This window comes from Vagococcus silagei, from assembly GCF_004795745.1.
Classification (GTDB): domain Bacteria; phylum Bacillota; class Bacilli; order Lactobacillales; family Vagococcaceae; genus Vagococcus; species Vagococcus silagei.
In genome coordinates this window covers 1-57,671 of the sequence record NZ_SDGV01000008.1, presented here as the reverse complement: position 1 = coordinate 57,671, position 57,671 = coordinate 1, and the positions used below count along the sequence as shown (strand labels likewise).

Sequence of the window (57,671 nt, the reverse complement as noted above, 5' to 3'; positions counted from 1 at the left end):
GCCAATTGATTTGCAATTGCACCCAATAGATATGTTTTACCAACTCCAAAGGTGCCTTGAAGGTAGAGCCCTTGATGAAAATGTTTTGGCGCTGCTTCATATTGCCCGATAAATTCTAGTGCATACTGCAACGCTAGTTTACGTTCATTTGTTAGCTCAAAGCGATCTAAGCGCGCTTCACGAATATCTTTCGGCATATCAACAGCTCTAACACGATTTTTAATTTCTTGTTGCGCTTGTTTTTCAAGTAAGTCTTTTGTTGGAATATAAGTCACATCGATAAAATGATAATTTAAAAAGAGACGTGGCTCGTATCCTGGCGCAATCATCATTGGATCGTTCAAGCGAAATTTTTCTTTTTCTTTTACGAATTCATATAATTTAGCTTGGCTTTTTTGAATATCCTCATTCGTTAATTCGTCACGATGCTCTTGAATAAACAAACGAACGTCCTCGTCTTTCATCACTTCTTGCATAATATGATCTAATTTACTTAAGCGATCTGATTTTTGCAACTGCTGATTAAGGTTTTTACCAATACTTTCCATTAGCTAGTCTCCTCCTCTCGTGATTGATTCAATCGTTTTAACTGTTCTGCAAAATAAGCTTGTTCTTCCTTAGAAACTGGCGTTTCAACGCGTTTCTCTTCAGATTGTGCCCATTCTGGTAAAGTTTCTTTACGTTTAGACTGCGGACCCCTTTTTGAAGAAGTACGCGCTTTAGTCTGTTTTTGATACCCTTTCACTTGAGAAAGTGCTTCTTCAGGGGTAAACAATTTCTTTTGTACCCAATCATTCGCAATTGTACTAACGAGATTTTGATTCAATGATGTTTCTTTTTTCACAACCAGTAGATAATGAATCAACATATTAATGACTGAATTTGGTAATTTTGACTGATTGACAATCGTTTCAATCGTCCATCTCTCATTACTCGCAACAAAGCCACCCTTTTGCTCTTTAACTGCTTTTAAAAAGACCAATGGTGGTGTTTTTTCGCACGCTAAAATGACAGCAATCTCTTGTTCCGAATAGTTTTCTCGTTTTAAAGTATTTTTTCTAAAAGTCTCCACTTCAGCCTCTGTTTTTAAGCCTTCAGCCTTCAAAGTCTTCATTGGTGATACAATTTGTTTCTTTCGGCCATGGTAATCGCGATAAATATATTGTTTCAATTCTTTTATCTTAATTTCATTAGTCACAAAATCAATTGCAGACATCACATATTTTTGCATTTCTAATTCATTAATGCCATACAAATGGTGAAATGAATCAATCGTATTTTTTAATTGACCATCAATATCACTTTCTTTAATTGGTAAATTTTTAATTAACTGCTTAAAGAATACCCAATCAAAATTGGGGTTATCAATTTCAACATTACTCTCTGAAGTTATTTCTTGCATGGCTTTAAATTGTTTTTTTGCCCGAATTAACTCTTCTGAGTCTTGACTCATTGCTAAATTGGACATCGAAAAGACATCGACGAATGTCCGACTAACATTTTGATATGAAGATAAATCACTCAAATCAAAACTAAAATGCGCAACCAATGATTTATAACTCGTTTCACCAATCTTATCCAACAATAATAACGACATCACGTCATCAGTCAAAAATTGCATGGGGCTAACTGGCGGCATCAAGACATAAATAAAATGATGTCCCTCATCTATCGCGCGAGCATATGTTTTTAATAAACCGACTGCTTCTAACCGACTTCGCGCTTCAAAAAACTGTGGCAAGCCTATGTCTAACTGCGTCAACACAGTTGAATGTTCGATCACTGTGTCATTTGGATACACCTTTGCCAATTGGTTTAGATTCAACAGTAATGAATAAGCCGACATGCCAATTAATGGTTGGTATAAAAGTGTGAGTGTTTGTTGGTCAACTGCATTATAATCAGCAGTGAGTTTTACTTTAAATTGATCTTTAGGTTTTACTTTATCCCACGCACTCGCCACACTCAACACTCCTTTTATTCTGATTCTGATTCACGATCTATAATTCCTTGTAATTCTTCTAAAAAGACACTCATATCTTTAAATTGACGATACACACTCGCGAACCGAATATAAGAAATCTCATCCAATTTCACAAGATCTTCCATGACATACTCGCCAATCAAATTAGTTGATACTTCATTTTCACCTAAATTTCGTAATCTATTTTCAACATTTTCGACGACTTGTTCCATTTGCTCCATTGAAACTGGGCGTTTTTCAGCAGAACGAATTAAGCCTCGTAATACTTTTTCACGATTAAATTCTTCACGCGCACCATTCTTCTTGATGACAAGAAGTGGTGTCACTTCGATTCTTTCAAATGTTGTGAATCTAAAGCCACATTCTTCACATTCTCGGCGTCGACGAATTGAGCGTCCATCATCTGCAGGACGACTATCAACAACTCGAGAACCGTTATAATGACATTTTGGACATTGCATTTGTAACACCTCTATTTTCTATGGTTTATACCACTTGATATTAGTCACATTATAGCATGTTTTTACTTGATAGGTATACCTTTAACTAAAAAAGGAAAAGAAGCATTAACTCTTCTTTTCCAAATTATTTTTATAATTATTTAACCAAATGTCTAGTTGCTGGTAAGTCAGTTCTAAACTATCAGAATTATCGATAACACAATCTGATTTTTTGACTTTTTCTTCTAAAGACATTTGACTTTTAATTCGAGCTTGCGCTTCGTGTTCAGGTATACCATCTCTAAGCATCAAGCGATTTAACTGTGTTTCTTCATCCACGTAGACCACCATTATTTGATCCACGAGCGCGTCATAGCCTGCTTCAAAGAGTAATGGGATATCTAAAACAATTAATTCATAATTTGCCTCAGTTAAATATAATAATTCTTTGACGATTTCTTGTTTGATTTCATCAGCTAATACAGTATTTAACAATTCGCGTTTCGTATCATCGTGAAAAATTATTTTTCCCAACGCTTCGCGATTCAGCGATTGATCACTAGCTAATATCTCTGAACCAAATGCCTCAACAATTAAAGCTAAACCTTTTGAGCCTGGTTCAACCACTTTTCGCGCCACGACATCAGCATCAATCAGCGGATAATTGCGTTGTTCAAAATATTGACTCACAGTGCTTTTTCCAGAAGCAATACCTCCTGTTAATCCTAAAAGTAACGGCATCGTAATTCCTCCTTAATCATGAAGACGTTGACATATTGAACAAAGATGCGTGCCTCGCTGGGCAACCTTAATTTTTGCAATTTCATTGCCGCAATTAGGACACTGCTCTCCATTTCGTCCGTAGACTTGTAAATTCACTTGGAAGGTTCCTGCTTCACCTAACGCATTCTTATAACTCCGAATTGTCGTGCCACCGGCGTCAACGGCTTTTTGTAAACATTCAATAATTGACTGATGTAACACTTCAATTTCTGCAAGCGTCAAAGTATTAGCCGGTTGCTCTGGATGAATACGCGCCATAAAAAGTGCTTCATCGACATAAATATTTCCCAAGCCAGTCACTAAAGTTTGCTCTAAAAGGAGTGGTTTAATAGCTTTTTTATGTTTCTTTAGCTTAGCCACAAAATCCTCTAACTTAAACATCTCATTCGTTGGTTCTGGGCCGAGTTTTTTTATACCTTTATAATTTTCAGCTGTATCTTTTGGTAACAGCGTTAAACGACCAAACTTTCGCACGTCAAGGTAACGAAGTTCTGATTGATCTGTAAAGACAAATCTAACATGTGTATGTTTAGTGACTACATCATCTGCATCACAATAATCAAATTTACCTTCCATCCGCAAATGACTCACCATATCAAAATGCGTCCAATGGAAAATCAAATACTTTCCCCGTCTTGAAACAGAATGTAATGTTTCACCAATTAGTTGATGTTTAAATTCTTCAATGTCAGGTGATTCGATAATTCGATTCCAAGATACAATCACGTGGTCAACAGTTTTTCCTAAGACCAGTTGTTCTAAACCCTTGCGGACTGTTTCAACTTCTGGTAATTCCGGCATGGTTTACTTCCCCCTTATTTGGCATCATACCATGTTGCGCCACTACTACTATCTGCACGTAATGGTACGGCTAGATCAACAGCATCAGCCATGGTTTCTTCAACCAATTGTTGTAGTTTTTCCAATTCTTCTTCAGGTGCTTCAAATACAAGCTCATCGTGCACTTGAAGTAACATTGTTGCTTCCATCTTTTCTGCTTTTAGGCGTTGATCGATTTTAATCATCGCAATTTTCAAAATATCAGCAGCACTTCCTTGGATTGGCGTATTAATAGCTGTACGTTCCGCAAAAGAACGTAAGTTAAAATTACGTGCATTGATATCTGGTAAATAGCGACGACGATGATAAAGTGTCTCAACATAGCCTTTATCTTTCGCATCGCGAACAATATCTTCCATGTATGATTTAACACCAGGATATTTTTCAAAATAAGTATCAATAAAAGTTTTCGCTTCTTTGCGACTAATGCCTAAGTTTTGCGATAGACCATAATCACTAATGCCATATACGATACCAAAGTTAACAGCTTTTGCTTGTCTTCTCAGATTACCATCAACCTCTTCAGCTGTTTTCACACCAAAAACACGCATTGCCGTACTAGCGTGAATATCCTGACCATCAATAAAAGCTTGTCTTAAATGTTCGTCACCAGAAATATCTGCCAAAACTCGGAGCTCAATTTGCGAGTAGTCCGAAGAAAACAATTTCCAGCCCGCTTTGCGAGGAACAAACGCCTGACGAATTTTACGACCTTCTTCTAAGCGAATCGGAATATTTTGTAAGTTTGGATCAACTGAACTTAAACGACCTGTTTGTGTTAATGTCTGTACGTAACGTGTATGAATTTTTTGGTCTGAAAAAATAACTTTTAACAATCCTTCAACATAAGTTGATTGAATCTTAGCGATTTGACGATATCTTAAAATATCATCAATAATAGGAGACTCACCTTGTAATTTTTCTAAAACGTCAACAGCCGTTGAATAACCTGTTTTAGTTTTTTTAATGACAGGTAATTTCATTTTCTCAAATAGAATCACACCCAACTGTTTTGGTGAATTTATATTAAATTCTTCACCAGCTTCAGCATAAATTTTTTGTTCAATCTCGGTTAATATTTCGGCAAACTCACCTTTCATTTCATTTAAGCGATTTGCATCAACCGTAATTCCGGTAATTTCCATATCAGCTAAAATTCTTGCTAAAGGTAACTCCATATCATAGAAAAGTTCTTTTTGCTGGCGTTCCTCTAATTCTTGATACAGTTTAGGATAAAGAAAATCAATGGCATGAATCTTACGGGCAAGGTGTTCCGTGAAAACTGATTCATCTTCTGGAATACCACGCTTAACCCCCTTACCATAAACTTTTTCATCACGATCCAATTCATAAAAATCAAAAGTTTCAGCAACTTCAGCAATGTCTTCACTGTTATTTGTAGAAGCTACGATATATGCTGCTAGTAAAACATCAAATGCAACACCTTCAAGTGAGATATCATAGCGACAAGCTGCCACGTATAAACGTTTAAAATCATAAACTCGTTTGGTCAATTCCGGGTTTTCAAGATACGCAATCATTAAAGGGTCCATTAATGCCCAATCCCCTGTTGTCACATAGCGGTGTTTATCATTTCCCCAAGCAACAGCCACAATATCAGACGTATGGTAGTTTTCGTCAAGCATCTCAATATGGAACACCATATCAGAACTTAACATCGCTGATTCGATTTTTTCTACTACTTCATATGTAATTTCTTCACGTGGTGTGACTGGAACATCAGCATCTGTTGTATCTAATTTCGCCAAGAATGAATTAAAATCCATTTCTTTATAAAAAGCTATCAGTTTCTCGAAATTCTTACCTGAATAATCTAAATCTGAAACAGCGATTTCAATCGGACTATTTGTATTAATCGTTGCTAAGCGTTTACTCATCAAGGCGATTTCTTTTTCGTTAATCAGATTTTCTTTCATCTTACTTTTTTTCATTTCATCGACGTGTTCATAGACACCTTCGACTGTTTGATATTCTTTTAACAACTTAATTGCTGTTTTTTCTCCAATTTTTGTGACGCCAGGAATATTATCGGACGCATCACCAGCTAACCCTTTCATATCAATAATTTGAACAGGTTCTAGCCCATATTTTTCCATTATATGGGCTGGTGTATAAGCTTCAATCTCACTAACCCCTTTAATGGTTACATTTATCGTCACATTGTCAGAAGCGAGTTGCGTCAAATCCTTGTCACCAGTTAGAATGACAACATCAAATTCATTAGGATCCACACTTTTTGCTAGTGTTCCGATAATATCATCCGCTTCAAAATTATCTAATTCATAATGCTTCATCCCTAAGCCTTCAATCAAATCTCGTAAATAAGGCATCTGTTCTCTAAATTCACTTGGCGTTTTAGCACGTCCTGCTTTGTATTCTTCATAGAATCCGTGACGGAAGGTTGTTTTACCAGCATCAAACGCAACTAGTGCATGTGTTGGTTGAACATCTTTTAAAACATTATCTAACATTGTATTGACCGCGTATAACGCATTCGTATGCAATCCTTGTTTATTTTTAAAACGTTCTAGTGATTGGTATAATGCAAAGAATCCTCTAAAAGCAATACTGTTACCATCGACTAGTAATAATTTATTTTTTTTCATGAAGACACCTCATTTTCTATTCAACCCATTCTAACAAATTATGACTCACATTGCGAAAATTAAAAATATCATTCTTAATTTTAGGATGTAAAAAAAGAAAGTCTGACAAAATATTAAGTCAGACTTTCTTTTAGTTATCACAGGAATATCTTTTTTAACTTTCAATTCATCATAAAGAAAGTAAAGATTAATGGACCAACGATGATAGTAACTAGAAACAACCATGTTTCCCAACGCGCCATATTTAGAGTTAACCCTAAGCCACTCTTCTTCATTACCCAAACACTTGGGTCTTTTTTATTATAATATATGCCTCCTAGTTTCCAATTCGCGTCATCCTGTGGCATCTCAAAATTTATATCAGGAGTTAATTCTTCACCATTTTGACGATATTTAAACCCAATAAACAAGTTAATACCAAAAGTCCCAATCAAAACAATAATTACTAACGGTAAAATGATAAAAGGATTTGAATTTGGAGTAATGGTGATTAATTGCACACCAACAAATAAAACTTGAATCAAGAGCGATATCGTTAGCATCCCCAATGAAGAAGACTTTCTAAAGCGGCGATCATTTTGACTATATTGTTCAGAATGATTTGTCGCAAGTTGCTGTTTAGCTTTATAAATTGCTTGATTTGTCACTCCAAAAAGAATAGTTAGAAAGACTTGCATCATCGGTGCAAAAAAGACTGTTTTAAATGATTTTTCTGAAAACACAACAGGATTCATCGCTGCGTCAAAATTTGTTGGAATCTGTTGCGGTATTTTATCATAGACCAACATAGTATAGATAATTGAAAAAATCACAAAAACTAAGTTTATACCCACAAAATAAGAAGTTGGAAAGATAAATTTTTGATCTCTAAAATTCGGATCAACGATGACTTTCTTTGATGTTTCATCCAGTGTATTTGAATTTTTCATCATGAGTACAACTAATTTTCGACGTGTATCAAAATATAGAACCAAGAAAAGAGCAAAGTTGGCAATCATCCCCAACGCTAAATAGATAGGTGACATTTCAATTAGTTTATCCGGACTAGCTACGGCAATAATTGGCACGATTGGGAAAAGGATGAAAATATTCGCAAGTAACATGATTATAGTAAAGTGATGTCTAAACTTTTGAATGTCTTCATGTTCTTGTAACGCCCCCGGAATTGTAATCCCAAATAAATTACTTCGACGGCTGACTCTTGGCGTAAAAGCCAACGACACATTAACCAACAACAATATTATACCCATTAACAAGATAACACTAGCGTTCATTGTTATCACTCACTTTCATTTCATCAATTTTCATTTGTTTTTGTAATTCTTTCCACTCCGAATCAGAAATATTAAAAATTTGCTGATCAATCATTAGTTCCTTTAATCTTAATTTAAACTCTATTTCACTTTGGTGATTCATTCGGATATTTGCTTGTTCCACAACGCTAAATCCTTTTTTTTCTTTCTGAATGACCCCTTCGTCAGCTAAAATTTGATAAGCCTTATTAACTGTATGGTGATTAATTCCAATATCACTCGCAAGTAAACGCACACTAGGCAATCTTTGCTCAGCGATTAATTCCTTGCTTAGAATTAACCGTTTAATTTCATACACAAGTTGCGTATATATTGGAATCGCACTTAATTCATTAATTTCGATCATCGAATTCACGCTCCTTTGTTATAGTTATAGTATAACGATTTTTGTTATACGTCAACTATAACAAAGATAATACCAAAAAAACACAGTAGAAATAAATCCTACTGTGTCGTTCATATTAATTTTTAATCTCTACCAAAAATTCTTAAGAATGCATAGAATAAGTTAATTAAATCAAGGTATAAACTTAATGCACAATAAATTGCGATATTATTTGATGGTTCGACACCTGCTTGGTAATAAATAGCTTTGATTTTTTGATTATCATAAGCAACCAAACCAGAGAAAACTAAAACCATTGCATAAGAGATGAACATTTCAACTGGACTACTTTTCAGAATAAAGAAATTTAGTAATGAAGCAATGATGATACCCAATACTAAGCTATATAAAGCATGTCCTACAGCACTTAAGTCTTTTTTAATCACAACTCCCACAACTGCCATCACAGCAAATGTTACTGAAGCAGTTAAAAAGGCCGCCGTAATCGATTCAGCAGTATAAAGTTTTAAGGTTACAGAAAGTGTAATTCCTGTTAATACAGAATATCCGATATAACCTACTAGTGAATTTCCTTTTTCTTGGACGGCATTTTTACTTAAATTAACAACTAACGCTAATTGAGCAATCCATAAACCGAAAAACATGATTCGATTTGATAATAATGGAGCCACTTGATACCAAAAGACAGTTGAAGCCAAGTATGCTGTTACCGCACTAATTGCTACACCTAATCCTACAAATCCATAAACCTTACTATAAAACTTTGTCAAACCACCAGTTTGAGCATATTCTTGTTGATTCATTGAATCTCGTCCTTTCTTATTGACTATCTTCAATCATTTGAACCAATTTAGGCGGCCTCACCATTACCACACTGTCCAAAACACGTTCGTCTTCAAAGTTTTCAGCCGTTACTGATAAAGTTACGACATCTTTCATTTTATCAATTTGAATGACTTCAAAATGATAAGTAAGTGTTTCGTAATGATAAACAGGTTTAATTAAGTTAAAAGAAAAATTAACAATATTAGACCCCGCACCTGGCAAATGCTTTGAAATAGCACTTGAAATAGTTCCCATCAATAAAATTGTTGGAACAATCGGGCGACCATATTCTGTTTTCTGACTAAAATCATGTTGAATAAACAATGGATTCGCGTCATTCGATAATCCTAAATAGAGTAGCAATTGATTATCTTCAATTGTTTCGGTTAAACTAATCGAATCTCCTTCAGACAATTCTTCAATTGTTTTTCCGATTCTATTTTCTGGATTTAAAAACTTCATATGTCTAAACTCCCTTCAATAGATTATATAACGAAATGATTAATTTAGCACGTATTTTCTAAAATTCATAAATTACATTGTATTTTTACGTGTACTTGTTAACAACTTTTCATAAGCTTGTTCAAATTTTTGAACATCTCCAGCACCCATAAAAATCATTACAGCATCATGATAATCTAACAATGGAGATAAATTGTCAACATTCACAACATTTCCACCCTTAGAAATCTTATCGCCTAGGTCTTCGATTTTAACAGTTCCAGCATCTTCACGCGCTGAACCAAAAATATCACATAAATATACTTGATCCGCTAAATCTAATGATTTAGCAAAATCATCAAGTAAAGCAATCGTTCTCGTAAAGGTATGCGGTTGAAAGACTGCAATAATTTCCTTATTCGGATATTTTTGTCTGGCCGCATCAATTGTTGCTTGAATTTCAGCAGGATGATGTGCGTAATCATCAACAACAATCATATCATTGACAATTTTCTCACTGAAACGACGTTTAACACCATTGAATGTTTTAAGCTCTGTCGCAACTTTTGCCATATCTAATTTTTCTAAATAAGTAATCGCAATAACCCCTAATGCATTCATGACATTGTGTAAACCAAATGCTGGTACCGTAAAGTCACCAATTTTTTCATCATGATAATAAACTTCAAAATTAGAACCCGTCGTTGTACGCTCAACATTGCGTGCTTGGAAATCATCTTCTGTTGTTGTGCCATAATAGTAAACTGGTACCTCAACATCTAATTTACGCAAGTACTCATCATCACCAAAGGCAACAATTCCCTTTTTCACTTGCGAACCAAAATTTTGGAAAGCATCGTAAACATCATCGATACTTTCATAATAATCCGGATGGTCAAAATCAATATTAGTCATGATTGCGTAATCAGGTGAATATGCTAAGAAATGACGGCGGTATTCACAGGCTTCAAATGCGAATGATTTAGCATCTGGATCACCAAAACCAGTACCATCCCCAATTAAATAGCTTGTTGGTAATATGCCAGATAAAACATGAGCCAACATTCCAGTTGTACTTGTTTTACCATGTGAACCTGTTACAGCAATACTAGTGAAGTTTTGAATAAAGTCACCTAAGAATTTGTGATAACGAATGACTGGTAAACCTTTTTTCAAAGCTGTTTTAATTTCAATATGATTGTCTGGAAAAGCATTACCGGCAATAATCACTAAATCATCAGTAATATTTTCTTCTCCAAATGGAAACATTTTTATATTTTCTTTTTCTAATTCACGTTGTGTAAAAAAGTATTTTTCAACATCAGATCCTTGTACTTTAAAACCTTTTTGATGTAATAATAATGCTAGTGAACTCATTCCTGAGCCTTTAATCCCCACAAAATGATACACTTTGTTTTTATGATCGTACATAAAAATCCTCTTTTCTATTTCCTACTTGTCCTCATTCAAAATAATATTGAATGCATCAAGTATTATCGTATATTTTACCTTAAATTTCAACAAAAAAAACTTACATTGGTAAAAAACAATGTAAGTAAAAAATTAATCAAAATAAACATTATCAAAAGTAGCGCGTCCTTCATCCTTCATAATACCAGATAAAGACTTATCTAAACGGTTATTTTTTTTACTAAGCGTTTGCTCATCAATATTCAAATCATTTGTGTGTAATTGTGCGCTTGTTGGCTCCATCGACATTAAATGATCTGTAGATGCTTGTTTTAATTCGTTTACTAAAGTTGATTTTTTATCATCTGAATACCTTACGTCTGTTTCTTCAATCATTGACACTGGAATATACTTAGGTTCAAATGATTTTTTTTCTGTTTCACCAGGTAAACGGTAACTTGACTCAAAAGAGCGACGATGCGTGTTTGGCAATTGATGTTTTGCTTTGCCTTTTTGATTTGTTTCAAAAAAACGATTCGCATAGCTGGCTTCTTTCGCTTGATAGTTTTTCTTAGGGTCAACATACGCTGTTTGACGATCAAGTTTTTTGATATCTAACTCTGGATTTTCATATTTTTTTAATGGTTCTGATTTTTGAGATGAGACTGCTACCGGACGACGTCTCTTAGGAGAAGCGCTTTTCACAGATTCTTCCAAACGATCTGAACCGAAGTAGACTGGTTCATCCACCATTTCTACTTTATCCATATCAAATAAATTTCTTTTATTTTTTTCTTGTCTTTCACGATCATAGACAAAATCATCTTCTAAAATATCTTTTAAAAATTCACGGTTACGTTTTCTATTTAACTTAACTCCAGCTTCATCTTCATATGCTGGGAACCGATAGTGTTTTCTACTTTCTGTTAGTCGAATCATCGATTATCATTCCTTATTAGTTACTGCATATAGTCTATCATAACTACCAAAATAAAAAAAGAGAAGTTGCGAAAAACTAGCCTGTTTTTAAACAAAAAAAGTAAAAATGAACTAAAATTATTAGGCAAGTCCGTAAATTGAGTATAAAACACCTAATTTACCCCTAAAATAATAAGCAAATAAAAAAACCTCACAAAACATTTACGTCAAGTGAGGTTTGATATTCCAAAATTATTCTACTTAAAAATTTTCCATATTAATGGTAAATAAGCATCCAATAATGGAGCTAGTATTGAAAAAATAAGTGCTGATCCTACAATTAATCCAACAACAATGACACCAATTTTTTTAGAGCGTTTCAATAAAATAAATGTGATGATCGCAATTAAACCAATTACAAGAACAATCGCTAATTCAACAGTACCAATATCAATTGGAGATCCAGCTATTAAGGGTTTTACAACACTTGAAAATAAAAACCAAACAACTTCAACAGCATAAATCGCAAGAACAATTTGTAATAAAAGTCTTTTAATTTTTCCACTTGACATGATAATCCTCCTCTCTAGCGTGCAAGTAACAAAAAGCATTATAACAAAAATGCTTTAAAATGTTAATAAAAAATTGAGGAGTTTAAAACTTTTTTATAAGAAAATTTTATTTTCCATAACTGGAGTATTTTTAATTGTATCTGCTACTGGACATGTACGGTTAATAAACTCAACAAATGCGATAATTTCTTCTTGTGTATTATCTGCATCAATGTAGAAATTAGAAGTCATTTTTGAGAAACCAATTTTTGCATTTGGGTTTTTACCCATGAAACCATCTGGATCCAACTCTCCAGATAATTCAATTTTAATTGAGTTAAGTTTAATATTGTGCATACGTGCAAAACTTTTTGCAACGATAACTTTACAAGCGCCTAATGAAGCTAATAGTGCTTCAACCGGGTTCATACCTGTATCCGTTCCACCTAAGTTTTTTGGTTCATCTAATGTAAATTCAAAATCTCTAGCACGACATGATACTTGTAACCCATCAATACTTTCTGTAACCGCGTTAAATACTTCTATTGCCATTTTAATTTCCCCCTAAATACTTTGTGATGTAATTATCATACCATATTTCATGAGAATCTTCAGTAAGTTTTACCTAAATTAATTATTTGTTCTGATTAACGAGCGATAGTCTGATGTGTCATGTTAAAAAATGCACAATACAATGAAATCATGTATACTTAATTGTAAGCTAATTATCATTTAATGGAGGTGTTTTGAATGTCGAACGAACAAAAAACTTTGACTAAAGTAATCATTGATCGCGAGGAAAAACAATCTTTACTCGAATTTGCCACTGTTTTAGAAACTATTGCTTCTCGTATTCGAAAAGACCAATCCTTTATCTTTACTGAAGGCGATAAACAAACAGTTATTACGCCCACTGATCCATTAAAAGTCGAATACAAATACGAAATCAAAGGTGACAAACATTCCTTTGAAATTGAATTTGACTGGTATGAAGGTCAATCAAAAAATGAGTCATTCTCGATTCACTAAAAAAACCATCGGATCTTTACTAATTAATGTAAGGATTCGATGGTAGATTTTTTTATTTTGTTTGAAGAGCATAACGTGATTCAATTTCATGAGCAAGATGATTTACTGATTTCAAAATTTCTTTACGTGTAACGATCCCTTTGAATACTCCGTCATCATCAACAACTGGAACAAAGTTTGCATCAACTAATAAATTTAGAATCTTTTCGATTTCAAACGGTTGTTTTAAACTTTTGACATCCTTGTCCATTACATCCGAAACAAGGACTTCTGACAATTTGTCAGGATTAATCGATTCAGTATCAATCATCACTTCAACGACCATTGATAAAGAAACAGAACCTACTAATTTTTCTTTACGATCCACAACAGGAATCCGACTATACCCAATATTGGTTAGGACTAAAAAAGCATGTTCTAAACTATTTGTATCTTGTAATGTCGCAACGTTGTCTGCTGATACTAAAAAATATTCTTCGTTTTCTAATAAGATTTCTTTGACTTTCTGACCAATCATTTGTCTTCCTCCATCATTACCAAAGCTCTTTAATTTCTGTTGAATGTCGTTGTGAGTTCTGTTACTTCTTCGTGACTTTCGTTATAATAACGGACAACAAATTCATCAGATGATACCTCAATTATAGCATATGTTTTTAGTGGCGCAAATCGTCCTCGAGGCTGAGAAATACTCCCTGAATTCAAGATAAGTTGTCCCTCATGAATCTCAACACCCAAACGATGTGTGTGGCCGTAAAGAACGATTGTTGCGTTTTCTTCTCTGCCAGCAAGACTTAAATTCATTAAACCGCTATTCACTTGATATAGGTGACCATGTGACATAAAAATCCGCTCATTCCCAATTTCGACAACTTGTTTCTGTTGATAGCCTGGATCATAGTCGCAATTTCCTTGAACAACAACAAATTTTTGCCACAACGGATCTCTCGCAGGTAATTCAGAATCACCACAGTGAAACATAGCATCGACTTCTTTTTCACGTTTCGCAGCTAAATCAACAAGTGCGTGACGATCACCATGATTGTCACTAACGACTAATAATTTCATTTTTTACGCCTCCTCTTCAATCCATTGGTCAAAGACTTCCATTAATGCTTCAATCGCACGACGACGGTGACTAATCTTGTTTTTTGTTTCTGGTGTTTGTTCGGCTAAACTTTCATTTAATTCCGGCAAGATAAATAATGGATCATAACCAAAACCATTTTCTCCTTGGGGAATTGTCCCTATCAATCCTTCAAGTTCACCACTAACAACAAGGCTTTCTTTACCAGGTTGTGCTAAAACTAATGTACAGTGAAATTGTGCTGTTCTATCTTCAGTTTTCACATCTGTTAATTCATGTAAAAGTTTGGCGTTATTTGCAGCATCGCGCTTATCTTCGCCAGCATAACGTGCAGAATAAACACCAGGTTGACCATTAAGAGCGTCTACTTTAAGTCCAGAATCGTCAGAAAGAACGAGCGTATTTAATGTTTCTGCAATTGTTTCTGCTTTTAAACGTGCATTTTCTTCAAAAGTAGTACCTGTTTCTTCAACATCTTCAAGTTCTGGGTAATCTAAGAGTGTTTTAATTGTATACCCTTTTTCTGAAAAAATAGCTTCAAACTCTTGTGCCTTTCCTTGATTTCTTGTGGCAATAATAATTTCTTTTTTATTGCTTGGACTGACAGACTGTTTATTTTTTGTTTGACTAATCGCTTGATGTTGTAATTGAATTAAATGGCGAATGCCTATTTCAGCAGTATCTAACATTTCGTTTAGTTCTTGGCGTGAAAAAGTTGCTTCTTCACCCGTACCTTGAACTTCAATCAGTTGTCCTGAACCTGTCATTACAACATTCATATCAACTTCCGCAGCTGAATCTTCAATATAATCTAAATCTAAGACGATACCATTTTCAGCTGTTCGTCCCACACTAATCGCTGCAAGTTCATCAATAATTGGATCTGTTGAGATGACTTGATCAGCTAACATTTTATTGATAGCTAGCTGTAGAGCAACGTATGCACCAGTGATACTGGCGGTTCTTGTTCCACCATCAGCTTGAATCACGTCACAATCAATAACAATGGAACGTTCACCAAGGATCGACAAATCAATAATTGAACGTAAACTACGACCAATTAAACGTTGGATTTCCATTGTACGTCCTGTTAATTTTCCTTTGGCGCTCTCACGACGATTTCTAGTATGTGTTGCTCTAGGTAACATACTGTATTCTGCAGTCACCCAACCTGTTTCTGTTCCTTTCAAGAATGGTGGCACAGACTCTTCGACTGTTGCGTTTACAATTACTTTAGTTTGACCAAAAGTAATCAAAACAGAACCTTCCGGATGGATTAGGTAATTGGTTTGGATGTCTACTTTTCTTAATTCTGAATTTTGTCGACCATCATGACGCATATTATTCATTCCCCTTCGTTATTGACACCCGATGGATGCCATATTTTTCAACTGTTAACCAATCATTTAAAATTTCTTCAAACATTCTTTTTGAACCTGTCATGTAGAATTGATGTGTTCTTGTTTCATTAGTCGGCTCAGCAGAAATATTATAATAATCTAATAACATACTCACGTCACTAACTGTTTCAGCACCTGAATCAATCAGGATGACATCTTCACCCATCTCACTTTGTATAAATTCTCGTAAAAGAGGATAATGAGTACAACCTAAAACTAAAGTATCAACATTTTTTTCTTTTAACGGTTTTAACGTGTTGTGAACCACTTTTTTAGCAATAGGTGAATGATACTCCATACTTTCAACCACTGGCACAAACTTAGGACAGGCTAACCCAAAAACATCTGTTTTTAGTGATTTTGTGTTAATCGCTAGTTCATACTGTTCACTATTGATGGTCCCGATAGTTCCAATCACGCCAACTCGATTATTCTTAGTTGATTTAATCGCGGCTCGAGCACCAGGATAAATTACACCTACGACAGGAATTGTTAATTCTTTGCGAATATCCTCAAGAGCGACTGCTGTTGCTGTATTACAAGCAATAACAATCATCTTCACACCTTTATCAACTAAATAATTGACCATGTCCCACGTAAATTCTTTAATTTGTTTAACTGGTCGCGGTCCATAAGGGCATCTTTCAGTATCACCTAAATAGTAAAATGTCTCATTCGGTAATTGCTTTAAGGCCTCTTTAAGCACCGTTAAGCCGCCAACACCGGTATCTAACATACCAATAGGATTATTATTAAACATTTAATCGCCCTCTCTTCTAGATTTTACTAACTAAAAAATTAAACTTGGTTTTGCATTTAACTCTAAAGTTGCAACATTCCCCTTGTTTGCTTCAACAAAAGCCGCAGCGCCAATCATTGCAGCATTATCGCCACAAAGTTTAAGTTCTGGCACACTAAATACGACCTCTGGCATTTTTTCAGCTAACTGAGTTTTCATTTCTCTACGTAATCCTTGATTTGCAGCGACACCACCAGCCATAATAAGCTGTTTAACTTCATAAGTTTCACACGCACGAATCGTTTTTGATACTAAAACATCAATCACACTTTGTTGGAAACTTGCAGCTAAATCATTCGGAATTAATTCCTCACCACGTTGTTCAGCATTGTGGACTAGATTAATAAACGCACTCTTTAATCCGCTAAAACTAAAATCAAAATTATCTTCTTTGATCATGGCACGAGGGAAATTGTAAGTATCACTTCCTTGATGCGCCATCTCATCAATAATTTTCCCACTAGGGTAAGTAACACCTAAGACGCGTCCCACTTTATCATAAGCTTCACCGGCCGCGTCATCTCGAGTTTCACCTATTACTTCATAACTGCCATGTTCTTTCATATAAACAAGCTCAGTATGCCCACCACTTACAAGTAGCGCCATTAATGGAAATGTCATTTCATGCGACAAACGACTTGCATAAATGTGACCCGCCATATGATTGACTGGGATTAAAGGTAAATCATTTGCCCACGCAAATGTTTTCGCTGCCGTAATTCCGATTAACAAAGCGCCAACTAAGCCCGGTCCATATGTCACGGCAACAGCTCCTAAGTCTGTCACCTGAACTCCTGCTTCTTGAAAGGCTTCTTCCATACAGCCAATAATTTGTTCAACATGATGACGACTAGCCACTTCTGGCACCACTCCACCAAAGCGTTCATGACTTTTTATTTGAGATGCAACTATATTTGATAAAATTTTTGTTCCATCTTCAATTACTGCGACACTTGTTTCGTCACAACTACTTTCAATTGCTAAAATAAGTTGACGTTCTTTATTTTCGAATATATTTGTTGGCACGTATTTCACACTTTCCTTATAATAATTTTTTCATAATGACCGCATCCTCCACGGGTTCACGATAATATTTTTTACGAGTAGCTATTGATTCGAATTCAAGTTTGCGATAGAGATGTTGTGCTGCAAGATTGCTTTTGCGAACTTCTAAAAACAATGCTTTCATCGCTATTTTTTTAAGTTCAATCAATGCTTCTATTAAAAGTCTTTCACCAATTTTTTGTTTTTGAAAAGCTGGTGAAACGACAATATTTATTAATTCCGCTTCATCAAACAACACCTGAAAACTTACAAAAGCAATTATCTCTCCTTCGTATTCTTCAAAATAGTAAACAGAAGTTTCTTGTTCAATGTGTTCCCTATACTGCGCCTCAGTCCACGAATGATCCCCAAAGCCTGCCAAACTAACTAAATAACACTGATGCGCAAATAAAGCGAGTTCGCTCTCACTTTTTTCAAATTTCTTCATTTGTATCAGCTCCTAGGTAGAGACTCATATCAACAGCATCTTCATGATTTTCTCGATAGTAATCACGCTTAATCCCTTTTGTGATAAAGCCAAAACGGTGATACAGTCTAATGGCACTTTCATTTGAAGCTTTAACTTCCAAGGTGACGTAATTTTTATTATGAACACGAGCATACTGCTTGGCTTTCTCCAAGAGCATTGAGCCAATACCACGATTTTGATAATTTGGTAAAATTGCGATATTGGTGACATGTGCCGCTTCGCCTTCAAGCCTTAAACCAATAAAACCAACGACTTCCCCTTGATATACAACTTTTAAATAACTTCCTGAGTCTTTGCGACTTAGTTCAAGTAAAAATATCGTGTAACTCCATGGTGATTTCCCACCATAAAGCTGTTTTAAAATATGTTGTAGATACGGGATATCAATCATACGCACTTCTTCGACATGAAATCCTTCTGTTTGATTTATAAGTGTATCATCATACTCGCTCAACATAGCTCTTTCCCTCACTTTTATGAGTTTTTAGCCAGTTTTCTTCTGCTTCAACTAGTTTTAAATATTGCGGCGTAAATTCATCAATTGAGGATACTTTTTCACCGATATTTTTCACTAATTGCATCGTTCGAGGAAGAATTGAATCCGCTATATAATTTGCTTGCGGCATCTCTGTTGCGATCATGCTTTCAAAAACAGGCACATCTTCTCCAATAAACAATATTTCGTCATTTTGTTCTTTTAACTGAGTGAATAATTCATAAATTGATAAGTGACCGTCCGGTTTTACAACACGCATTTCTCCGTTTTGCCACTGATAAATACCAGTATAAACATTATCTCGTCTCGCATTAATAAGTGGCACAATTAATCCGCAAAACTGTTGTGGCGCACCTGCTGCAATGATTGCTAAACTCGATAAACTGTATAAATCGGCTTTCAGTGTCCACGCTAATGTTTTAGCTGTTGTCACAGCAATCCGTAATCCAGTATATGAACCTGGACCGCTAGCAACTAAAATTTCGTCAATATCACTTGGTTTAAGCTGATTTTCTTGCATCAAAAAATCAATTGCAGGCATCAAAGTCACACTATGATTCTTTTTATTTGTTGAGACATATTCCGCCATCAAGTTTTGATCTTGATATAAACTAATGCCCATTGTTTTATTTGAAGTATCTATTCCTAAAGTAATCAAATCTCATCGTCCTTTTTATCATATTCGGTTATATTGTAGCATATTTAGAAGTCACAATTTTATTTAATTTGCTTTTCTTGCTTTGAAATTAACTGCTCAAGATGCTTTAAAATATCTAGTTGTGTCCCTTCGTCGAACTGACTCAGTTCTACATAAATTTTATGGGAAGTCTTCTCAACCTGATTTTCATTTTTCTGTTTTGGTAAAACTGTTTCAACTATAACGTCAGGAGCATTAGTATCCTGCACTGCAAATCCTTGTAAGCCATCACTCATAAACGGATGAATGACTCGTAAAAAATCAGTCGTATAACCTAATGCATTCAAAGCATCGAGCATTTGGTTATAGACATCTTCCTGAATCCATTTTCCCATTCCTCTTTTAGCAAAACACATTAACTGTGTTTCAATTTTAGAAAAACTAGTCGTATCAAATTGACAGAGGATACTATGAAGTTCTTCAAAATATTTTTTCGGCATCTGTGGCTCTTCCTTTGAATGCGCTAAGCGTTCTTGAATTTGAACAGCCCAAAATGCTGTTTGTGACTTCAAACTTTCTGAATCGATATAATCCTCTAAATGATCTACGAAATACTTTTTCGCAGCCTCACTAGTAACTGGTAATTCATTGCCTTGCCGTTGAGTCAATTTTTTCAAATATTCATAATCAGAAAAATAAACTGGTAAATTAACGTTCTCAAAGTCAATCATCCGCAAAAGGAACTCGCAATTTAATGTTCCGAATTTGTTCAATTGCTGTTTTTTATACAACAGTGGCATCAACTTACGCCACAATTGATTAGGAAAAGTTTGTTCCTTTCTGATTAACCATAATAATTCATCTAAAGCATAGTCAACATTATTAATTTTTTGATTAATTTCACTAGCAACATGAGATGGTAAGTTCAAATGATCCTTGAAATGTTGCCTGCCTAATTTTATTTGTTTACCCGTTTGTTTTGACACCACAATATATTGATATTTTAAACGACGACCGCATTCACAAAAAAGCATGTATTTTTCTTCATATTTTTCTGGATATCTCGCATCGACTTTTAAATCTAAAAATTGCCAATCAGAAGCCTCTAAATAACTATTTTTAACAAATTCAGAGCGGACTAAGTATTTACGATGTGCATCTAAAACTAACCGCTGATCTTTCGTTAATTTTGCATAAATCTCCCAGCGTTCTTTATTTGACAATGGGCGTAAATCACTTTTTTTTATTTCACTGTAATTATCTTTCATATTCTCGTCGCCCCTCATCAAATTTCTCTTGTTATCATATCAAATTTTCGTAATCTTTTCCCATTCTAGACTTCAAAAAAAATAAAAAGACAAACAAAAATTTTGTTTGTCTCTTCTATCACTCAGCAATTATTCTAAGTCTTTTCTTTTAGGAATACCTTGTTGCGCACCATGTGCTTGAATACTCAGACTTGCTGCGTGATTCGCAAATTGAATTGCCTCAATCATTGAGTGCCCTTCTACGATTGCTGCAGCAAAATAACCATTAAAGGTATCACCTGCACCTGTTGTATCAACTACTTTTTCAGAAGATACTTTTCTAGCTGGTATTTGCACAATTTTAGCACCATCATGATAGATCGCACCTTCATCTCCCAATGTAACGATGAGTTTGTTTGGATATTTAGCCAATACAGTTTCTAAATCTTGCTCTGGAAACATAATAGCAAACTCTTTATCATTTGGCGTTAAATAATCAACTTTCTCGATTTCAGTTTGTGTTAATGTTAGTGCTGGCGCCGGATTTAATAGAACTGGAACGTTCATTTCCGCACCCTTCTTAATGACAAATTGAATCGTTTCGTAAGGTATTTCATTTTGAAGGACAAGCATATCCATTTTTTCCATGGCATCCAAATACGGTTTTATGCGTTCCGACGATAACTCGTAATTACTTGAAGGCACAACAATGATGCGGTTATCACCATCTTTAATTTGGATATGAGCTGACCCACTTTCCATATTCTCGATAACCTGCATCATCTCAGTGTTAACACCTTGATCGTTTAAATTTTGAATGATTTTTTGTCCGAAGACATCATCGCCAACCGCTCCAAGCATAAATGTTTCAACACCCGCACGGCAAGATGCTATCGCCTGATTTGCACCCTTACCACCAAAAAAGGTTTTAAAAGATTCACCAATTACAGTCTCACCTTCCGCTGGAATAATTTCAGATGTGACGACAAAATCAGTTGACATACTACCTATGACCATAATTTTTTTCAATTCAATCACCTCTCGAGTTTTAATAATTAACTACTTTCATATCAGATAACAAGTTCAAAAACAGTTTTACTATCGAATCACTCTAAACATCCCCGTCATTTGTGGCGCATAATTATTAAAATCAAACGCCTGATAAAATTTTTCATTTCCTTCAGAAGCAAACAAACCAACAAAAGCTTTTTGTGGTGCATTTTGCTCTAGATAATTTAACAAGTCATTCATGATTAATTTACCAATTCCTTGTCCTTGATAATCTGGATGAACCACCACATCTTGAATGTAAAAATAGACGGCTCCATCTCCAATAATCCTACCCATTCCAATTAGCTTTTCGTCATTCATTATTAAAACCGAAAATAATGAATGCTCAATAGAAATTGCTGCCGCCTCAAAATTAATAGCTTCCTCCCACCCCACACTCTCACATAACTCTTGATATTCTTTAAGTGTGGGTTTCTGATCCTTGATTACACAATAATTCACTTGAAAAACCTCCTACTCGCTTCAATTAAATTTTAACAAAACAAAAATACCCCGTAAAGAAGTATCTGACACTTCTTGTACGAGGTATTTTCATTCACATTATTTTGTAAAGTTATCGAAATATCCTTGGATAAAGACGATTGGTGTTCCTTTATCGCCACTACCTGATGTTAAATCAGCAAGTGAACCAATAAGGTCGGTTAAACGACGAGGTGTTGTACCTTGTGCTTCCATTTTACCAGTTAAATCAGTGTCTTTTTCATCAATATGTTTTTTGATTGCTTCTTCTAATTCTTTTCCGCGTAAACCAGAAAAATTATTATCAGCAAGATATTTTAATTTCACTTCATTTGGAGTACCAGCTAAGCCATCTGTAAATGCAGGTGAAACAACTGGATCAGCAAGCTCCCAGATTTTTCCAACTGGATCTTTAAACGCACCGTCTCCATAAATCATGACTTCAACATGTTTACCAGTTTTTTCTTTTAATAAGGCTTGAATTTTATCAACAACTGGTTGACAGTCGCGTGGGAATAATTTAATCGCATCTTCGGTTGATTTGTTTGAACCTAATAATCCATAATCTGCATTAAATCCACTACCATTCACTGATTCTGATAAAATATCGTCTAATGTATAGACTGTTTCTGCACCATTATCTTCTAAAATGCGTTGTGTTCTAAAACGAGTGTGAATATCACAAGTTAAAACATGTTTTGTATAATCTAAAATTGTTTTCGGTTTTTGTGAGAAAACAACTTCACATTCTGCACCTTCTGAAGAGATTAATTCTTTATAGTACTCAACATAATCGACACCTGTAAAGGTATGCTTATTATAACCAAATAATTCTCTAAATTTTTCTTCTGTTAAAACATCTGTCCAAGGATTAACACCTTTTTCGTCAAGTTCATCCAATGAAATTAAATGGTTACCCACTTCATCCGATGGATAGCTTAACATTAAAACGATTTTCTTAGCGCCTTTAGCAATTCCTCTTAAACAGTTTGAAAAGCGATTACGACTTAAAATTGGGAAAATAACACCAATTGTTTCGTCTCCGAATTTCTGAGAGACATCTGTTGCGATTTGATCAATTGTTGCGTAGTTTCCTTGTGCACGTGCAACGATTGACTCTGTAACTGCTACAATGTCTTGATCTTGAACATCATATTTTTCATTTGCTGCTGAAGTTAAGATACTCTCAACAACAATCGATTCAATGTTATCCCCTTCATTAATGATTGGACAACGTAACCCTCTACTTACTGTACCGACTGTTCTTTCCACGATAAATCGCTCCTTTGGCTCAATGCCAATTATTCTTATTACTCTTGTACTATACATGGAATTATGCTATAAGTAAAATTAATAATCAGAATAACTGATATAAGGAGGGCTTATATTGATTAGCAAACTTGATCTATACCGTATCTTTAATGCCGTTGCAGAGCAAAATAGTTTCTCCAAGGCCGCCAAACAGTTGCACCTATCACAACCAAGTATTAGTCAGTCCATCTTACAACTTGAAGAGGAGCTCGATACAATACTCTTTAATCGTACTAGTCGAGGAGCAAATTTGACCTCTGAAGGCGCGTTACTATTCGACTATACTAAGCAAGCCTTAACTTTACTGCAAAACGGAGAACAAAAACTAATTGATTTCAAGAATCTTGACACCGGTCAAATCACAATTGGTGTTGCCGATACTTTGTCTCGATATTTTTTATTGCCTCATTTAGAAACCTTTCATGATTTATATCCAGACATTCATTTTAAAATTATGAATGGCACCACATTCGAATTAAGTCAATTATTAAAAACAGGTCAACTTGATTTAGCCATCTGTAATTTTCCTATCGATGACGATCAGTTTGAACAAATTGTTTGTCAAGAAATCCATGATATTTTTGTTTGCGGAAATGAGTTCGCTAAAAAACTACCAGAAACACTTAATGTTGAAGATTTACCTTATTATCCACTCATTATTCTGGATGATAAATCTAATTCACGACAGTTTTTAGATCAATTTCTCGTCAAAAAAAGAGTCCAAATTGAACCCGAATTCGAACTTGGCTCACATGAATTACTATTAGAATTTGCAAAAATTAATCTTGGAATTGCTTGTGTGACAAAGGAATTCTCACTTAACTATTTGAGTTCACAGCAACTTCAAGAAATTAAACTCACAACTCCGATACCCAAACGGTCAATTGGTATTATCTATTTGAAACAGGTGGCCCTTTCACCAGCTGCTCAAAAATTAATTGATACACTCGTGAGTGAAATTCAGAAAACTGAATAAGCCTAAAAAAGGACTGTGACATAAGTACGTCACAGTCTCCATTTTCAAACTAAACGGTGTCACAGAAGTAGCTTCTTCGGAAATAAGCCGCAAATCGCAAAAATTTGAAAAACAATTTTCGTGATTTCCTTCTTATTTCTTGAAGCTGAACACTTCTGTCACAACCTCTTTAAACATTATTTTAAATTTTGCGTAAAGAAATCAATACTACTCTTAACTAATTTATCTTGTGATTCACGATCTTTTTCGTAAATACCCATACCATGACCAACATTTTCAAGTAGAACTGTTTCTGATTTAGCAGCATTCTTTAAGCTGTTTTGAACATTATCAGTTACTGATTTTAAAACGACTTTATCTTTTCCACCAGTAATTAATAGTGCATTCCCTTTATAAGCGTCAATATCTTTAACAGATTCGTCAGTATTTAAGTCTTCCAATAAAGCTTGACTGACTTCAATATCGTTACCGAAAAACTCAATTGTTGAATGACCTTTTTCTTTTGCTTCACTAATTTTATCGTCTAATACCTTACCTTCAAGTGTACCTTCCCAATTTTTAGAAATTAGTGGTGCCCACAGAACAATTGTATTCAAAGGTGTTTCTTTTGAAACAAGACTCGTGATACGACCACCCATACTATAACCAAGCATACCTACTTTATCTGCGTCAATATTATAAGTTTCTTTCATGAATTCAATTGCTGATAAAACATCATCAGTATTGTTTTTCATTGAATATTCAGTTGTTTTTTCTTTGCTTTCGTTACAACCAGGAAAATCAATTCTTATCGAAGCTACACCATTTTTAGCAAGATTGTCAGCAACTTCAGAAAATCCGCCAGCTTCATCACGACTTCCCATAAATCCGTGTGCCAGCACGACAAGTGGCATCTTCTCTTTTGTATTATCCTGTGGCATTACAATTGTTGCTGGAATTATTGTACCTCTTTTTGATTTTAATTCTGTCGCTTCTTTTTTATCTTTTTCTTTCACAGTCGAACTTGTTTCTGTTTTTGCCGACTCTTCTTTTTTAGATGACTCATTTGTTGAACAACCACTTACTAACCCAAATAAACTAACTAAGACTAATCCTAAAACTGCTTTTTTCATTTCATCTTCTCCCTTAAAAAACATTGTAATCCCTTACAAAAGAATTGTACCAACGTCTGTCACTTCTCGCAACAATAATATTCCAACGTTATTACTTAAAAAATATGTTATTATTTATAAAAGGAGCTGAATTTATGATTACTTTTAGCGATAAAAAAATATATAATCAAAACGATTTAATAGAATTATATGAAAGTGTCGGCTGGACAAATTATACAAAAGATAGCCAAGTACTAGCAAATGCGATAAAACATTCACTTTATGTTTATACTGCTTGGGACAACGGAACATTAATTGGTCTAATTAGATGTATTGGAGATGGCACAACAATCTTATACATTCAAGATATTCTAGTCAGACCAGACTACCAGCATATTCAAGTGGGAAGCACGTTAATGAAACATACATTAGATCATTTTCCTGATATCAGACAAAAAGTTTTACTAACTGAAGAAACCCCAAAAACGCGTAAATTTTATGAAAAATTTGGATTTTCGTCTTGTGACCAAGGAACGTTAGTTGCTTTTTATCGATCTTTCTAACCAATGCATACAATGAAATACTCTCTATCCCTTATATTATATAGTATAATTAAAGTGCATTTAATGAGTATGTCAAACTAAAATGATACTCTCTTTCTTAAAAACTAGGATAAGCATTCATACAGTCAAGGAGGATACAACAATGAATTTACTTTTACATGTAAGTCAAGTAGAGCGTTGGATAGTTGCCGTTGGAAACACAAAAAATTATTTAAAAGAAGAAAAAACTTCTCGTGTCGAAATTGTCTTAAATTCAGAAGCTGTGAGTCTCTTTAAACAACCCACACATGATTTTTTAGAAGACCTCATCGAATTATACTACCTTGGTGTTGAAATTTTAGTTTGTCGCAATTCTTTGATGTCTTTAAATATAACTGAAAGTACATTGCCAAAAGAAGTAACTGTCGTTCCAGCAGGAATCTTTGAAATTGTAGCGAAGCAAGCCGATGGATTTGCTTATGTCAAACCGTAAAACGGAGGAAAGAAATGAATCAGAACTATTCTACCCATTTTGGTGTCTACGGCGTTTGTATTCAAAACAATAAACTTCTTTGTATTCAAAAAAATGGTGGACCATATATCAATCGATTTGATTTACCCGGAGGAACACCGATGATCAATGAGAGTCTCAGCGAAACATTGGAAAGAGAAGTTTTAGAAGAAACAGGATTTAATCTTAAATCATATAAAAACTCGAGAACATTTGATTGTTTTGTTCATGAATCAAATCGCGTCGTCCATCATATTTTTGTTTTATTTGATATGATTCTGTTAAAAAAATCCCAAGATATTGAGGAAGAGGTAAACGGAGAGGCAAATGATTCGAGTGGTATAATTTGGTTTCCCTTAAACGAACTCAACCTATCAAATTCATCACCTATAATTCTAAAATTACTTTCAGAACTAAATAACGAGCAAGACTTACACGACCGACTAGATTACCACAATTGGCGCGTTATCTAAGGTGATGAAGCTGGCGCTTAGGGATGAGCAGTAAGGTAGTTATGATAATCAGGCGCCTTTTGCCTGAATATCATAATGGACTTAATGCCGAATCCCTGCCAGTTGAATCCCGTTTATCACAGCTAAACCTAAAAAAAGAGGCGTGACTGTTTAAGTCACCCTCTATTTTTATTTAGTTGAATCTTTTTTAATTAATCCATAAGGAAGAATAATTGTTTTTTCATCAATTTCTTCTTTGTTCATTAATTTAGTTAATAATCGCATTGCTACCGCACCAATATCATAAAGTGGTTGAGAGATACTTGTTACGCTAGGGCGAGCGATGTCTGTATATAGCGAGTTATTACTTGTGATAATTTCAAACTCTTCTGGAACTTTAACGCCATGATCAGTTAAAGTATTTAATAACCCAACTGCTAACTCATCATCTGCAACAACAGCTGCTGTTGCACCACTATTTTGAATACGATCAAACAGACCTAAACCTGCTTTGTAACTATAATCACATTCAAAGACAAGACCTTCATTAAAACTAATTTTTGATTCAGCTAACGATTTTTTATATCCGTTTAAACGGCTAACACCATTGATTGGGTCAATTAAAGCACCTGAAACAAAAGCAATTTTTTTATTTCCGCTCTTAATTAATTCATCTGTAGCATCTTTTGTTGCCTCAAGGTAATCAATATTAACTGATCCAACTTGATTATCTGGATCAATTGAACCTGCTAAAACAACTGGTGTTTTAGAACGAGAAAATTCTCCGCGAACTTCATCCGTCAAGTGATGTCCCATAAAAATAATACCATCTACTTGTTTAGCCAATAATGTATTTAATACATTTATTTCTTTTTTGTCATCACCATCTGAGTTTGCTAGGATGATATTGTATTTGTACATAGTAGCAACATCATCAATCCCTCTAGCTAATGATGCAAAATAAGTATTAGCAACATCAGGAATGATAACACCTACTGTTGTTGTTCTTTTACTTGCTAAACCTCTAGCTACAGCGTTTGGACGATAGTCTAGACGCTCAATAACTTCTAGTACTTTTTTTCTAGTCGCTGGTTTTACATTTGGATTCCCATTTACTACACGAGAAACAGTAGCCATAGAGACTGATGCCTCACGGGCAACATCGTAAATCGTAATTGTTTGTTTTTCCATTAGTGTTTCTCCTTCTATTTTTATTAAAATATTGCGCTTTTCCATATTTTTTCTATGTTTATCGTTATGATAGTATCAGACTTATTTAGATTATGCAAGCGTTTTATCTACCTTTTCATGAAAATAATTTATTCTTTTCAAAAAATTAAATAAAAAAACTTCCTAATCAACACTTTTGAAAATATTGATTAGGAAAGAGTTTAATCCGCTTTTATTTCGCCTTCAATAACATCAGTCAAATCTGTTGCAATATCAGAGCTTGTTAATTCAATTATTTCTTCTGGTCTTTCAACTATATGTTTACTACTTGTTTCAAACTCTTTTGAAGCTTGTGAAGCTTTTTCTTTTAATTGATCCATCATTTCTGCAGAAGTCAATTTTGCCTGATCATAGCGTTGGTGAATTGTTTCCCCTAGCCAGTCATATTCTTCAGCTTTTTCTAAAGCTAAATTTTTATATTCTTTTGCTTTTCCTTCAGATAAATCATCTAATTGCTCTAATAAATCTGTACGTAATTCTTTACCACTTTTCGGAGATAATAATAAGGCTGCTGCTGCAGCTGCTGTTCCTCCAATAATTGCTCCTAATAGAAATCCCGACTTTTTACTCACGCTATTTCCTCCGTCCTATTCTTCGTTCTTGTTTTTATTTTTATTTATTAAATTGCTAGCTGTTTTCGCTGCTTTACCTACAACGGTTGCAGTCACCGCTGTTTTACCTGCTTCACTTACTTTTGATAGTACTTCTTTACTAGAAGCATTTAATTCAGATACGCTAATACTTAAATCAGCTACTGCTTCAAAAAGTGGGTCAATGGTTTCAGCTTTTTTAGTCACATCTTTCAGTAACTCATTACTATTTACTAAAATTGTCTCTGATTGTTGTAATAAGACATCGACATCTTTTGTTAAGATATTTACTGTTTGATCTGCCTGATCTAGGATGCGATTCACTTTCAAAGTACTCTTGTTCACTTGTTGATTAATTGAGCGTAAGAAAAATAAAATTCCTAACACTAAAACAACAAATGCAATGGATGCAATAATTGCGGCTATTTCAAATACAGACATTATAAAAACGCCTACCTTTCATTTTCAACTACTGGTTTCAGAATACCATTATCTGCTTAAATTCTCAATCAATAAATGATATAATGTATAGAAACTAATAACTGGAAATGGAGTGACTATTATTCAATCAACTGTATCATCAACGGACCAAATTGAACTTTTAAAACACACTGGAGAAAGTCTCAACGTTCTTCAGAAATTTTGGCAAAACCTTGATTGGGAAAAAATATTAAGTGTTTTAATTTCAAAAGGTTTATTAATTGTTATTGTCTTAATTGTTTTAGGAATATCTAGAAATCTTTTACTTAAAGTTCTTGCGAATTCCTTTGAAAACTACAAAAAGAAACAAGGCCAAAACTCAGGTCGAATTGATACCCTAGAGACTGTTGCACGCAACTTTTTACAATATCTCTTATTTTTTATTGCCATTTATTGCGTCCTGACGATTGTGGGCATACCAATAGGATCACTAATCGCCGGAGCTGGAATTGCCGGAGTTGCCGTTGGACTTGGTGCCCAAGGATTCATCAGCGATGTTATTTCCGGATTTTTCATCATTTACGAGCGTCAAATTGAAGTTGGTGATCACGTTATGATAAACGCTATCGAGGGACACGTGACTCAAGTAGGATTGAGAACAACTCAAGTCAGAAGTTTCAACGGGACACTCAATTATATCCCTAATCGAGAAATCTTAACGATTAGCAATCTTTCACGTGGTGATCAACAAGTTCTTATTGATATTAGAGTTAATCCTGAAGAAGATATTGATAAAGTTAAAAGATTAATCGAAGAAGTCAATCAATCGATTGGTGATACTCTAAAAGATTTAACTGCTGATATTACCATTGTTGGCCTCGTGACTCTACCAAACGGAGCGTTTGCTGTCCGTGTTATTACATATGCAACTGCTGGTCAGCAATTTGGTATCAAAACGACATTAACGACCGCTTATATTGAAAAATTAACGGAAAATGGTATCACTATTCCGTCAAGTCCTATTAATGTAACTGTTTAATTTTATTTTACAATATCATTTTATTACGAGGAGTTATTTCATGTTTTATATTTTAGCAACTATCCTAAGTCTAAGTTTATTTTTTGGTTTTAAAAAAAATAAATCAACAAAATTTTTACCTACGACAATCATGTTAATATGGATATCGGTGCTTGTCACCGGTTGTTCAAGCACAAACTTAATTTCTGAAACTGTCGGTCGAGGTGATCCTGAAAATACAGAAAGTCGTAAAATAGATAGTTCCATAAATTTAGCTGATTTAGAATACGAGGGACAACAAACAATTGAGATAAATGACAATAAGCCAAACTTTTCCAAAGGCGAGCTTTCAATGAAGAACGATGCATGGGAAAAGTATGGTGAATTAGACCATTTAAATCGTGTAACTTCAGCGGAGGCAATGCTTAATCAAAGTCTAATGCCAACCCAAAAAAGAGGCGATATTTCCGCAGTGAAGCCTACAGGTTGGAAAAACAAGAAAATAAAGAATGGTTACTTATTTAATCGTTCTCACCTTATTGGACACGCATTAGCAGGCGAAGACGACAATTGGCAAAACCTCATGACTGGTACTAGACAACTTAATAGTCCTGAAATGGTGCGCTTTGAAATGGATGTTAAGCATTATTTGGACCAATCAAAAGACCATTATGTCAGATACTCAGTAACGCCTATTTTCCGCGGAGATGAGCTTTTAGCTCGTGGCGTACAAATGAGAGCTCAATCAATAAATTCGAATGCTATTTCATTCAATATCTATATTTTCAACATTCAAGATGGCGTGACTTTAGATTATCAAGATGGCTCAAGTACTTTAACTGAAACCACACAACATTATCAAGAAAAAATTGAAGTTTCTGAAACAGAAGAGAAATCCACTGAAACAAATTTAAATAAAGAAGAAACATTTCTTGATGAACATGGAAATGGTTTAATCAAAGGATCAAACAATAAAATTTATCATCTTCCGGATACAGAATTTTATGATAAGGTGACCAATCCAAAAGAAATGTTTAAAACAGTTTCTGATGCTGAACAAGCAGGATATCGTGCACCAAAGAAATAAAAATGAACCGTTGAATGTCAAAATAACATTCGCGGTTCATTTTTTTACATTAACTTCTCGATTTTGAAACGTGTGGTAAGAACAGCATACATGAAAATATGATTAAGTGTAATATAACAAGTTCAACTGGAAGATATGTATTTTTCAGTTTTTCTGAAATAACCCAATACTCACTAGACTTGTCACTCGCTCCTTTTTTTTGAAAGTTATCTTCCTTCAAATGAATTAACAACATGCTCTGCTAATACATAAGTTGTAACAGTTCCCACCCCACCTGGAACTGGCGTGATACTCTTGACTTTTTTGTAAACATCATCATAATCGACATCTCCGTATATTTCACCATCAACACCAACGTTAATTCCCACATCAACAACAATTGTGTCATTCGAAATAAAATCTTGTTTAATCAAATGTGGTACTCCAGTTGCGGAAACAATGATTTCAGCGCGACGACATTTTTCAGCTAAATCAACCGTATCCACGTGGCAGACTGTAACCGTACAACCAGCTTCTACTAACAACAAGCTTAACGGACGACCGATAACAAAGCCAAAGCCCACAATAACAACGTCCTTCCCTCGCAAGTCAACATTTTGATAACTCAATATTTTGAGAACTGCTTCAGCTGTACAAGGTAAGAATCCCTTTTCTTGATCCACATAAATTCTTAGCGTATTTTCTGAACCAAAACAGTCGACATCTTTTTTAGGATCAATGGTTTCCATCGCATGTTTTAAATTCAAATGTTGCGGAATTGGGCTCAAAAGTAAGATGCCACTATTTGTCGAATCTTGATTTATTTTATTAAACGCCTGATCAAAATCTGCTTGGTTGATTTCTTTAGGTAATGCCGTAACTTCAACATTAATATTTAATGGATTAAATATTCGTTTTAACGATGCTTCATAAGCTAAGTCACTGGAACGAGACCCTACTCTTAATACCGCAAGTTTTGGTTTTAATTCACCGTAATCTTTCGTTTTTAATTCATTTTTTATCTTGGCAACAACATCTTGACCTAAAATATCTTTGTTCATTAGAAAACTCCTTCAATACTTTGTCTATTCGGTTATTATAATTATGGCTTTTTCTGTCTATCAACTGTCAAATTGCGTAAAAACACGAGATGTTAACTATCTATAGAACTTAATTTCTGATAAACTTTAAAAAAGGAGTTGTTTAAATGAACAAACGTCAAACAATACAACTGATTTTAGGTTGCCTTGCCGTTCTATCCGCTATTGCCTTACTCATTGTTTTAAAAATTTTATTCTTTGAATTAAATTCAATTACTTCTTACCCGTGTCTTTTGATTATAACATATGGTGTTTATCTAATTTGGAAAAGTCGCCATGTGAGAGTAACACAAGAGAACAAATCCTATCGAACAAGAAGTCCACAAAACATTATGATTGGCATAGGAATGTTGATTTTAGCGGTTATTTTATTTTTCATACAATCACCTGAGTTAAAAAGTTGGCCAGCTGGATATGTGATATATACCATGTTTCTTATCTCTTTGGCTATTGGTGGTTTGATTCTCATTATTTTAGGTTTAATTGGAAGTAAACGTTACTACATAAAAAAATAAATTCTATAATCAACTCAGGTTAACTTATTTTGTTGATTTATATGGAAATAAATTATTATGAACATCTTAAATCTTAATGCAGAAATTGACTACATTAGCTAATTGGTATACGCTTAATTTAGCAAGATATAATAAAAAGTATAAGTACTGGAGGCGATTTCTAATGATGAATAAAAAACGTTGGACAACTGGTAAAGATGGTTATGATCGCCGTTTAATCTCACGTGACCCCTTTAACTCATATCGTGGATTCCCTGATGACACTACTAACAAACCTTCAAAAATGAACAACGTTAAAATTTCTGTTTTTTCACTTATCCTAACTGGACTAGTAGCAAGTATTATGTATCTAGTTTTAGTCAATCTTCCCAAGTCAATTTCTAGTCATCCCTTATCACTGATTGTCTTTATTATCTTGCTTGTTACTGTTTTTTATACTTTTAAATATGTTATTCTAACTCATATAACGAAAAAATAATCGCAAGTTTGACTCTGTTTTGGAATTTTTCAGAGTCAAACTTTTTTTGTTTTACTTATTATCCAGAATTGAATTTGAATAAAAAAACGTTATACTAATAATAAATAGCAAAAATTGGAGATAAAATGAAAAAAATACTATTTCTTATAATAATTGGTCTCTCTTTTATTTCAACTGGATGTACGAAAAAAAATCAAGTAAATCATAAAGAAACTATTCAAACCGAATCTACTGAACTAAAAGATTTAACTAGACCTGTTATTGATACAATACTTGATGAATTAACTGCAGATTACTTTGATTTTGAGCAACGCGATAAAAAACCTCTAGAAACAAAAAAAGATGCTAATAAAGAAATCAAAAAATTAAATAAAGTCAAAATAAAACTTAAAGCTTACCAGGATTCGCCAGCAAAAAATGATCTTCTAGACTTACAAAACACCTTAATCGATTATTATGAAAAAATATTAAAAGGGAATCAGTCAAGCATTGGTGAAATTGAGTTAGATATTAATTCCAAAATTATGCATATCGTAAACACCTACACATCGGAAACATAGCCCAAAATTCTGCTTTACAGAAAGTTTGTTAGGCGTCAATAATAAAAAAATATTGAGATTGTATTTAACGAGCGTTATACTTATTAGAGATAAAAAATTTGGAGGATAATAAATGAAAACAACAAAATTAGTGATTGGTATCTTGAGCATTGTGCTTTCAGTGTTTGTTGGATTCCAATCAATGGTTGCTGGTTTAGGTAACACAATTTCAAAAAACGGTGAAGTTGGCGGAAGTGGCGGCTTTTTAGTAGCCATCGTTCTATTAGTGGCTGGTATTGTTGCGATTGCAACTAGAAAAGGCCAAAAAGGTGGTTTTGTTGCTGGTGGATTCTACATTGTTGGTGCCATTCTTGGTTTTGCAACAGCTGGTAGTTATGGCGACCTTAAAATTTGGGCTGGACTTTGTCTAATCTTCGGATTAACATTTATCATTGGTAGTTTCATCTCAAATAAAAATGCAAAAAAATTAGCTGCTTCAAGAAAAAACAGACCAAGAAAACGCCCAAATAATGGAAATGGAAAAAAACGCAGAAGATAATTCTACGTTTTTTTATACACAAATCTTATTGAAAAAACTCCCGAAAAAGCGCCAAATTTCGTAAAATTTGGACTTTTTGAGAGTTTATTTTTTATAAGTAAAACATTGATTTACAGACGTTCGTTTAACTCTTTAGCTAAATCTTCAAAGCCTGGTTTACCTAGGAGCGCAAACATGTTTTTCTTGTAAGCTTCCACTCCTGGTTGGTCAAATGGATTCACACCATTCAAGTAACCAGAAATTCCAACTGCAATTTCAAAGAAATACATTAAGTATCCTAAAGTATATGCATCAGTTTGAGGAATATTAATGACGAAGTTTGGCACATCTCCATCAGTATGAGCTAACAATGTTCCTTGGAAGGCTTTTGTATTCACAAAATCAATATCTTTTCCTTCGATATAGCCTAAACCATCAAGATCTTTATCCATTGTTGGAATTTTAAGTTCATGACGTGCTTTATCAACTTTAATTACTGTTTCAAAAATGTTGCGGCGACCTTCTTGAATATATTGACCTAGAGAGTGTAAGTCAGTTGAAAAGTTCGCGCTAGATGGGTAAATTCCTTTTTGATCCTTACCTTCTGATTCACCAAAAAGTTGTTTCCACCATTCTGAGAAGTATTGTAGACTTGGTTCGTAATTAATAAGTAATTCAGTAACTTTACCTTTACGGTATAAAATATTTCTTAATGCAGCATATTGATACGCTTCATTTTTTGTTAAATCATCAGAAGAATAAGCAACACGCGCATCTGCAGCACCTTGCATTAAACCATCGATATCTGCACCAGTTACAGCAATCGGTAATAAACCAACGGCAGTCAAGACTGAGAAACGTCCACCAATATCATCAGGAATAACAAAAGTTTCCCAACCTTCAACATCAGCTTCTGTTTTAACAGCACCTTTTGCTTTATCAGTTGTTGCGTAAATACGTTTGTTAGCTTCTTCTTTTCCATATTTATTCACTAATAATTCTTTGAAGACACGGAACGCAATAGCTGGTTCTGTTGTTGTACCAGATTTTGAAATAACGTTAACTGAAAAATCTTTGTCACCAATCACATGAATTAAATCAGCTAAATAGCTTGAACTAATACTATTTCCAGCGAAGAAAACTTGTGGTGCTTTTCTTTCTTCTTGGTCAACTAAGTTATAGAATGAATGATTTAAGAAATCAATCGCAGCTTTCGCACCTAAATATGAACCACCAATTCCAATTACAACTAACACTTCAGAATCTGATTGGATTTTTTTAGCTGCCGCTTTGATTCGTGCAAATTCATCTTTATCATAATTTACTGGTAAATCAATCCAGCCTAGATAATCACTACCTGCACCTGTTCCTTCTCGAAGCTCTTTGTGGGCAGAGCTTACTTGAGCTTGCATATAGGCAAGTTCATTTTCCCCGATAAAATTACTTACTTTAGAATGATCAAAATTAATATGTGCCATAATTACCCTCCTAAGTTTTATAGTGTCAATACACTTCAACAGCTACATTTTAACATTTATTGAGTTAATTCTCATTATAATTTCTGAAAAAATCACATTTTGTTACGAGTAACATTTTCATATTAAAATATTAGCTTAAACCAGTCCTTGGCTGACCATTGCAGTTGCAACTCTTTGGAAGCCAGCAATATTAGCTCCTGCCATTAAATCCATTGGTTCTGCATACTCTGCCGCAGTATCACGACAAGTTTCATAAATAGACAACATGATTGCTTCAAGTTTTTGATCAACCTCTTCAAAAGTCCAAGGTAAACGTTGAGAATTTTGAGCCATCTCTAACGCCGATACTGACACACCACCAGCATTTGCAGCTTTTCCAGGACAGTAGAAGATGTTATTTTGTTTCAAGACCTCAACTGCGGCCATACTTGTCGGCATGTTTGCACCCTCACCAACAATTTTAACACCTTGCTTGACAAGATTTTGCGCACTGGCTTCAGAAATTTCGTTTTGCGTTGCACATGGCAGAGCAATATCAAACGATAAATTAACATCCCAAATATTTTCTTTTTCGAAATATTTTGCGTTAGGACGCAGCTTCACGTAATCACTGATACGACCACGTTTCACTTCTTTAATTTCCTTAACAACTGCTAAATCAATACCATCTTCATCAATGATATAGCCTGATGAATCAGAGCACCCATAAACTTTTGCGCCTAATGCTTGTGCTTTTTGAATGGCATAAATCGCAACATTACCACTTCCAGAAACGAGCACTCGTTTATCTGCAAGTGAATCTCCTTGATCCATTAATAAATGATTAACAAAGTATACAAGTCCATACCCTGTTGCTTCTGTTCGCGCTAGACTGCCCCAAAATGAAACAGGTTTTCCTGTTAATACACCAGTTTGATAACCATTTAAACGTTTGTACTCACCAAATAAATAACCAATTTCACGGCCACCAACACCAATATCTCCCGCTGGAACATCTAAACTTGGACCGATATATTTTTGTAATTCTTGCATAAAACTTTGACAAAAGCGCATGACTTCGCCTTCTGATTTTCCTTTTGGATCAAAATCACTACCACCTTTACCGCCACCAATCGGTAATTGCGTCAAACTGTTTTTAAATATTTGTTCAAATCCTAAGAATTTGATGATACTTTGATTAACAGTTGGATGGAAGCGGATTCCACCTTTAAATGGGCCTAACGCAGAATTATATTGCACTCGATAGCCTGTATTCACACACCACGCACCATTATCAGCCATCCATGGCACTCTAAACTCAATAATGCGTTCTGGAATAATTAACATTTCAAGTAAGTTTTTCTCAACATACTCAGGATTTTTTTCTAAAAAAGGTGCTACTGTGCTTAAAAACTCGTCCACTGCTTGTAAAAACTCAGTTTGATTGGAGAATTTCACTTCGAGTTTTCCCCTTAACTCATCTAAATAACTTTGTACATCTTGCACATGAACCACTCTCTTTCGTTTTTTAATCTGTTTTCAGTATACACTTTTTAAGATTAGAAAAAAATGTTTAAGATTAAAGAAATCTCATTTTATGAATATTTTAAAAGAAAACAAGATTAATAAAAAAATGAAAACCATTTCAGACTTATGTTATACTGAAATTAAATACAAATAATCATCGTTTATTTTTAATTTTCTGTTATTCAAATAATATTTTATTAATAGATAAATATAATTAGGAGGTTGCGACATTGAGAAAAACAAGTACTGAAGCAAATAAAAAATGGCAAGCAAAAAATCCAAAATATTCTAACTATTTAAAGAAACGGTCAGACTGTCGCAACTTTCTGAAAAAATGGGCGAACCAAGACGACTTAGATGAAATGAGAAAACTTATCAGAGAACGTGACTTTGCCATTCAAAATGGAACCGCCTTAAATGTTACCGTAAAAAAGCAAGAATAAAATTGTAGTGAAAAACAAATAGTTGTCACAAAATACAAATAGCCTCCGATAATTAGACTGAAAACATTAACTAATTATCGGAGGCTTTACAAATTTTTCATTTTAGAGAAAATACTTTTACTTCACTCTTTTTCTCTTTCATTAACCTGGCTTATTTTGTACCATTGCATTTCCAATGACATTCTACAAATCGCTAAATATATGAAAAACACCAAAAAGACGAATTCTATATTCTCTTTAAAAGTAATAAAGAAAGTCAATAAAAATAATAGTAGTCCCAAACATGCACTAAAAAACATGTACCTTCCTCTATATCTATTACTAAATTTTAGATAGTTGACTTTGTCTTTCCTAAAAAAATAAGTTAAATCACTCCACAATACCGTTGGTGTAAAATATGAGATACTTCCTACTAAAGAAACCAGAGCGATTCCACCAAATAAAAACCTCAAAATAAACCCCCCCCGTATAATATCTATTTATTATTGATAAATATACCACAACACTTACTAAATCAAAACCGATAACTAAACTAATGGAATATCTGTTTTAATTGATAGCCAATCATGTCAGTCATCAATCGAGGCAATTTTTGAATTTCTTCACCAACATCGATTCCTCTAGGGAATGAAAATCCTTGATTCCAAACGAAATCAAAGGTTTTTTCATTTTGTTGATTAGGTTTGCCTATTTGAAAAGAGAAAATTTCAATTCCGCATTCTAATAAATCAGTGATGGCCTCCTTAGCAGCTCCTGGAAAGCTTGAAGCACCATCAGTTACTTCAAAAACAAAATATACTAATTCTCCACGTTGTATTTTTAATTTATCTTGCGCTGTCAAATCTGCCAAAATTTGTTTAAAACAACTTGCATCATCAGTTGCTCCGTCTTCTCCATTTAATAAAGTCACTGATTTTATGATTTTACTTTGCATTTCTTTCTGATCTGCCAAAGCAAAGGGTTTCACTTGATAAAATTGACTACCAAATAGCCATGTCTGCGTTTGAAGTTGGACTCGTTGATTTAATTTAACTGTGCTTTGTTCTAAGTAACGATTAAAATCCTCAAGTGACAACAGTGTAACAGCAACTGTTTCGCGAGCAATTTCAATTTTTTCAGCATTCATCGAACCAGAATTATCAATAACTAAAGCAATCCGAATGGCTTCAGGTAACTTTTTGGCTTGCGTTTCTAATAAATAGCGACTGAAAATCGGTAAATTTTTATAGTTTCCTGTTTGTTCAGCTTCATCGAGTGCAACATAATGATGAATGACACTATTCACATCTAGCAATCCTTTAAGTTGTTGATCTTTTTTGATGCTTTCTTCTTTTTTTGCCTCTCCTATCATTTGCTGCCAAAATCGTTGTAACTCTTGTCTTTGTGGTGCGACTTCAGCTGCATAATTTTGAAAACTCTTTAATTCCTTTGGACTCACATCAAAAGTTTCAAAACGAATTTGTTCGCCTAATATTTCATTTTTTAATAGTTGATTTTCTTGTTCGTCTTCCAGCAGTTCTGCTAAAATTTCTTGTTCTTCTTCCGAACTGGACTCCATTGACTCTTTCTTCTCTGTTTCATCTAAATCTTCAGAAGATTCCTTTCTTTCTAATTCTCCTTCTTTAGACCCAGAACCTTCATTATCAAGTGTAAATGACATCTTCATAATATCCGCTTGCCAAATTCTTTCAAATTCAGGATAGATGAAACTTTTTATTAATGTCTCAATTTGAAAAACATCAATCGATTGAACCAATTGTAATCTTATTTCAGAAGATAGAAATGTATAAAATGGTTGTCCAAAAATAACTGGCAACTTAAAGATAGCTTCAAAATTGGTATTTGAAATCCCGCATCGCTCACATAAGAATGATTTCGCAAATTGTTGATGTGGAGATAGTTTCTTCATTTGTAGTTCGGCATAGTCTTGGGTTAAAAAATATCTTTTAATTTTTTGCATTTCAATAGTTGAACGATAAATTGGACAACGTTGTAACACAATTAATAAAGCGAGATAACGATCAAAACTAAACAAAAACTGCGACATTTCTTTTTCAATATACTTTTTTAAATAATTTGCCGAATATTTATTTTGAATTGCTACCTCTTCAGTCTGTAAACGACGCACAAAAAAAGCGGTCATTTGATTGATTTCCTGTTGCCAGCGTTCGAGTCGATTTAAATACGCAGCGGGTTGTTTTTTCCAATCAGGATATAGAGCTAATTCATAGTAAATGTGAAATAACATCAAATTCGCATCAATCTCTTCATCTAGAAAGCGATCCAATGGCAGATATAACGTTCTTTCGCGCGGCGAGAAATTAAGCTTGGTTATATTGGGTTGCGGAACATACTGAATCGTCGCATCTCTAGTATACGTAACCAACGAACGATATTCGCGTTTCAAAAAAGTTTGACAGTGTGCTTCTGATTCTATAATCAGTCCCTCTTCATCGTATTCATTCATTAGAGTCACACTCCTCAAAAAATTTAAGTTTTAGCAAATCCTCTCCTTGATTCAGTCGCTCAACCTCCAATAAAAATACACCTTGTTCTAAATCAAAACTTAAATAATCATGATCAAATAATGGACTCATGCCAATTAAAAACTGCTCTTCTTCAGTTGCATACGGATTTAGGCACCATTTTGACGCAATTTTTTCTAATACATAAAGATAACCATCATCAGTTTGAACGAGGACCGTTTCTTGTTGCCAACAGGCATCAACAAAGTTTCCTGGCGTCTTTGGTAACCTATTTAACTTTAATTGATTGTCGTAATCCATTGAAAGCAAGCCCCATTCATTTTCATGTGTTAATACAAGTATGTCTTGTTGGACTGAATCATTCATGGATAGTGGTAAAATTTTGAGAATGCTTGCTCCAAAAAGAGTACTTTGATGACTAAAGTGCCATTCAGACTCATTTTTTTGAAGCAAGAACACCTCTCCATCATCATCGCCAATCAGGACAGTATCATTAATAAGTGCTATTCCTGTAGTCCATTCTATTTCAGGAATTTTTGTAAGTGATTTTAATTCATAACATATTTTATCGGAACCAATTTTAATTGTCAGTTCTTCTAGAACTGGAAAATGACGTGAAATTAAAAAAGTGGTTGAACTCAATGACAATAAAATAGAGGCTTGCTTAAAATCAGGAATGACTTGTTCCGATACTTGTTTAACCATCAGAGTATCTTTATAACTGATGATAAAAATAAAACCAGATTGACTTAACGCAAGACAAGTATCAGCATCAAACTTTGTTAAAGAAATAAACCGTTCTCCAAATAATTTAACTGGTGTTCCAATTTTAATTTCTGCTGTATTTTCAGAACAAAGAACACTCTGTAACTGACCATTGCGATGTAAAATAATAAATTGAGATTTTGATAACGCTACTATATCCTGCAAATCAAGTCCATCAATCTCTTCTTGATAAGCGGTTAAAGTTTTAATATTGAGATGAACTTTTTTTCTCTGAGCTTCTTGATTTTGATATTTGGGTAACAGTTTTGCTAACAAATTATCTTTTTCAATTTCCAATTCAGTCAGATCTTGTTTAAAATCTTTTGGTAAAACACCCGATTCTTTCGTTCGATTTAGCTGCTCTCGGAGTTGACTAACTTTTGAAGAGTAGGTTTCAGAATGATTCATTGCACTCATTCCTCCTCTTGTGCAACTTGAGACTGCAACCAATCTAAGTACTCTAATTGACTTAATCGTTGATTCATCTCTTCATATTCTTTACGACTCAAATTTGCTTCAGTATGTTGTTTTTCAAAGATGAACTCTTCTAATTGAGGATAATTTTTTTGTCTTTGTGGACGTTCTCCAAAAATGAGATGCATCACGTCACCGATACTACGGTATTCCATTTTTTGACGTTCATAATTATAGTCTGTTGTTCTAATATCTTGATACGTTGTTGTTGCACTTCCTGTAGCCTTAGCCTGAATATTCCAGCCTTCATCTGACGCGAAAAAGCCAAAACGGACGGCCTGAGCTAAGATATAGTTTTGATCATCGGGATAGGTGATTGAACTAATAAATCCTTCCCAAAGTGCTTGACTCAGATCCATCTCTTCACCATTGTTCCATTGATCTAAAACATGGATAATATTTCGAATTGATAGAACTGACTCTCTTAATTCTACCGAAGTAAATTGTTCATCCGCTCCTTCTCCTTGCCATTTTCCCATAAAGACATTCTGCGTCAATCGTGAGAGTTGAGCCAGTTGGAACAATTCATTCAGATTTCTTTCCATATTTGGAAGTGCAATCCCTCCACTGTCTTGTGCCAAACGCGATAACATCACACGAAACAACTCGTTCTCAACTGGATCTTTTTGTTCGAGTAGTGTGCCATTTAACTGTTGCGGAACATAATTATATTCAATTGTTACAAATCGTGATTGAAAAGCTGGATTCAATTGATTCGTTCCTTCATAATTTATCAATTGCGTCGATAAGTTCCCTGTTCCGATAAATGCAAATCCTGGCTGAATAGTTACAGGACCAATACCCGTAATATAGGCCGTTTCTCCAACATGTCGCTGCAATAGATCATTCAATGCAATTAAATTTTGCATGGCAATTGTGTTTAATTCATCGACAATCACTGGACGACCTTCCTTGATAGCAATTAAAATTTCACGTTCAATTTTTTTAACTGTCGTGCCAAAAGTATTATTTTTAGCAATCAACAGGTCCGAAAAACTCTTCCAGATTTGTACTTTTAACTGTAATGCTTCATCTTGAGTCACATGTTGAATCACATTTTCATGTTCCTTAATCCATTCGCGATAGTCTTCAATCATGACATTCAGATAATCTGAAAAAGAATCATGCGTAAATTGTTGTTCCAAAGATAAAGTTTTTTCGACAAACATATCTTCATAAGTCAGATTATGGGAACCAGAAATAAAGAGAGGTTGAATGGCGGCAATCTCTTCTTTTGTACCATGCACTAAAATATCTTCATAATAATGAGAAAGATATTGATATTTTTCATTAAAAACCTTCATTGCTTCTTGTTCAGAACAGTCCTGATTCAGCATAAACCAAGTATCCATCTCTGTTTCTAAAGTCGCTTGTATTTTATTTTGAATCGTAAAATCAACTGCCGCTTCGATAGCTAACTGAGTTTTTCCGCTACCCAAGTGACCTACTAAATAGACAGGCTGACTCACTTCCAAGGATTGGATAATTTTTTGTTTTGTATTCGAGACATACGGAACTGGCACTAATTTTTGCGTAGCACGACACTTGATATCATTTAACCACTGTTCTTCATAATAGACATCCCACGCTTCTGGTGAGGTTTCTAAAAGTAGTTCAAGTTCCTGCTTGAATTTTTTTATTTGATCGACACGAAAACGTGTTGCCGGTGTACTCCCTTGTTTACCCAAGTCAGTTTGTAGTCGTTCCCATGTCAGAAAGAATTTTTGATAACGAATGGCTTGTTTGATTGCTTTGATATGACTTACTTGTTGCGCTTTTTCTTGATCCTTTATTTTCTTGTATTCTAAAAAAGCGACGGAATCAACTTGGTCCATCTCGTCCACATCGGTCTCAAATTTTCTAAAATGATTAAAGAAGGAAAGTTCAATTTCTTTATTTTTCGTATTTTCTTGGAGAGATAATCTAAATTCGCGTCTCTGATCTTGATCATATAATTGTTCTAATTCAGCGATTGTTTGCTGTCTATTCATCTCTAAACTCCTCTCAAATAATCCTTAATAACAAATTAAGACCCCGTACGAGACGAGATCTTAATCTGAATTATTCAACTTACGCCTGTTTATAGAATATTATATAATTTTAATAATTCTTCAACATCGGTATCTTTCAATTTTTTCATAATTTTACGTTTAACTAATGGTGGAATGTGAATATCAGGTTGTTCTCCATCTAGTAAACTTACTGCTGCATAGAGTAAGTAACGAATATCATAGCGAGAACCATAAACTTCAGGCACCCCTTTTTCAACTCCAGTTAACACGTAAACAGCTTCCATTGCAGTTCTACCTGAATATTCAATAGTAAAGACTGTATCGCGACCTGGATCATCTAGTGTTTCAGCAAATTGACCTAAAAATGCGAAGTTCACCCCATTTTTTGGTACAACATAAGGTCTGTCACCAGCTTCACGTGGCATAAATTGAGACGTAATATATGGCATCATAACAGGAATTGCTGTACATGATTCTGCTAGTTCTTCAATTTCTGCAACTGGTACACCAAGATGGTATAACCATTCTTTTGTAATTTCTTTACCGGTACAATCACGCATTGGTTTTTTGATATAGTCCCCAGGAACGTCTGAGAATAAACCGTAAACCCACACAACTACATCTTTTTCAGGTTGACCAATATATTGTTCTTGGCGGTTAATAGTCCAACTCATCAACCATGAAGAGTCAACTGCAGATACGATACCACCCGTAACTGTTTTGCCACCATAAGGGGAACGTTGGGTAATTTTTTCAATATATTCAGGAACACGTTCATCGTGACAAGTCACTGTACAAGATTCCCAATTTGATTTTTCTGTATCGCCACAGAATTTTTCAGGACGCCCGAATTCATCGGATTGTGCTGCAATATTGCGCCACAATTTCCAACAACCAGTGTCAGATTCTTTTAAGAATGGTGCTGGTGTTTGGTCATCCCCGTACCCAGAAGCTTCTGTCATAGATCCATTTGTAATAAAGACCATATCGTCTTCACTTAAATCAACCGAAATGTCTGATCCAGCGCTATCTCGTGCGACAATTTTTGTAGCAACTTTTTTATGGTCAGTAATGTCAAAATCTACGTTATCAACTGTTACACCATATTGGAAAGTCGCACCATTATCTTGTAAATATTTCACCATTGGTAAGACAAATGATGTATATTGATCATGTCTAGAGAATTGCAAAGCTGATAAGTCAGGTAAACCGTCAACATGGTGAATAAAACGATTCATGTAAAGTTTCATTTCCAACGCACTGTGCCAATTTTCGAAGGCAAACATTGTACGCCAATAAATCCAAAAATCACTATCTAACAATTCGTCAGAGAAGATATCTTCAATTGTTTTGTCTTCCAAAGATTCATCAGACATATTTGTAAATGTGGCTAATTCTTTTGCTAAATCCATGCCTAAATTAAATTTGCCATTGTCATAGCGTTCACCTTGATTTTTTGTTACACGGCAATTGCTGTAGTTTGGATCATCATAGTTTGTATAGAAGAAGTGATCTAAAACACTCATACTTGGATCTTCAGTTGAAGGCAATGAACTAAATAAATCCCAAAGCACTTCGAAGTGATGACCCATTTCACGTCCACCACGAGCAACATATCCAGCGTTTTGACGTACTGCACCATCCAGAGAACCACCCGGTAAATCAAGTTGTTCTAAAAATGTAATTTTACTTCCTTCCATGTGCGCATCACGAATTAAGAAACACCCTGCTGCTAAAGCACCAATCCCTGTTCCAATTAAATATGCTTTTTTGTCTTCAATTCCTTTAGGTTTACGAGCTTGCACCAATGCATGATAACTTCCATTTGTAAGAGTTAATCTTGGATCATGTGTTTTTAGTTCCATTCGAGCTCCTTCTTTCCTTATCATTGTTGATAGTATGGCGTTTGTTTTTTACGCAACACTACCTTCGTTTAATACACTATTATTGTAACGCTAAGGAAAAAATAAAACACTATACACCGGAATTCAACTGTCACATTTTTAAACACCGGTTTTAATTTGACTATATTTTAGGCACTGCGAGTGATATGCCTAGTAAAAAAGTAGAGGACTTTTTTCGAAAAGTCCTCTACTTCTAATATTTGTCTTTATTTATTCATTTTTCGGAACGACTTGATTTAATTCTTTTTACGAAACCAACTTAACAATCCTGCGCCTAACAGACTAATTGAGCCTAAAGCACCTAACCAAACTGATGCTTGTTCACCCGTTTTTGGTAAAAGTGACTTGCCTGCAGGAGTCGTTGCCCCTCCACCACTATTAGGTTTGATGTTTTGTCCACCACCATTTCCACTAGAATGATTTGTATTTTCTGAATTTCCTTTGTCATCAGTCTCACCACTATGATCATTAGAAGAATTGGTTTCCGTTGTCGTTGGTTCTTCAGTCGTCGTTGTAGTAGATTCTTTCTCTAATCCTTTCACGGCTGATTGAATTGCTTTTTCAGCGCGATCGAGTTCTACCTGCGATACCTCAGCTTTAACTACAATTATTTTGGCTGCTGAAACAGCATTTTTTAATTTTCCGAGGCTATCTTTCGTGTACTCCGCAGATTGTTTTTCTAAAATCGAATCTGCTTCTTTGATCGCTTTTTCTAATTTTGCCTTATCAACTTTCGTTGGCATCACTTCACTCTCTAAGTGCTTGATTGCTTCATTCACCGATTCAACCATTTTTGTGACCGCTTCAAGTGTTGCTTGCTCATCTTTCAAGACCACTTCAGCCTGTCCTATGACTTCTTTCAAATGGGCTTCACTTTCTTTAGTAAATTGTTGTCCTTCTTTCGGTTTTACCGCTTTTGCATTTGCAATCGCTTCTTTAAGATTAGTTTTATCGATTTGTTTTTTATTTTGCTTCAAGTCTTTAATTGCCTGCTCTAAACGTTTACCAGCTTCATCGACTTCAGCTTGTGACGCATCCGTTGTTTGATAAACTTCTCTCGCATTTTTCAATTCTTGTTCTAGTGCTTTTTTACTTTCAGCGGTAAATTCAAAACCGACTTCTGGTTTTACTTTCTCTGCTTCTTTAATAAGATTATTCAGAACTTCACGCTTTATCTCAATCTTAACTTCAACTAACTCGTCTATCGCTTTTTGAAGTTTTTCAATCATCAAATCGACTTCATATTGAGAAGCGTTTGCGTTTTGTAGTACTTCGGTAGCATTGGTTAATGAATCTTTTAAGCTTTTTTCAGTTTCGGGTAACCAAACGTGTCCTTCTGCTGGTTTCAATGTGTTCACTTCATTCACAAGTTGGTCAAGATTAGTCTTCGTAACTTCCTCAGTCGTCTCTTCTAATTTAGATGCTGCGTCTTCTAATTTTTCAATTATTTGATCGACTTCTTTTTGTGTTGCATCTTTTTTACCGTATATTTTTTCTGCCTCAACTAACGCAACACGGAGATTAGTTTCGCTCTCCTTTGTCCACGTTGTATTTTCAGATGGTTGTAAGGCTTTAGCTGCATCAATCACTTCTTTTAGCACCTGTTTGTCCACTTCTAATGAAACCTCAACCAACTTATCCGCTGCCTCGACTAATTTTGCTAAGAGTTGATCGACTTCTTCTTGCGTTGTTTCAGAGTGCTGTAATGCTTTTTCGGCATTGAGTAATGCTGTTTTAAATGATGTTTCACTTTCTTCAGTCCAACGTTTTCCATCACTTGGTTTTAAAACTTTCGCTGCTGAGATGGCTTCTTCTAATTTTGTAGTATCTACTTTTTCCTCAGTTTCTACTTCTTTCAAATCTGTTATGGCTTGTTCTAAACCTGACAACACTTGATTAATTTCTTTTTGCGTTGCTTTTTCATTGGCTAAAACTTTTTCAGCAGCTTTTAAAGCTTCTTCAAATTTAATTTTACTTTCTGGTGTCCATGACATACCTTCACTTGGTTTTAAATTTTGTGCTTTTTTGACAAGAGCAACTAATTTGTCCTTTGAAACCTCGTTGTTATCTTTTGGTTCTAAAACTAATTCAGACTTCTCAAATTCTGTTTGACCTAGAGCTTGACTCACTAATAAGCCTTGATCTAAGGTTAATTTTATTTTTTCAAGTTCACTTTTCGCAATATTTTCCTTGATTTTAAGATTAAAAGTTAGTAAGTCGTTTGAACCATTTAATAATGCTTTATCACCTTTATTACTTAACACTAAATAAAGATTCTCGACGTTATTTGAATGTTTACGATATTTAGAATAATTTTCCATATGTTCGGTAGCATTTGTTACTTTTGGCTGACCTGTTAACTCAAATAGATTTGAATCAAAATTCATTCGAGCGCTTAAAGCATTCACATTAGCTAAATCTTTACCCACTAATTTTAAAGTAAGTTCTTCGCCTGGTGCATAATACGCCTTATCTTCTTTTGTTGCAAGAGCCAAACTCAAAGTACCTTCAGCCGCTTCCAACGATGGTTTTTTAATCCCGCCATCTAATTGTCTTAAGACTGTATTGATATCATAGGCATCAATTACACCGTTTTTGTTTAAATCACCTTGCTCAACATATCCTTCGAAGTCACTGTCCACTTTTTCAAGTCCAGTATAGTTTCGATATGATGTTGCATCATTTTCATCAATCACACCATCATTCGTGATATCTCCAGGAAGGTAGCCTTTTGCTCCATCTTCTTTAAAGAATAACATTTCACGTCCAGAACCAAAATTCCCCACCGACTCTAAAACCTCTATCTCAACAAATCTGACTTTTTCTTTTTCAAGTTTGATATCTTTAAACTCTTCGTTACGCTTCCACGTAATTGGTTCAGAGAAATCACTCCATTTTAGCCCATCTTGTGATACGCGATACTTAACTTTAGTTAAAGTACCGTTACTTGCTGCGACACGTGGTAAATATGAAATTTTTTCTAGAGGGTAAATAGCACCTAAATCAAATGATAATACTAATGGTTTGCCGTTTTTAGGATCAGCAATTCCGGTATTCCAATTTGTATGCCACATTGAAGTCAAGTCTTTATCTGTTAAATTCGCTAATTCTTCGCCCGGTTGTTCTGGTAAGTTAGCGGCTACTTTAACTTTTTCAACAGCATTTTTATATGGATCATCTGACGTTTTTCCAGTTAGTTTATCACTCCATTCAGAAACTCCTTTGGCACTAACTGCACGAACTCTAAATTCATGTTTTGATACAAAATCAAAACCATCAAAAATTTCTTTGGTATCAGTGATATTACTTATAACAACACCATCTCTTTCAACATCATAACTCACTGCTTTATCTACTTTATCCCATGTTACCGTTAAAGAAGTTGGAGTTGTTGCTTTTTCATCAATTTTTGCATTTGCAGGAATCGTTAAATCTTTATCTATTTTTTGATTAGAACCATTTGTTTTGCCTTTATTTTCGAAATCTTTTAACGTCAAATCAATTTTCGCAGTCGTTGTATCGACAGCATCAACTTTAATTTGAACAAAAGATTGTTTAATGCTGTCATCGCCCAACTCTTTCAGATATGGATTAACCAAGTATTCCTCGTTAAAGAAATATGTATTAGATGATTGTTCAAACTCCTCTAACGTCTTAGCTTTTTTCAATTTAATTTCCTTATCATTTATTTTTGTTGTAATTTCAGAAGGTTCAGTTGATGCCATGACATTAAATTGTGTTTTTTTAGAAGCAACAAAGCCATTGTATGATCCTTTAGTTGGTTGAATACTAATTAAAGCATCACCTTTTTGATTGGATTTAGGTGCTTGACTTGAAATTTTAGTAGTTGCATGCTGTCCATTTAAGTAGGCTGTCGAAATACCATCATCTTCATATAATTCAAATGAAGAATGACCACTTGGATAAATGTTAAAAATACGTTCATCTCGTTTGATTTCATTTGGATTATTGTTAGGATTAACCATTGGAATGATTGCGCCATCCTTAACATAAACTGGTAATTTCCAAAGAGGTGTTTTGACATTATTAAGCATACGTCCACCTTGCTCTTTTTCACCTGTAAACAAATCAATCCAGACTTGGTCTTTATCAGGTAATAAAATGCCACTACGAACGGCGTTTTCACCATCGTTACTGCCATCATAAATTGGTGCAACTAAAAGATTTTTACCCCACATGAACTGATATTGAGTATCTTTTGTATAGCTTGTACTATCATTTGGAAATTCTAAGAACATCGCTCGAACCATAGGTAGTCCAGTCACCGATTCATAACCTAAACTATAATTGTAAGGCATCATCATTGATTTCAATTTTAGATAAGCTCGATTAATTTTCGTTGTTTCGTCATCAAATGCAAAAGGTGTTTTAGGGTTTGAACCCCAGCCATCCATATTCAACTGAACAGGGGTAAAGGTTTTCCATTGATAGTCTCGGATATTTACATCTTTGTTATTGCCACCAAAAATACCATCCATATCAGACCCCACATTTGGCTGACCGGATAAACCAGTTCCTATATAAGTTGGAATGTGGAAACGAATATACTCCCATTCTCCACCTGTTTGGTCACCTGACCAGATACCAGCATGACGTTGCGTACCAGCCCAGCCATCAAGTGAAACAATGTTCGGACGCACTTGCCCTTGGGTTTGATCAACAAAAACATTTGCCGCATCTTCAACACCATTCAAACCGAATGAATAACCACTTCCGACCCAAGCAACGTCTGTTTTCAACGCTTTAACGCCGGCATCTTTCACTTCTTTTTCAATATCACGTTCACCTTTTTTAGGGTTCTTTGGGTCTTCTGGGTGTAAATTAGATTGCGTCCATAAACCGACTTCAACACCATTACTATTTGCATAATTTGTAAACTCTTTTAAGTTTTGAATATCTCCGTCTAAAGAATCCGTTTGACCATAACCAGCTCCATATCCATCGTTAGGTAAGAACCAACCCAACGGCATGTCATTTTTCTTATAGCGATCAATCACCGCTCTGGCTGAAAATTGATAATTATCTTTTTCACCATTTAAAGATTCTAAAATTCCAGTTCGTCCACCTAAATCACCTGGTTGATATTCTTTATATGATTTGCCATCTTCAAATTGAACGGCGCCTCCCGTGCCTTCAGGAACTTCAACCCAATAATCACGGTTATATGCATTTAAATGTGCTTCGTAAAACCCATACTCAGGCATTAAAACTGGGGATCCGGTTAATTCATAGTAATCATTCAATAATGATTTAGCATCATGATTGAAGAAATAAAAGGCATCAAAGATATTTTCATCATGTGATGCTGTCACGATCGAGCCATCCTTAGTACCAAAATCGTAGGTACCAGGCTTCCACGTGTTTCTAACCATGCCATAACCATTTGTAGACCAGTAAAACGGTGCTGGTGAAGCCACGCCGCCATCCACCCAGTTATTACTATTTACAATTTTTAATTCTTCGCCTTTATGTGTGAAACGGCCATTTTGAGTACCGCCACCGAAGAAAAACTCATTAGAACTTTGAGTTAAGAATTGTTTTGTTTTTTTATCTGTAACTTCAATCGGTTGCGTTTCAGCAAGGATAACCTTTCCAGATGAATCTGTTACTGATAAGGTCCCATTTTCTTTTGAAAGTAAAATAATTATTGAACCTGCTTGAATAGAGAATTGGTCTTTATCTTTGTCTAAGGATGCCTTCTTAAAAAAACTTTGATCAAACTCAGACATTTTTTTTGCTGTGATTTTTGCTGTGTGATCTTTTTTACTAGGGGTTGGATACTCGGAGAATTTACCTGCAGGATCAATTTGATAGCGAATCATATGGTCATTCAGAATGCTGATACGCCCCTTTGTGTTATCTGCATAAACGATTTCAAAAAAACCATCTGCTTTATTCACCTGTTTGATTTCTTTTTTTACAGACACATTGCGCTGTTGTACTTCGGTTTTATTTGTTCTGGCTTCAACGTCTTGCCCAACGCCAACAGATGCTAATCCTACGCCTAGAACTGAAGAACTAATAAGTAAAAACTTTAATATTCCTTTACGACTAAAATTTACTGATACTTTCTTATTTGAATCCAAAAAAACTCCTCCTTCGTTTGTAAACGCTTAACTACATCTAAATCTACCAAAGCTATTTCACATTCTCAATTGTAAATTTTAGATACAATTTTGAAAAAACGGTTTCAAAGTGTTATATTGTAGTGGGTTAATAAAAGGACAATCTCTATTTATTAATTCAAATTATTATCAATTTTTTTAGTATTATTAACATTAATTGGGGAGTGTTTAGAAAAAAATGATTGAAAAAAAACCTTTATATGTTCAGTTAACAAATCAATTAATTGATTACATTTCGACAGATTGTGTAATTGGCGATCGTTTTATGCCAGAACAAGTCATCGCAGATACCTACGCAGTTAGTCGTTCTACAGTGAAACATTCTTTAGAAGAACTCGAGGATTTAGGTTTTATTTCAAAAACGAAAAATGTGGGCTATTTCGTTAATAACAAAAGTTTTAAGAAGAATAATCTCGCGACCTTCTATAGTTTTACTGAACAAATGAGAATAATGGGGAAAGAACCAAGCAGTGAAATTTTAAAATTTTCACTTACACATACAAATCACTATATTAGTTCAATTCTAAAAATTTCTGATGATGAAAAAGTTTACCAAATTTCACGAATTAGATTAGCCGATAATCAACCAATTTTACTTGAAAAAACCTATCTTCGCGCATCGATGTTTCCAGACTTAAAACGTAGATATTTACTTAAAGACCCTTTATATGATGTGTTTAGAAAGCGTTTCAACATTGTACCCGCACACGCTGAAGAAGAATTTTTCGCAAGCTATGTTAATCAGAAAGAATCTGATCTTTTAGAAATGTCTTTTCGCGATCCATGCTTAATGATCCAACGAACAACAGTTGATCAATATAATCGTCCAATTGAGTTTACAGTTACAACAGCACCTGCTGATATGTTTTCTTACCGAGTTGCATTAAATGAAAAGAAGAATTGCCCGTAACGAACAAGTTCCCCGTTATTTATATCTGGATTGCAAGTATAGTACTACTACTTTTCATTTATCAAAGATATAATTAATAACCATTAAACAATAAACCATATTATTATATATAGTTCAGTAGTTCACTAGATGTATTTTTTTATTTTTCTCTTTTTATAATTTAGTCTTTTTAAAGTCAGCTACTTATTTTCCTTATTTTTAAATTTTGTAAAATAATAAAGCGTTTTCCAACTCATGAGAACATCTATTTAACGTTATTTATTTATTCTGTTTTAATTATAATTTAAACTAAAGTTTGTGAAATTATTGCCGTTTTTAACTTTTTACAATACTCAAATCTGTTTTTCCTTTTGAATAGATGCTATTTTAAGAAAGATTTGATAAACTAGTAAACGACTTAAAAGGAGGAAAACTATGAAATATGATGTTGTTATCGTCGGAGGTGGCACAAGTGGTATGATGGCTGCCATTACTGCGGCCAAAAACGGTGCTCAAGTTGCGATTATTGAAAAAAACAAACAACTTGGGAAGAAATTACGTTTGACAGGTGGCGGACGCTGTAATGTAACCAATAATCGTCCTCCAGAAGAAATTATTCAATTTATTCCAGGCAATGGAAAATTCCTTTATAGTGCTTTTTCTCAATTCAATAATTACGATATTATGACTTTTTTTGAAGAAAATAATATTCCTTTAAAAGAAGAAGATCACGGCCGTATGTTTCCTGTTGCCAACACATCAAAAGCGATTGTAAGTGGTTTAGTTGATGTTTTAAATCAAGAGAAAGTAGCAATATTCACGAAAACGACTGTCACAGAAATTCGTACAGAGCATAATCAAATCTCTGGCTTAGTCCTTGACTCAGGAGAGGAAATTGAAACTCATTGCGTTGTTCTTACGACAGGCGGGAAAACTTATCAATATACGGGTTCCACTGGAGATGGATATCGTTTTGCCAAAAAATTAGGACATACAATTACAAAACTCTTTCCGACTGAATCGCCAATTAAATCTCACGATCAATTTGTGCAACACAAAACACTACAAGGCTTAGCACTAAGAGATGTCACATTATCTGTTTTAAATGAGAAGCAAAAGATTATTGTCTCTCACCAAATGGATTTATTATTCACTCACTTTGGTGTGTCGGGTCCAGCTGCGCTTAGATGTAGCATGTTTGTTAATCAAGAATTAGCAAAAGGACAAAAATTTGTGCCTCTTGAAATTGATAGCTTACCTGAAAAATCGTCTAAGACGTTAATAAAAGACATTCAAGCTTTAATCGAAGAAACGCCTAAAAAGTCAGTTAAAAATGGCTTAAAAGGTTTGTTACCAGATCGTTATTTAGAGTTTCTCTTAACAGAAGCAGATTTAATTGATATCCCGCAAATGAACATGTTGAATGAACTACAAATCGTGCAATTTGTCGGACTCGTAAAAGCCTTTCCGATGACTGCCTATGATACTTATCCATTAGACAAATCATTTGTTACTGGTGGTGGTGTTCATCTCAAAGAAATCAATCCTAAAACGATGGAAAGCAAAATTGTTGAAGGTTTATTCTTTGGTGGTGAGTTACTTGATATCAATGGCTACACTGGTGGCTTCAATATTACTGCCGCCTTTGTGACAGGTCATGTCGCTGGGAAAAGCGCTGCTGAAGTAGCAAGTTATTATCAGTATTAACAGAATAAGCATCCTACAAATCAGAAATCAATTGTAGGATGCTTATTATTTTTTTACTATCTTTGCAACGGGATGATTTCTTCTCGCAGTTTCTCATCTAACTCACGTCGCATTACTTTCCAGTATCGTAATTTATTTACTGGATCTTCCGTCGACTCTCGGTATAAATCATAGTCTGAAGTTTTTCTTAATTCTGCTTCCCCAAACTGACGATCCCGATTTAGTTGGTAATTATCAACCACATAATTTAATTGATCCTCTTTTACTTTCCATCTATCTGAAAAATCAGAAACAAATGCATGTCGAATTGAATAAATCATTGATTGGAAAACAGTTGAAATATTTTGATCACGATAAAGTTCTGGGTTCGCTAATACTTCTTGCCAGATTTTTTCGATTAGCTCGCCTTTTTGTTGGTTTGTTTTTTTGAAAGATGCAATATAATCCTCAATCTCATTGATAGCTTTTCTATCGGCTTGTGTTAATAGTTCATACTCATCCGATCCGCTTGGTACAAACGACTGAATCAACAGTAATAAATACTCGTAATTAATTTCTTCTTGCCTAACAGATTCTAATTCATAGGAAACGTTAATTTCAATTTCTTCTGGATCAGGCTTAGATTTCTTTATTTCAGCTAATGCATTTTGATATTTACCTTCATATTCTTCATAAATCTCTAGCGAAAAATTAAATTCATTTTCAAGCATACCCTCTTCAAACTCACTATATACTTGAATTGAAGCAAGCGTACGATCAACAGTTTGAAATGCTTTAATAAATTTTAGTAGCTTTAATTTACTCTCCGATTCAACATCAAAATCTTTTGGAACACAAACGATCTCTCTTAGCTCTTTTAAACCATCAGAAAATGCAAGGTAAGCTTCTTCCCACTTAGGTGCTAAAACATCATTCTCACCACCATTGGAATATAAAACTAGGGCATCATTTACTTTATTTTCAAAAGTACTTGGTTTTTGAAAAGTCACAATTTGTCCGTACTTTTTATGTTTAACAAAGAGACGATTCGTTCTTGAAAATGCCTGAATTAAATCATGAGGTTGCATTGGTGGCCGGTCTATAAATAGTGTTGAAAGACAAGGAGCATCAAATCCAGTTAATAACCGATCCACGACTATTACAAGATCTAGTTGTTCCGAGCGTTTTAAATATTTATTACTTTTTCGAGCCAAACGATCGTTGATATTCCGATTATATCCCCTCATCGTTTCCATAGTAAAATGAGTCCCAAACTCATGGTTATAATCCTTGATAACTTCTTTCATTTTTTCTTGATTATAAACAGAAGCTTCTTCATTTTCTGAAATAGAATAAGTGATTGCCAGCTTAGGAAAATCTGGTAACACACGTTTAGTTTCTTCAGATATTTCGACTGAGGAACTTCCTTCTTTTACTTTCTTAAATAAGTCATAATAACGTTGCGCTTGATTAATCGAACTTGTCGTTAAAATTGCACAAAATGTTTCACCTGAGTTATTTCCCATTAAACCCAGTTTTCGACGCGATTTATTAACAATCGAATGAATAACTTCAAGCATATGTCTCTCATCTAAATACATTTCTTTTGGTAGATAAAACTCTTTTTCTGCCACAGATAATTCATCCAACTGTTTTTCCAGATCTGGATGCGCTTGAATTAATACTTGGTCCAACATTTCTTCATCTAGAGTTGTTTTATACTCAACTTGAAAGCCTAATACAGCACGATCATTAATCGCTTCTTTTACAGTATATTCATGTAATCGAACACCATATTGTTCTTCAGTTGTTCGTGGCAAATTACCGACTGCTTTCTTTGCATTTTCTGCAAAAATAGGCGTACCTGTAAATCCATACCATAAGGATTCACTGAAAAACTTCTCAATTTCTCTTTTTTTGACTGGACTGATTGCTCGATGACATTCATCAACCACAAACGCAATATTTAAATGACGTAATTTTTGATAATTCTTTGCATCTTTTTTATCTTCAAAACGACGCATGACATGATTTAATTTTTGAATAGTCGTCACAATCATATTTCGTTCTTCAGATAATAATTTCTTGATTAATTCATTCACATTACTTGTCTCATCAATATCAATAACATCATTCTTAGCATACGACATAAAAGAAGATGTAGTCTGTTGATCTAAATCAACCCTGTCTACAATAAAAATCGTTTTATCAATACTTGGAATGTGAAGTAAATTTCTTGCCACCTTGTACGATGTTAAAGTCTTTCCTGAACCAGTAGTGTGCCAAACATAGCCAGATTTTCTTAAATTTGACGCCTTACGAATAGCCTCAATAGCATGTATTTGATATGGCCTTAAAATAATAATACTTTTTCGTTCATTATCCATCACTGTATAATGCGTTACCATTTTATGTGCCATTGGAATTGATAGAACGTCCTGAGAAAATGCTAAATAATCATTTACTGGTTGGTTCTTTTCATCTACCCATCTCGTTAAAAATTGCTCATTAAGGTTCGTGTCCTTCGCTGAGGCAATATATCTTGTATCTGAACCATTTGTCACAACAAACATTTGAATACATGAATAGATTCCTCTAAATTTATCTTCTCGTAAATATTTTTTTATTTGATGAAAAGCTTCCATATACGAATGAGAACGATTTTTTAATTCAATATGAATTAACGGCAATCCATTAATTAATAAACTAACATCAAAGCGACGATTTTGATCAATCTCACGACTTCTAGAAGATTCAAATTGATTGATTACTTCATAAGAAGATGTACCACCTGAAACATCTTCCCGTTTAATTACTTTTAAACGAATTGTTCCTAAAGATGCGTCTTCACGTTGAACTTCAACTTTCGCTGTTCCATTTTCTCCTGCTAACCATTCCGCACCTTTGTAAAAGCTAGGGAAGTTTAACTGGTTTTGAATTTGACGAAATTCTTGTTCAGTTAATGGTATGCCTTCTAATACATCTTGATTATTCTGTTCTAACTTATCTCTAAAATTTTGCCAAAGATCTTCTTCTGTCTTCAAATCTTCACGATAAGTCCATTGAGAGATTCCTTGCGTTAATTGAGTAATTAAATTTTCTTCCAAGATTTGTTCCGACGTAACTTTTACCACTAAAAACCCCTCACTTTGTTCATTTTTCCTTATTTCTTTGATTATACCACTAAAATGAAGGCATTTTGTTATTTATCATGATTTACTGACTAAAAATAGGTATAATTCGCGTGTCAGCTTGGGAACAGCGTAAGTTG

Annotated in this window: 53 protein-coding genes (1 of these 53 running past the window's edge); 14 read left to right on the top strand and 39 right to left on the bottom strand. The window is 34.4% G+C overall.

Annotation, left to right across the window (positions count from 1 at the left end):
- From dnaI to ESZ54_RS03640, 14 genes are all read right to left on the bottom strand, one after another.
- Positions 1-548 carry the 5' portion of a primosomal protein DnaI gene (gene dnaI / locus ESZ54_RS03705; protein ID WP_136136337.1) on the bottom strand. It extends 382 nt beyond the left edge of the window, so only the first 548 of its 930 coding nucleotides appear in the window; its start codon is at positions 546-548; the stop codon falls past the left edge of the window.
- Complete coding sequence (locus ESZ54_RS03700) at positions 548-1,963, bottom strand: replication initiation and membrane attachment family protein (RefSeq protein WP_136136336.1); 1,416 nt, start codon at positions 1,961-1,963, stop codon at positions 548-550. Before ESZ54_RS03700 ends, dnaI begins: the two co-directional genes overlap by 1 nt.
- A 14-nt stretch (positions 1,964-1,977) precedes the next feature.
- Complete coding sequence (gene nrdR / locus ESZ54_RS03695) at positions 1,978-2,445, bottom strand: transcriptional regulator NrdR (RefSeq protein WP_136136335.1); 468 nt, start codon at positions 2,443-2,445, stop codon at positions 1,978-1,980.
- A 105-nt stretch (positions 2,446-2,550) separates the two neighbouring features.
- Positions 2,551-3,165 (bottom strand): dephospho-CoA kinase, encoded by a 615-nt coding sequence (gene coaE, locus ESZ54_RS03690; protein WP_136136334.1) that lies wholly within the window; start codon positions 3,163-3,165, stop codon positions 2,551-2,553.
- Between the two features lie 12 nt (positions 3,166-3,177).
- Positions 3,178-4,008: a DNA-formamidopyrimidine glycosylase gene (gene mutM / locus ESZ54_RS03685; RefSeq protein ID WP_136136333.1), complete on the bottom strand. Its 831-nt coding sequence runs from the start codon at positions 4,006-4,008 to the stop codon at positions 3,178-3,180.
- Between the two features lie 14 nt (positions 4,009-4,022).
- Complete coding sequence (gene polA, locus ESZ54_RS03680) at positions 4,023-6,674, bottom strand: DNA polymerase I (RefSeq protein ID WP_136136332.1); 2,652 nt, start codon at positions 6,672-6,674, stop codon at positions 4,023-4,025.
- A 161-nt stretch (positions 6,675-6,835) separates the two neighbouring features.
- On the bottom strand, positions 6,836-7,948 hold the full coding sequence (locus ESZ54_RS03675) for a DUF1648 domain-containing protein (RefSeq protein WP_136136331.1): 1,113 nt from the start codon (positions 7,946-7,948) through the stop codon (positions 6,836-6,838).
- Positions 7,938-8,333, bottom strand: coding sequence for a GntR family transcriptional regulator (locus tag ESZ54_RS03670; protein ID WP_136136330.1), 396 nt, complete (start codon positions 8,331-8,333; stop codon positions 7,938-7,940). Before ESZ54_RS03670 ends, ESZ54_RS03675 begins: the two co-directional genes overlap by 11 nt.
- A gap of 122 nt (positions 8,334-8,455) precedes the next feature.
- Positions 8,456-9,136, bottom strand: a complete 681-nt coding sequence (locus tag ESZ54_RS03665; protein WP_136136329.1) for a Bax inhibitor-1/YccA family protein — start codon at positions 9,134-9,136, stop codon at positions 8,456-8,458.
- Positions 9,137-9,152: 16 nt separating this feature from the next.
- Positions 9,153-9,620, bottom strand: a complete 468-nt coding sequence (locus ESZ54_RS03660; protein WP_136136328.1) for a MaoC family dehydratase — start codon at positions 9,618-9,620, stop codon at positions 9,153-9,155.
- A gap of 72 nt (positions 9,621-9,692) precedes the next feature.
- A complete protein-coding gene (gene murC, locus ESZ54_RS03655; RefSeq protein WP_136136327.1) occupies positions 9,693-11,030 on the bottom strand; it encodes a UDP-N-acetylmuramate--L-alanine ligase in 1,338 nt (445 codons plus the stop codon).
- A 132-nt stretch (positions 11,031-11,162) separates the two neighbouring features.
- Positions 11,163-11,948, bottom strand: coding sequence for a hypothetical protein (locus tag ESZ54_RS03650; RefSeq protein WP_136136326.1), 786 nt, complete (start codon positions 11,946-11,948; stop codon positions 11,163-11,165).
- A gap of 236 nt (positions 11,949-12,184) precedes the next feature.
- Positions 12,185-12,499: a hypothetical protein gene (locus ESZ54_RS03645; protein ID WP_136136325.1), complete on the bottom strand. Its 315-nt coding sequence runs from the start codon at positions 12,497-12,499 to the stop codon at positions 12,185-12,187.
- Between the two features lie 93 nt (positions 12,500-12,592).
- Positions 12,593-13,030 (bottom strand): OsmC family protein, encoded by a 438-nt coding sequence (locus ESZ54_RS03640; RefSeq protein ID WP_136136324.1) that lies wholly within the window; start codon positions 13,028-13,030, stop codon positions 12,593-12,595.
- Positions 13,031-13,228: 198 nt separating this feature from the next.
- Between ESZ54_RS03640 and ESZ54_RS03635 the strand changes: the two genes are divergently transcribed.
- Positions 13,229-13,507 (top strand): amphi-Trp domain-containing protein, encoded by a 279-nt coding sequence (locus tag ESZ54_RS03635; protein WP_136136323.1) that lies wholly within the window; start codon positions 13,229-13,231, stop codon positions 13,505-13,507.
- A gap of 52 nt (positions 13,508-13,559) precedes the next feature.
- Here the strand turns inward: ESZ54_RS03635 and cbpB are convergent, their stop codons facing one another.
- The 12 genes from cbpB to ESZ54_RS03575 form a co-directional block, all read right to left on the bottom strand.
- On the bottom strand, positions 13,560-14,024 hold the full coding sequence (gene cbpB / locus ESZ54_RS03630; RefSeq protein ID WP_136136322.1) for a cyclic-di-AMP-binding protein CbpB: 465 nt from the start codon (positions 14,022-14,024) through the stop codon (positions 13,560-13,562).
- Between the two features lie 29 nt (positions 14,025-14,053).
- Positions 14,054-14,572, bottom strand: a complete 519-nt coding sequence (locus tag ESZ54_RS03625) for a metallophosphoesterase (RefSeq protein WP_136136321.1) — start codon at positions 14,570-14,572, stop codon at positions 14,054-14,056.
- A 3-nt stretch (positions 14,573-14,575) separates the two neighbouring features.
- Positions 14,576-15,931 (bottom strand): ribonuclease PH, encoded by a 1,356-nt coding sequence (gene rph, locus ESZ54_RS03620; RefSeq protein WP_136136346.1) that lies wholly within the window; start codon positions 15,929-15,931, stop codon positions 14,576-14,578.
- A gap of 1 nt (position 15,932) precedes the next feature.
- On the bottom strand, positions 15,933-16,751 hold the full coding sequence (gene racE, locus ESZ54_RS03615; RefSeq protein WP_136136320.1) for a glutamate racemase: 819 nt from the start codon (positions 16,749-16,751) through the stop codon (positions 15,933-15,935).
- Positions 16,752-16,781: 30 nt separating this feature from the next.
- Positions 16,782-17,816 (bottom strand): tRNA (adenosine(37)-N6)-threonylcarbamoyltransferase complex transferase subunit TsaD, encoded by a 1,035-nt coding sequence (tsaD, locus tag ESZ54_RS03610; RefSeq protein WP_239433738.1) that lies wholly within the window; start codon positions 17,814-17,816, stop codon positions 16,782-16,784.
- Positions 17,817-17,832: 16 nt separating this feature from the next.
- Positions 17,833-18,282, bottom strand: a complete 450-nt coding sequence (rimI, locus tag ESZ54_RS03605; RefSeq protein WP_136136319.1) for a ribosomal protein S18-alanine N-acetyltransferase — start codon at positions 18,280-18,282, stop codon at positions 17,833-17,835.
- Entirely contained in the window at positions 18,269-18,781 is a 513-nt protein-coding gene (gene rimI, locus ESZ54_RS03600) for a ribosomal protein S18-alanine N-acetyltransferase (RefSeq protein ID WP_136136318.1), read from the bottom strand. Before rimI (ESZ54_RS03600) ends, rimI (ESZ54_RS03605) begins: the two co-directional genes overlap by 14 nt.
- Positions 18,765-19,478 carry a tRNA (adenosine(37)-N6)-threonylcarbamoyltransferase complex dimerization subunit type 1 TsaB gene (tsaB, locus tag ESZ54_RS03595; protein ID WP_136136317.1) on the bottom strand — a complete coding sequence of 238 codons (714 nt, stop codon included), beginning with the start codon at positions 19,476-19,478 and terminating at the stop codon, positions 18,765-18,767. Before tsaB ends, rimI (ESZ54_RS03600) begins: the two co-directional genes overlap by 17 nt.
- A gap of 59 nt (positions 19,479-19,537) precedes the next feature.
- Positions 19,538-20,725 carry a hypothetical protein gene (locus ESZ54_RS03590; protein ID WP_136136316.1) on the bottom strand — a complete coding sequence of 396 codons (1,188 nt, stop codon included), beginning with the start codon at positions 20,723-20,725 and terminating at the stop codon, positions 19,538-19,540.
- Between the two features lie 129 nt (positions 20,726-20,854).
- Positions 20,855-21,742: a ribokinase gene (locus ESZ54_RS03585; protein WP_239433737.1), complete on the bottom strand. Its 888-nt coding sequence runs from the start codon at positions 21,740-21,742 to the stop codon at positions 20,855-20,857.
- A gap of 60 nt (positions 21,743-21,802) precedes the next feature.
- The gene (locus ESZ54_RS03580) at positions 21,803-22,216 is read right to left on the bottom strand and encodes a GNAT family N-acetyltransferase (protein ID WP_136136315.1); all 414 of its coding nucleotides are present in this window, start codon (positions 22,214-22,216) and stop codon (positions 21,803-21,805) included.
- Between the two features lie 99 nt (positions 22,217-22,315).
- The gene (locus ESZ54_RS03575) at positions 22,316-23,506 is read right to left on the bottom strand and encodes a coenzyme F420-0:L-glutamate ligase (RefSeq protein ID WP_136136314.1); all 1,191 of its coding nucleotides are present in this window, start codon (positions 23,504-23,506) and stop codon (positions 22,316-22,318) included.
- Positions 23,507-23,621: 115 nt separating this feature from the next.
- Here ESZ54_RS03575 and ESZ54_RS03570 point away from each other — a divergent pair, with 115 nt between their 5' ends.
- Positions 23,622-24,521 carry a LysR family transcriptional regulator gene (locus ESZ54_RS03570; RefSeq protein ID WP_136136313.1) on the top strand — a complete coding sequence of 300 codons (900 nt, stop codon included), beginning with the start codon at positions 23,622-23,624 and terminating at the stop codon, positions 24,519-24,521.
- A gap of 176 nt (positions 24,522-24,697) precedes the next feature.
- On the opposite strand, the gene ESZ54_RS03565 is transcribed toward ESZ54_RS03570, so the two are convergent.
- On the bottom strand, positions 24,698-25,633 hold the full coding sequence (locus tag ESZ54_RS03565; RefSeq protein WP_162615083.1) for an alpha/beta hydrolase family protein: 936 nt from the start codon (positions 25,631-25,633) through the stop codon (positions 24,698-24,700).
- A gap of 134 nt (positions 25,634-25,767) precedes the next feature.
- On the opposite strand from ESZ54_RS03565, the gene ESZ54_RS03560 reads away from it, so the two are divergent.
- The 3 genes from ESZ54_RS03560 (at position 25,768) to ESZ54_RS03550 (ending at position 27,138) form a co-directional block, all read left to right on the top strand.
- Complete coding sequence (locus ESZ54_RS03560; protein WP_136136311.1) at positions 25,768-26,175, top strand: GNAT family N-acetyltransferase; 408 nt, start codon at positions 25,768-25,770, stop codon at positions 26,173-26,175.
- A 142-nt stretch (positions 26,176-26,317) separates the two neighbouring features.
- Positions 26,318-26,647, top strand: coding sequence for a DsrE family protein (locus ESZ54_RS03555; RefSeq protein WP_136136310.1), 330 nt, complete (start codon positions 26,318-26,320; stop codon positions 26,645-26,647).
- A 14-nt stretch (positions 26,648-26,661) separates the two neighbouring features.
- A complete protein-coding gene (locus ESZ54_RS03550; RefSeq protein WP_136136309.1) occupies positions 26,662-27,138 on the top strand; it encodes an NUDIX hydrolase in 477 nt (158 codons plus the stop codon).
- 168 nt (positions 27,139-27,306) lie between these two features.
- On the opposite strand, the gene ccpA is transcribed toward ESZ54_RS03550, so the two are convergent.
- The 3 genes from ccpA to ESZ54_RS03535 all read right to left on the bottom strand — a co-directional run bounded on the left by ccpA (position 27,307) and on the right by ESZ54_RS03535 (position 29,378).
- Positions 27,307-28,308 (bottom strand): catabolite control protein A, encoded by a 1,002-nt coding sequence (gene ccpA / locus ESZ54_RS03545; RefSeq protein WP_136136308.1) that lies wholly within the window; start codon positions 28,306-28,308, stop codon positions 27,307-27,309.
- A gap of 200 nt (positions 28,309-28,508) precedes the next feature.
- On the bottom strand, positions 28,509-28,919 hold the full coding sequence (locus ESZ54_RS03540; RefSeq protein ID WP_136136307.1) for a YtxH domain-containing protein: 411 nt from the start codon (positions 28,917-28,919) through the stop codon (positions 28,509-28,511).
- A gap of 15 nt (positions 28,920-28,934) precedes the next feature.
- Positions 28,935-29,378, bottom strand: a complete 444-nt coding sequence (locus ESZ54_RS03535; RefSeq protein WP_136136306.1) for a DUF948 domain-containing protein — start codon at positions 29,376-29,378, stop codon at positions 28,935-28,937.
- A gap of 112 nt (positions 29,379-29,490) precedes the next feature.
- Between ESZ54_RS03535 and ESZ54_RS03530 the strand changes: the two genes are divergently transcribed.
- Positions 29,491-30,396 (top strand): mechanosensitive ion channel family protein, encoded by a 906-nt coding sequence (locus tag ESZ54_RS03530; protein ID WP_162615082.1) that lies wholly within the window; start codon positions 29,491-29,493, stop codon positions 30,394-30,396.
- A 40-nt stretch (positions 30,397-30,436) separates the two neighbouring features.
- Positions 30,437-31,462: a DNA/RNA non-specific endonuclease gene (locus ESZ54_RS03525; RefSeq protein WP_136136304.1), complete on the top strand. Its 1,026-nt coding sequence runs from the start codon at positions 30,437-30,439 to the stop codon at positions 31,460-31,462.
- Positions 31,463-31,668: 206 nt separating this feature from the next.
- On the opposite strand, the gene ESZ54_RS03520 is transcribed toward ESZ54_RS03525, so the two are convergent.
- Positions 31,669-32,502: a bifunctional 5,10-methylenetetrahydrofolate dehydrogenase/5,10-methenyltetrahydrofolate cyclohydrolase gene (locus ESZ54_RS03520; protein WP_136136303.1), complete on the bottom strand. Its 834-nt coding sequence runs from the start codon at positions 32,500-32,502 to the stop codon at positions 31,669-31,671.
- Between the two features lie 146 nt (positions 32,503-32,648).
- On the opposite strand from ESZ54_RS03520, the gene ESZ54_RS03515 reads away from it, so the two are divergent.
- The 4 genes from ESZ54_RS03515 (at position 32,649) to ESZ54_RS03500 (ending at position 34,632) form a co-directional block, all read left to right on the top strand.
- Complete coding sequence (locus ESZ54_RS03515; protein WP_136136302.1) at positions 32,649-33,056, top strand: hypothetical protein; 408 nt, start codon at positions 32,649-32,651, stop codon at positions 33,054-33,056.
- A 163-nt stretch (positions 33,057-33,219) separates the two neighbouring features.
- The gene (locus ESZ54_RS03510; RefSeq protein WP_136136301.1) at positions 33,220-33,534 is read left to right on the top strand and encodes a hypothetical protein; all 315 of its coding nucleotides are present in this window, start codon (positions 33,220-33,222) and stop codon (positions 33,532-33,534) included.
- A 125-nt stretch (positions 33,535-33,659) separates the two neighbouring features.
- Positions 33,660-34,094, top strand: coding sequence for a hypothetical protein (locus ESZ54_RS03505; protein WP_136136300.1), 435 nt, complete (start codon positions 33,660-33,662; stop codon positions 34,092-34,094).
- Between the two features lie 112 nt (positions 34,095-34,206).
- Positions 34,207-34,632: a hypothetical protein gene (locus tag ESZ54_RS03500; protein ID WP_239433736.1), complete on the top strand. Its 426-nt coding sequence runs from the start codon at positions 34,207-34,209 to the stop codon at positions 34,630-34,632.
- 110 nt (positions 34,633-34,742) lie between these two features.
- Here the strand turns inward: ESZ54_RS03500 and ESZ54_RS03495 are convergent, their stop codons facing one another.
- Complete coding sequence (locus tag ESZ54_RS03495; RefSeq protein WP_136136299.1) at positions 34,743-36,089, bottom strand: glucose-6-phosphate isomerase; 1,347 nt, start codon at positions 36,087-36,089, stop codon at positions 34,743-34,745.
- A gap of 135 nt (positions 36,090-36,224) precedes the next feature.
- Positions 36,225-37,574, bottom strand: a complete 1,350-nt coding sequence (gdhA, locus tag ESZ54_RS03490) for an NADP-specific glutamate dehydrogenase (RefSeq protein ID WP_136136298.1) — start codon at positions 37,572-37,574, stop codon at positions 36,225-36,227.
- Positions 37,575-37,825: 251 nt separating this feature from the next.
- On the opposite strand from gdhA, the gene ESZ54_RS03485 reads away from it, so the two are divergent.
- A complete protein-coding gene (locus ESZ54_RS03485) occupies positions 37,826-38,038 on the top strand; it encodes a hypothetical protein (protein ID WP_136136297.1) in 213 nt (70 codons plus the stop codon).
- 532 nt (positions 38,039-38,570) lie between these two features.
- Here ESZ54_RS03485 and ESZ54_RS03480 read toward each other — a convergent pair.
- The 5 genes from ESZ54_RS03480 to ESZ54_RS03460 form a co-directional block, all read right to left on the bottom strand.
- A complete protein-coding gene (locus ESZ54_RS03480) occupies positions 38,571-40,505 on the bottom strand; it encodes a vWA domain-containing protein (protein WP_136136296.1) in 1,935 nt (644 codons plus the stop codon).
- Positions 40,498-41,697, bottom strand: coding sequence for a hypothetical protein (locus tag ESZ54_RS03475; RefSeq protein ID WP_136136295.1), 1,200 nt, complete (start codon positions 41,695-41,697; stop codon positions 40,498-40,500). The genes ESZ54_RS03480 and ESZ54_RS03475 overlap by 8 nt, the downstream gene beginning before the upstream one ends.
- 5 nt (positions 41,698-41,702) lie before the next feature.
- A complete protein-coding gene (locus ESZ54_RS03470; protein ID WP_136136294.1) occupies positions 41,703-43,754 on the bottom strand; it encodes a hypothetical protein in 2,052 nt (683 codons plus the stop codon).
- Positions 43,755-43,843: 89 nt separating this feature from the next.
- On the bottom strand, positions 43,844-45,640 hold the full coding sequence (locus tag ESZ54_RS03465; protein WP_136136293.1) for an oleate hydratase: 1,797 nt from the start codon (positions 45,638-45,640) through the stop codon (positions 43,844-43,846).
- A gap of 275 nt (positions 45,641-45,915) precedes the next feature.
- Positions 45,916-51,786: a TIM-barrel domain-containing protein gene (locus ESZ54_RS03460; protein WP_136136292.1), complete on the bottom strand. Its 5,871-nt coding sequence runs from the start codon at positions 51,784-51,786 to the stop codon at positions 45,916-45,918.
- Positions 51,787-52,003: 217 nt separating this feature from the next.
- Between ESZ54_RS03460 and ESZ54_RS03455 the strand changes: the two genes are divergently transcribed.
- Positions 52,004-52,735 carry a GntR family transcriptional regulator gene (locus tag ESZ54_RS03455; protein WP_136136291.1) on the top strand — a complete coding sequence of 244 codons (732 nt, stop codon included), beginning with the start codon at positions 52,004-52,006 and terminating at the stop codon, positions 52,733-52,735.
- Between the two features lie 414 nt (positions 52,736-53,149).
- Positions 53,150-54,421, top strand: a complete 1,272-nt coding sequence (locus ESZ54_RS03450; protein WP_136136290.1) for a BaiN/RdsA family NAD(P)/FAD-dependent oxidoreductase — start codon at positions 53,150-53,152, stop codon at positions 54,419-54,421.
- A 56-nt stretch (positions 54,422-54,477) separates the two neighbouring features.
- Here the strand turns inward: ESZ54_RS03450 and ESZ54_RS03445 are convergent, their stop codons facing one another.
- On the bottom strand, positions 54,478-57,534 hold the full coding sequence (locus ESZ54_RS03445; RefSeq protein ID WP_136136289.1) for a type I restriction endonuclease subunit R: 3,057 nt from the start codon (positions 57,532-57,534) through the stop codon (positions 54,478-54,480).
- Between the last annotated feature and the right edge of the window lie 137 nt (positions 57,535-57,671).

Bases quoted from the DNA above. Each gene is read 5' to 3' on its own strand.
- nrdR (WP_136136335.1), bottom strand. From the start codon at position 2,445: ATGCAATGTCCAAAATGTCATTATAACGGTTCTCGAGTTGTTGATAGT.
- coaE (WP_136136334.1), bottom strand. From the start codon at position 3,165: ATGCCGTTACTTTTAGGATTAACAGGAGGTATTGCTTCTGGAAAAAGC.
- mutM (WP_136136333.1), bottom strand. From the start codon at position 4,008: ATGCCGGAATTACCAGAAGTTGAAACAGTCCGCAAGGGTTTAGAACAA.
- polA (WP_136136332.1), bottom strand. From the start codon at position 6,674: ATGAAAAAAAATAAATTATTACTAGTCGATGGTAACAGTATTGCTTTT.
- ESZ54_RS03675 (WP_136136331.1), bottom strand. From the start codon at position 7,948: ATGAACGCTAGTGTTATCTTGTTAATGGGTATAATATTGTTGTTGGTT.
- ESZ54_RS03670 (WP_136136330.1), bottom strand. From the start codon at position 8,333: ATGATCGAAATTAATGAATTAAGTGCGATTCCAATATATACGCAACTT.
- ESZ54_RS03665 (WP_136136329.1), bottom strand. From the start codon at position 9,136: ATGAATCAACAAGAATATGCTCAAACTGGTGGTTTGACAAAGTTTTAT.
- ESZ54_RS03660 (WP_136136328.1), bottom strand. From the start codon at position 9,620: ATGAAGTTTTTAAATCCAGAAAATAGAATCGGAAAAACAATTGAAGAA.
- murC (WP_136136327.1), bottom strand. From the start codon at position 11,030: ATGTACGATCATAAAAACAAAGTGTATCATTTTGTGGGGATTAAAGGC.
- ESZ54_RS03650 (WP_136136326.1), bottom strand. From the start codon at position 11,948: ATGATTCGACTAACAGAAAGTAGAAAACACTATCGGTTCCCAGCATAT.
- ESZ54_RS03645 (WP_136136325.1), bottom strand. From the start codon at position 12,499: ATGTCAAGTGGAAAAATTAAAAGACTTTTATTACAAATTGTTCTTGCG.
- ESZ54_RS03640 (WP_136136324.1), bottom strand. From the start codon at position 13,030: ATGGCAATAGAAGTATTTAACGCGGTTACAGAAAGTATTGATGGGTTA.
- ESZ54_RS03635 (WP_136136323.1), top strand. From the start codon at position 13,229: ATGTCGAACGAACAAAAAACTTTGACTAAAGTAATCATTGATCGCGAG.
- cbpB (WP_136136322.1), bottom strand. From the start codon at position 14,024: ATGATTGGTCAGAAAGTCAAAGAAATCTTATTAGAAAACGAAGAATAT.
- ESZ54_RS03625 (WP_136136321.1), bottom strand. From the start codon at position 14,572: ATGAAATTATTAGTCGTTAGTGACAATCATGGTGATCGTCACGCACTT.
- rph (WP_136136346.1), bottom strand. From the start codon at position 15,931: ATGCGTCATGATGGTCGACAAAATTCAGAATTAAGAAAAGTAGACATC.
- racE (WP_136136320.1), bottom strand. From the start codon at position 16,751: ATGTTTAATAATAATCCTATTGGTATGTTAGATACCGGTGTTGGCGGC.
- rimI (WP_136136319.1), bottom strand. From the start codon at position 18,282: ATGAAGAAATTTGAAAAAAGTGAGAGCGAACTCGCTTTATTTGCGCAT.
- rimI (WP_136136318.1), bottom strand. From the start codon at position 18,781: ATGTTGAGCGAGTATGATGATACACTTATAAATCAAACAGAAGGATTT.
- ESZ54_RS03590 (WP_136136316.1), bottom strand. From the start codon at position 20,725: ATGAAAGATAATTACAGTGAAATAAAAAAAAGTGATTTACGCCCATTG.
- ESZ54_RS03565 (WP_162615083.1), bottom strand. From the start codon at position 25,633: ATGAAAAAAGCAGTTTTAGGATTAGTCTTAGTTAGTTTATTTGGGTTA.
- ESZ54_RS03560 (WP_136136311.1), top strand. From the start codon at position 25,768: ATGATTACTTTTAGCGATAAAAAAATATATAATCAAAACGATTTAATA.
- ESZ54_RS03555 (WP_136136310.1), top strand. From the start codon at position 26,318: ATGAATTTACTTTTACATGTAAGTCAAGTAGAGCGTTGGATAGTTGCC.
- ESZ54_RS03550 (WP_136136309.1), top strand. From the start codon at position 26,662: ATGAATCAGAACTATTCTACCCATTTTGGTGTCTACGGCGTTTGTATT.
- ccpA (WP_136136308.1), bottom strand. From the start codon at position 28,308: ATGGAAAAACAAACAATTACGATTTACGATGTTGCCCGTGAGGCATCA.
- ESZ54_RS03535 (WP_136136306.1), bottom strand. From the start codon at position 29,378: ATGTCTGTATTTGAAATAGCCGCAATTATTGCATCCATTGCATTTGTT.
- ESZ54_RS03525 (WP_136136304.1), top strand. From the start codon at position 30,437: ATGTTTTATATTTTAGCAACTATCCTAAGTCTAAGTTTATTTTTTGGT.
- ESZ54_RS03520 (WP_136136303.1), bottom strand. From the start codon at position 32,502: ATGAACAAAGATATTTTAGGTCAAGATGTTGTTGCCAAGATAAAAAAT.
- ESZ54_RS03515 (WP_136136302.1), top strand. From the start codon at position 32,649: ATGAACAAACGTCAAACAATACAACTGATTTTAGGTTGCCTTGCCGTT.
- ESZ54_RS03510 (WP_136136301.1), top strand. From the start codon at position 33,220: ATGATGAATAAAAAACGTTGGACAACTGGTAAAGATGGTTATGATCGC.
- ESZ54_RS03505 (WP_136136300.1), top strand. From the start codon at position 33,660: ATGAAAAAAATACTATTTCTTATAATAATTGGTCTCTCTTTTATTTCA.
- ESZ54_RS03500 (WP_239433736.1), top strand. From the start codon at position 34,207: ATGAAAACAACAAAATTAGTGATTGGTATCTTGAGCATTGTGCTTTCA.
- ESZ54_RS03495 (WP_136136299.1), bottom strand. From the start codon at position 36,089: ATGGCACATATTAATTTTGATCATTCTAAAGTAAGTAATTTTATCGGG.
- ESZ54_RS03480 (WP_136136296.1), bottom strand. From the start codon at position 40,505: ATGAATGAATACGATGAAGAGGGACTGATTATAGAATCAGAAGCACAC.
- ESZ54_RS03475 (WP_136136295.1), bottom strand. From the start codon at position 41,697: ATGAATCATTCTGAAACCTACTCTTCAAAAGTTAGTCAACTCCGAGAG.
- ESZ54_RS03470 (WP_136136294.1), bottom strand. From the start codon at position 43,754: ATGAATAGACAGCAAACAATCGCTGAATTAGAACAATTATATGATCAA.
- ESZ54_RS03465 (WP_136136293.1), bottom strand. From the start codon at position 45,640: ATGGAACTAAAAACACATGATCCAAGATTAACTCTTACAAATGGAAGT.
- ESZ54_RS03455 (WP_136136291.1), top strand. From the start codon at position 52,004: ATGATTGAAAAAAAACCTTTATATGTTCAGTTAACAAATCAATTAATT.
- ESZ54_RS03450 (WP_136136290.1), top strand. From the start codon at position 53,150: ATGAAATATGATGTTGTTATCGTCGGAGGTGGCACAAGTGGTATGATG.